Here is a 43,921-nt window from a genome sequence, read left to right as displayed (position 1 = left end):
CCAAGATCACCCAGATCTACGAGGGCACCACCGAGATCCAGAAAAACATCATCGCACGGGAGCTACTGGGCTAACGGTCCGCCAGCGAGAACAGCTGGTAGAGGCTGAACAGTCCGAGAGGGAGCAAGAGGACGGAGAGCGCACTCACCACGAGGACGGTGCCGACGGTGTCGAGTTCGACGCTCCCGACCGCGACGCCGAGGCCGCCGGGCGGGAGCGCGGGCAGGGCGAGGGCGGCGCCGATAGCGACCCCGAGGGCCAACGCGACGGCGACGCCGGCGGGGTCCGCGTCGGTCTCCATGCCACGCCTGGCGCACGCGAGCTCTTTATTCCGGGGGATACCGCGGTCGCGACCGGCCGGTCAAGCGAGGAGTGTTGCGGCCAGCAGCGTCGCGACCCCGGGCCCGATGCCGAGCGCGGCGACGACGCCCAGCAGCAGATAGCCCGCCACGGGCCGTCGTTCGACCACGCGGCCGGCGACGACCAGCGTCAGCACGGCGACAGCCAGTTTCGCGGCGACCAGCGGCCAGACGCTCCCGAACCCCTCGGGACCCATGGCCGCCAGGTCGGTCGCCAGCGCCGTCAGTGGCGCCTCGGCGGCCGTCCCGAGCCCGTCCACGGCGACCGCGATGGCGACCGCGTGGAACGCCTGCGCGTAGACGACCAGCAGGCCGAGCGACCGGGTCGTGGCGATGGCGGGGGCCGCGCTCAGGCCGAGCACGAACACGACGACCGCCGTCACGATAGCCGCGATGACCGGCGTCAGCACGACGGGGACCACGGTCGCGACGGTCGCACGGCCGAAGAGGACGGTCGCGGCCAGCAGCGGGACGAGCGCGCCCCCCCCGGTGGCGGCGAGATAGCCCGCCGGGTCGGCCCGCGGCCGGACGCGACCGATCTGGACGAGCGCCAACCAGGGGAGGCCGGCGATGGCGACGGCCGCAGGGGCGGCGAGCGCCGAGCCGAGGATTCCCGCCGGGAGGCCGTCGTACGCCCCCGCGATCGCCAGCGTGTGGAGGAGTCCGCCGACGACCATCCAGGGCGTCGCGGCGAGGACCGTCCGTCGCTCAACCGGGACCCCGGCGGCCGCGAGGAACCCAGCGACGACGACCCCGCCACCCGCGACGGCAGCGGTGACGGCGACGTCCGGGGTGGCGGGGCCGACCATACGGTTTCCGGGCCGGGCGTCATCAAAATCGTTGTGCGTATCGGCCGGGGCGCGGGCAATGTCGTTCGGAGACAGACCCTTACGGGACCGGCCCATACCGTACTGTATGCGGAAACAGGAACTCGTCTACCTGCACGGCCTGCTGCGGCAGATCCGTGAGTACTACGAGCGCGAACACGGGGAGCCCGTACAGACGCCGGGATACGACACGTGTGACGTCTCCCCGACGGCCATCCATCGGTCGAAGGCCGACCAGGAGGAGGCCGTCCTGACGCTGCTCGCCGAGCTGACCGAGTCGATGGAGGGCCGCCACCAGATGTCCCCTGACGCCGACTAGACCCCCGTCTCCCCGGGACCGTCCTCGAGGTCCGGGTCGACGCCGAGCGACTCTAGCTCCTCCTCGATGCGGCGAATCTCGCGGCGAATCGCCTCCTTGTCTTCGAAGTTGGCGGTCCCCTCCCGGAGCCGGAGCACCACGAGCCGCGCCTGCAGCTCCTTTGCCTGCGCCTCTGGGCCTTCGTCCTCGGACGGCTCGGTCACGACCCGACGTAGGGCCGTGACCCCCCTGAGTGTATCGTTGCAACGGGAGGCCGTTCGGGGGGAACGGTCACCGCCCCGGCGCAGCCACCGGCCACGTCGTTGGATAGAGCCGTACGGCGCCATCCGCCACGGTCTCGCGCTGATTAGTACGATATATGAAATTACCGTCGAAATCATACACCTGCTAGCGCCTACGACGGTGCGATGGAGCCGAACCGACGTGATGTCGCTATCCTGGAGTATCCGGCAGAGGTCGGCCTGGCACTCCCGCCGAAGGTGTTGTACCACGAGATGAAATTCGACCGAGGGGTCACCTTCTCGGAGGGGACGCTGAAGCGCCGCCTGAAGCTACTAACGAAGCGCCTTCCTCCAGCGAGTGGACGGACGGCTACTATCGCATCGCCGAGGCCGGACTGGACTACGTCGGCGATAGCGCGCGCGGTCGCTGAGGACAGCAGAGGGGGCGAGGCACGTGACCCGCGAGCGGCGGCCCCCGTCGGTCGTCGGCCCGGGGGCGGTCGGTGTCGCTGCTCCGAGCGGCGAACCGTTCCCGGCGCGCTGTGGTCGACCCGGGTCGTCCGGGGACCGGGACCCGTGTGCTCCGTGGGCACGACGGCGGCAGTCGGGGTTCGGATGCGACGGCGAGTCCGCTCCCGGACTCGAGGGCACGGCTCGGCCGGTCCCGCACGGCAGGTCGGGAATCGCACCGAGCGGGTCCCGCCGAGCCACGCGATCGACCGCCTCGGGGACGCTGCGGGGGGAACCCCCGGTAGGCGTCCCCGGTGGCGGAGGTCGTACCAGCGGTCATCGCATCCCGAAACCGGCCGACGGAAGGGATGTCCGGGGTTTTTCATTGGTTCCGACCGAGTTCGGACGCATGAGGCATGGAACGCGGCTCGGCACTCCACGTAGCGGGAACGCAACGACGCTGTTACTACTCGGAAGCGGTGAGTTAGGAGCCGAACTCGTATCCGAGGCCCAGCAACTCGGCGTGGAGACGGTCGCCGCGGACCGGTACGACGGAGCGCCCGCGATGCAGGTGGCACACCGGTCGCACGTGGTCGATATGACCGACGGAGCGGCGGTCCGCGCACTCGTCGAGGAGGAGTCGCCGGACCTCATCGTCCCGGAGATCGAGGCGATCGCGACGGACGAGCTCCAGCGGCTCGAGGACGAGGGGTACGACGTGATTCCGACGGCGAAGGCGACCCGGCTGACCATGGACCGGGAGTGGATCCGTGAGTTCGCCGCCGAGGACGTCGGCGTGCCGACCAGCGACTACGCGTTCGCGGACAGCCGGGACGCGTATCGTGATGCGGTCGACCACGTCGGCCTCCCTATCGTCGTGAAACCGACGATGTCCTCGTCGGGGAAGGGGCAGTCCATCGTGGACGATCGGGACGGTATCGAGGACGCATGGGAGGCCGCACGGGCCGGAACACGGTCGGATACGGGCCGCGTCATCGTGGAGGAGCTCGTCGATTTCGACTTCGAGTTCACCCTCCTGACGGTGCGACACGAGGAGGGGACGACGTTCTGTCCGCCCGTCGGCCATCGTCAGGTCGACGGCGACTACCGGGAGAGTTGGCAGCCGTGTGCGATGAGCGACGGGGCGCTCGCGGACGCCCAGACGATGGCGCGGGAAATGACCGACGGACTCGGGGGGTACGGGATCTTCGGCGTGGAGTTCTTTGTTCGCGATGGCGAGGTCCTGTTCAGCGAACTCTCGCCGCGGCCACACGATACGGGGCTGGTCACGCTCGCGTCACAGCCACACAGCGAGTTCGAACTCCACCTCCGGGCGGTTCTCGGGCTCCCGGTGCCGGAGGTCGAGGCCGACGCGCCGGGTGCGAGCCGCGCGATCGTTTCCGAGCAGGCGGTGGAGAACCCGGCCTACGCTGGCGTCGAGAGCGCGCTCGAGGTTCCACGGACGGAGCTCCGGCTGTTCGGGAAGCCGAGTGCGTACGGCGGGCGCCGGATGGGCGTGACCGTCGCAACGGGCGAGGATGTCACGGTCGCGCGTGAACGGGCCGAGCGTGCGGCGGCCTCGGTCTCGATCACCGACGCCGACTGAACCCGCAACGGGACGGGGACCTCTCGCGTTCGCTCCCGGTAGCCACGGTCCGGTAGCCGATCACCCGCCGCGGGGGAGCCGCTCTCCCCCGGTATCCGACGGCGGAACCCCGTTTCCGACGGGGACCTCGGACTACCCGCGTGTGACATCCGTCGTGTCGCCATCCCGGACGACTGCGACGTCGCCCTCGAACACCGCCTCAGCCCGCTCTGCCATCGCCTGCTCGTCGCCCTCGTGTCGCGGGGAGATGTGAGTGAGCCAGAGTCGCTGGCTCCCGGACTCCGAGGCGACCTGTGCCGCTTCCGTTGCGGTCGAATGGCCGGTCGAACGGGCCCGTTCCGCCTGTTCCCCGGTGAACATCGCGTGATAGATCAGCAGTGAGGCGTCGGAGGCGGCGTCGACGACATCGGCGGTCGGTCTGGTGTCGCTCGTGTAGACGATCTTCCGGCCCGGCTTCGGGTCAGACAACACGTCCGCGGGCGTGATCGTCCTCCCGTCGTCCGTTTCGACGGCCTGACCGTTCTGTAGCCTCCCGTACTTCGGTCCGGGGTCCAGACCGAGTGCCCGTGCGTCCGCCGCCAGGAACTCCCGTCGCTCGGTCTCCTTGACGACGAGCCCGTGTGAGTGCTCCGTATACGGCGTGCTGAACGCGCTGACGGTGTACTCGTCCGTCCGTATCGCCGGGTCGTTCCCGCTGTACCCCTCCACGTTGATCGGGTAGCTGGGCCATTCGTACGCACCGTCGATCATGTCGACGACCCGCTGGGTGCGACGCTCCGGGACGTGGATATCGAGCGGCCTGTCGCGCTCGTTCATCTCGAGCGCTTGGACGAGGCCGGGCAGGCCGAGCGTGTGGTCGGCGTAGAAGTGGCTGATGAGGACGGCATCGACGTTCGGGGAGGCATCATGTCGCATCAGGCGTTGCACGGAGCCCTCACCACAGTCCAACAGCAGCTCGTCGCCGAACAGGCGCAGATACGTACAGCTGGTTCCGTGCTGGGAGGTCGGACGCCCACCGCTCGTCCCGATAGCCGTGACCTGCATGGACGCGTGTAGGGCCAAACGGGGCTAAAACGTGCGCATCACGACGCGTTCGAGCAGTGCGCCGGACCGACGCGGGCGGGGTCGCTATACCGACCCGAGGGACTGCCGATGGGGCCCATGGGTGAACCCATAAGTAGGGCACGGGCGACCGGTCCACATGTCGCTCGAACGCGAGCCGCGTGTGCCGTTCGTCACGGAGCGCAGCCAGCTACCGGCCGAAGCCCACGACCAGTACGATTCGCTCGTCGAAAGTCGCGGAGGGATTCAGGGGCCGTTCGGGGTTCTCCTACACAGACCGGAGCTGGCCGGTCGCGTCGGACGACTGGGTGCGTACGTCCGCTTCGAGAGTTCACTCGCGGATCGGGACCGGGAACTGGCGATCCTCACGACGGCACGTGCGCTCGACTGCGCGTTCGAATGGGCCATCCACGCACCGATCGCCCGCGAGGCTGGTGTCACCGAAACCACGCTCGAGGCCGTCATCGACGGGGACTCGGATAGTCTATCCGACCACGAGGCGAGTGTCGTCAGGTACGGGCGGGAGCTGCTCGACGGCAGTACGGTGTCACGGGAGACCTTCGCCGCCGCCGAATCGCGGTTCGACACTGAGGGTCTGGTCGAACTGACCGCGACGGTGGGGTACTACGCGATGCTCGCCTGCGTGCTCAATGCCTTCGACGTGGTCCCCGCGAGCGAGACGCCGCTGGACGGTTCGTGAGGACTCCATCGTCAACGCGCGGTCATGCCGACGAGGGGCACGAACAGTACGACCTGTTCCCTATCGACCACCTGACGAGGTCTGGGACGACGCGTCGATACGGCCGCACCACCGCCGCACCGCCCGTTGGAGGACCCCGATACCGGGCGACGTGAGCGTCACGCGTATTGGACTGCTGACGTTCCTGCGGCGGTGGCCGTCCGAGGCGGGCGCTCGGCCCGAACCGTGTCCGACGGACGACGGCGACGACGCGGCAGGCGATCAGGGCGGCACGCGGTTCGAGACCACGGGCATCGAGTCGTGGGATACCTGACTGTCGGGGGGGGTCCGCCACCGATGAACGCCCGCTGTTGGTTTATACCGCTGTGGCTGCATTAGTCGATGGTGCCAGTTTCAGTGCTCGATTCGTATACAGAATCGACCGAGCGGATTCAGCCGAACCAGGCGAACAACTACGACAACACGCACGGCGGTGAGGTCGTCCGGTTGATGGACGAGTTGGCGGCCGTCTCGGCGATGACGGTAGCGAGCGAGACGTGCGTCACGGCACAGATCGGGAGCGTCGATTTCCGGAATCCGATCCCGGTCGGGCACGTGGCCGAACTGTCGGCATACGTGTACGAGACGGGAGCGACCAGTCTCGAGGTGCACGTCAGCGTGGAGAGCCGTGACCCGCGCGAGGACGAGCCATCACCGACCACCGCGGCCTGTTTCACGATGGTCGCCGTCGACCAGGACGGCGAGCCGGTAGAGGTGCCGGCGGTCGTACCGGAGACCGACCGTGGCGAGCGCCTCGTCGAGACGGCACCGTGCTAGTTCAGTGTCCGCACGCTCGAACGGCGCCGAGAAGCCGGGGTAGCCCCTGCTCGAACACGGGCCTCCATCAGAGCACGGGAGAGGGTATCGTGTTCAATGCTCGTACCTGAGCACGAGGCCCCACGCCATGGAACCGTCGCCCGCCCCGGCCGAGTTCGCTCTGGAGGTGAGGGTGCCGGCGATGGTAACTGCGGGGAGAGCGCACGGCCACGGCACTCGGTGGCTCCACCCGTTCCGGCAGAGTACGGCTGAACCGTACGGCCGAGCAGCACGGACGGTCCCGAGTCCTCGGATGAGTTGGCCGAGAACGACGGTGCCCCGACGACGGTGTTGTATGCCCACCGATGGCGGCACCTGAACGCTCCGTGACCTGCCATCGACCCCGCGTCGATGTCCGCGCCGGACGGACCGACACGGCCGATGCAACGTCCGTCCGGCATCCGCTTCGCGTGACGACGATAGGGACCGACACGGAGCGGCTCGGGTCGGATGTCCGCGGCGCGGTCGCGCGAACACCCGTCCGTCCCCCCTCGCGCCGGTGCTGAACGCCCCCGTCGACTGCCGATAGTCCGTCCGGCGTGATCGGCAGACGGTACACTCGGGTCTCGGGGTCGGGGTTCCCGTCGGCGGTGAGGATAGCCGACCGGAGCATGGGGGGACTCCCATCCGATTCAGGCCGGCATACGAGCGCTCGCGAGGTCGGTGGGACCGAGGGGACCGGTCCGATTCCCTCGTCACGCGGAACCGAACTGCAGGGGTCGCGCCCACTGTCCACCGGCCGCTGCCGGTCGAGTCGTGCCGAGCAGGGAGTGTCCACACGGCCGAACCCACATCGGTGAGCAACTGCGGGAACCACTACGTGTGGGCCGGGATCACCGACGGGCCCGTCGAACTCGCGTCCCGTGTCCGGCGCGCCCACTGGAACCCGTCATCATCCGAGCATCTTTATGCGGCCAGATAGATATAAGTGGTCCTCTCTCGTCTCCTGGTACCATATGGCGCATAACCTGGGTGTGGACGTCGGGGGCACCTTCACCGACGTCATCGTGTTCGATCAGGACACGCACGAACTCACGATAGACAAGGTGCTCTCGACGCCCGCGAACCCGTCGGAGGGAGTGCTACGGGGGATCGAGGAGGCAACGACGAAGGCCGGAACGTCGGTCGGCGAACTCGACCTGCTGTTCCACGGGACGACGGTCGTGACGAACATGTTGCTGGAGGAGACGGGCTCCCGTGTCGGCCTCATCACCACGGAGGGCCACGAGGACGTGCTCCACCTGGCACGGGCCTGGACGCCCGGGCCGCTGTACGGCTGGATGGACATGCAGAAGCCGGAGCCGCTGGCGGACCTGGTCGATACCCGGGGCGTCGCGGGGACGATCGCCTCGCCCGAGGGCGAGGAGACGGAACCGCTCGACGAGGACGCCGTCCGCTCGGCGGTCCGTGACCTGCAGGCCGCGGGCGTCGAGGCGGTGACCGTCGCGCTGTTGAACTCCTATCTCAACCCCGCCCACGAGGAGCGGGTCCGGGAGATCGTCGCCGAGGAGGCCCCGGAGCTGCCGGTGTCGATCTCCGCCGAGATCGTCCCGGAGTACGGCGAGTACGAGCGCACCCTGACGACCGTCATCAACGACTACGCCCGGCCGCAGGTCATCCGGTATCTGGACGACCTGGATGACTCCCTGGAGGCGGCGGGGTCGTCCGCGACGATGAACGTGGTCCGGTCCGACGGCGGGTTGATGAGTTCGGCGGCGGCGAAGAACCGGCCCGTGGAGCTGGCCCTCTCCGGTCCGAGCGGCGGTGTCGTCGGCGCGGCGACCATCGCGGGCAGGAAGGGCGTCCCGGACGTACTGACCCTGGACATGGGCGGGACCTCGACGGACGTCTCGCTCGTCGAGGACGGGACGCCAGAGACGACCCGACAGACGAAGGTCGGCTACCGCGAGTTCAAATCCCGCTCCGTCGACGTGAACACGGTCGGCGCCGGCGGTGGCTCCATCGCTCGCGTCCAGTTGAGTGGGGCGCTCCAGGTCGGCCCCGAGAGCTCCGGTGCCGACCCCGGCCCGGCCTGCTACGGTCAGGGTGGCGAGGAGCCGACCGTCACGGACGCGAACGTCGTACTGGGCCGTATCCCGGAGACGGTCCAGCTCGGCGGGAAGATGGACCTCGACCACGAGGCCGCACGGGCAGCCATCGAGGGCATCGCCGAACAGCGTGGCACCGGTGTCGAGGAGGCCGCCCAGGCCGTCCTGGACATCGTCAACGAGAACATGCACGGCGCGCTCCGGGTGGTCTCGGTCGAACGGGGCTACGACCCCCGCGAGTTCGGCCTCGTCGCGTTCGGCGGTGCCGGCCCGATGCACGCCAACGCCCTCGCGGACGTGATGGGTGCCTATCCGCTGGTGGTTCCGCCGGGCCCCGGCGTCATGTCCGCGTTCGGCTTCCTCACCTCCGACATCCAGAACGAGTTCTCCGAGACCTACCTCCGAACCGACCAGGACGTGGACGGCGCGGACGTCCACGGGGAGCTGGAGAGCCTCCGCGGGGAGGCCACGGCGTGGCTCGAATCGGAGGGAGTCGAACCGTCTGCCCACGAGTTCGACTACTTCGCCGACTGCCGCTACTACCGCCAGGACATCCAGATGTCGATCCCGATCGACGTGGACAGCTTGGTCGACGGCAGCGGCCTCGCCGAGATCAAGAACGACTTCGAGGCCCGCCACGACCGGCAGTTCGGGTTCTCGCTCGACGCGCCGCTGGAGATCGCCAACCTCCGGGTCATCGGCAAGGGGGGTCTGGAGGGCGTCGCCATCGAGGAGCAGCCGCTCGGCGACACGGAGCCGAGCGGCGCACGGATCGACACGAGTGAGGTGTACTTCGACGGGAGCTACGTGGAGACGCCGATCTACGACCGCGCCGAACTCCACCCGGGCAACGAGATCTCCGGGCCGGCGATCGTCGTCGAGGACGACTCGACGGTGGTCATCCAGCCCGACCACACGGCCACCATCGACCGCTATGCCAACATCGAGGTCACCAGAGGTGGTTCCGAATGAGTACTGACGCGCCGGACTTCGTCGGCGAACACGACGTCGACCCGACGACGCTCGACATCATCGAGAGCACGCTCGCGAACACGCGCGACGAGATGGACCGGGTCGTCGAGACGACGGCCATCAGCCCGGTCATCCGGGAGCAGTCCGACCAGTTCCCACTCATCGCCGACGCGGAGGGGCGGATGGTGATGGGCCAGTTCGGCTCGGCCATCGACACCATCATCGAGAACTCGCCGTTCGATGTCTCGGACCTGGAGGACGGCGACGTCATCGCGACGAACGACCCGTACATGTGCGCCGGGGCGGTCTCGCATACGCCGGACATGCTGCTGTTGCGCCCCGTCTTCTACGACGGGGACCTCATCGGCTACTCCAGCCAGTGGGGGAACCTCATGGACGTCGGCGGGAAGACGCCCGGGAGCATGCCGGTCCAGGCGACGACCGTGTTCGAGGAGGGGATGCGCCTGCCGCCGGTCAAGCTCTACAAGGGCGGCGAGTTCGACAGCGAGCTCCTCCAGACGTTCGCCCACAACACGCGGCTCCCCGAGCACGCCGAGGCGGATATCAAGGCTCTCGCGGCGGGGACACGGACCGCCGAGGAGCGCATCCACGGGCTCTGTGACCGGTTCGGAAAGGGGACGTACGTGGCCGCCTGTGACGCCATCCTCGACCGGACCCGCGACGGGATGATCGACCTCATCCGCGAGTTCGTGCCGGAGGGCGAACGCTACACCTTCGAGGACTACGTCGACGACGACGGGATGGGGAACGGGCCCATCAAGCTCCACCTGGAGATCTACCGGGAGGGTGAGACGGTCCACCTCGACTGGACCGGGACCGACGACCAGGTGCCGGGGACGGTGAACTTCCTGCTGAACGAGAAGATGTTCAAGATGTTCACCGGCGTCTTCCTCATCATGGCGTTCGACCCGCTGTTGACGTTCAACGACGGGTACTACGACCTGTTCGAGGTGACGCTCCCCGAGGGGTCGGTCGTCCAGCCGGAGTTCCCCGCCGCGCTCGGCAACCGGCTGCCGGTGATGGCGCGCCAGTTCGACGTGCTGCAGGCGACGTTCTCGAAGCTCATCGACGGGTTCTCCGTCGCCGGCAGCTACGGTACCTCGCCGAACCTCGTCTACGCCGGCACGGACTCGGAGGGGAACGACTTCCAGATGCTCGAGATCCTCTACGGGGGCATCCCGGCCCGCCCCGGCGGCGACGGGCTCGACGGGCACTCCTGGTGGCCCCTCTTCCGGACGGTCCCGGCCGAGTATCAGGAGGCCTACTACCCGCTGACCATCGACGAGTACAGCACCCGCGAGGACACCGGCGGCGCCGGCGAGTTCCGTGGCGGCCACGGCATCACGAAGGTGTACACCTTCGAGGAGGACGGCGCCATCACCTTCCAGGACGACCGCGCCCACACCTACCCCTGGGGCGTCGACGGCGGCTCGCACGCCCGGACGAGCGAGAAGAAGCTCGTCCGCTCCGACGGGACCGAGGAGGAACTCCCGTCGAAGGTCGAGAACGTTCCCGTCGCCGCGGGCGACAAGCTCGTCTTCAGCACGGCGGGTGGCGGCGGGTTGGGCGACCCGCTCGGGCGTGACCCCGAGACGGTCGCCACGGAGGTCCATCGCGGGCTGATCTCCGAGGAAGCCGCCCGGGAGGAGTACGGCGTCGTCGTCACTGACGACGGGAGCGTCGACGCTGACGCGACCGAGCGCCAGCGCTCGGATATCCGGGAGACCCGGGACGAGCCGACGGAGTTCGACTACGGACCGCTCCCGGACGACGACGACCTCGAGGCGGAGATCGCTGCCGAACGGCGCGAGTTCGACGGTCGCGACTGAGACGCCGGCCGGGCCGGACCGGCCCGCGCCGGCGGCCCCGGCGGCCCGTCGGCTTTTTGCGCTGTTGCTGCGGAGCGGTAGCCATGGAGTGGACTGACGACCTCGAGGACCACTACGGCGACCGTGCGTTCGGCGGGAGCGTCGGCCTCGGGGCGAAGCCCGCGCTGCTGGTCATCGATCTCATCAACGCGTTCACCGACCCGGCGACCGACCTCGGCACGGACGTGAGTGGCGTCCTCGACCGCACGGCCGACCTGCTCGAAGCGTTCCGCGAAGCGGGTCTCCCCCGATACTTCACGACGGTCGCGTTCGAGGAGTCCTACGGCGACGCCGGCCGCTTCATCGAGAAGGTCCCCGCGCTCCGGGAGCTCCGGCTCGGGAGCGACGCCGTCGAGGTGGATGACCGGGTCGCGCCCGTCGGTGACGAGCGGGTCATCCTCAAGAAGTACGCCAGTGCGTTCTTCGGGACCGACCTCGAGACGGAGCTGACGACACACCGCGTCGATACGCTGGTGCTGGCGGGCGTCACGACCAGCGGGTGCGTCCGTGCGACCGCCGTCGACAGCCTCCAGCACGGCTACCGAACCGTCGTCCCCGCCGACGCCGTCGGCGACCGGGCCGAAGGGCCCCACCGCGCCAACCTCTTCGATATCGACGCGAAGTACGGCGACGTCGTCGAAACCGACGACGTGCTCGCCGAGGTCGGGAGCGGGACGCCCGCCGACGCGGGGGCAGATTCGGATCCGGAAGCGGATTGCGACGGGTGACTCCGCGTCTCCGCCGGGACCACCGCTCTGTCGGGAGCTTCAGCCGATGACAGTCCTCCGGCAGGGTGCCGAATACGGGGCGCGAGCCGGTCGGGATGGGGGCTCCGGAGCGGCGTCCAGAACACCTAAACACCTACTTCCGTTGGCTCCGTAGTTGGCGATAATGAACTCACGCACACCCGCAGACCCGCCGTCCGGACTCCTCCAGAGCGTGGTCGAGTCGGTCGGGATCGGAATCGGGGTGTACGACGGAGACGGTCGGTACGTCTACGTCAACAGCGCTTACACCGCGTTGTTCTCGGTCTCCCCCTCCGAGTTGGTTGGGGTGCCGGTCTGGGAGGTCGCCGCGGAGATCGCCCCTGACAGGTTCGACGCGTACTGGGCGTCGTTCGATGAGGGCGAGACACGCGAGGTCAGGACCGTCCACGCATACAACAGCTACCGCGTACCCGTTGTGACGGGCACGACGCGGCGAACTATCGACGGGACGGGCTATCACGTCGTGACGGTCGAGGACGTCTCCGAACGCGGGGCTGTGGATCGTGACCACCGGGACGTCCTCGACCGGATGACCGACGGGTTCTTTACACTCGACACGGACTGGACGGTGACGTACGCGAACGAGACCGGCCGGGACATCCTCGCCCATACGATGGGCCGGGATGCCGAGACGACGACGGTCGAGGGCCTCCACCTGTGGGACGAGATCCCCGAGGCCGTCGGGACGACCTTCTACGAGAAGTACCACGAGGCGGTTGACACACAGGAGCCGGTCACCCTCGAGGAGTACTACGAGCCGCTGGATAGCTGGTTCTCCGTTCGCGCGTTTCCCTCGGAGGACGGCCTCTCGATCTACGTTCGCGACGTGACCGACCGCCGCCGCAAGGAGGACGCGCTGGAACGCCGGGAACAGGTACTCCGCGAGATGCATGCGATCATCGCCGACCGGGAACGGTCGTTCACCGAGCAGGTCGAGGCACTCCTCGCACTCGGGCGGGCGGAGCTCGGAACGGCGTTCGGCACCCTCTCGCATATCGACGGTGACGACTACGTCTTCGAGGCGGTGGATGCCGAGACCGGTGACATCACGGCGGGCGATATCGTGCCGGTCGAGGCGACGAACTGCGAACTCGTCGCCACGGACAGGGAGACCCTGGTCGCGGGGAACGTCGCCAGGGACATCCCGGACGAGACCGACCGGGTCGGCTACACGGAGTGGGGTATCAGCTGTTATCTCGGCGCCCCGGTCATGGTCGACGGGGAGGTGTACGGGACGTTCTGCTTCTACGGCACGGAACCACGCGAGGGGCAGTTCTCCGAGTGGGAGGTCACGTTCGTCGATCTGCTCGCCCAGTGGGCGAGTTACGAGTTGAGTCGGCAGTCGACGACGCAGCGACTCGCCGCACAGAACGAGCGGTTGGAGCAGTTCGCCTCAGTGGTGAGCCACGACCTGCGGAACCCGCTGAACGTGCTCGAGGGGCGGCTGGAGCTGGCGAGACGGACAGGTGACGCCGAGCACCTGGCGGCGTGCGAGCAGGCGGTCACGCGCATGTCGCAGCTGATCGATGACCTGCTCACGCTGGCGCGGATGGGGACGGAACTCGACGGGAGGGAGCCGGTCGCGCTCGACCGGGTGGCGACGGCGTGTTGGGCGCAGGTGGCCTCCGGAGAGGCGACCCTGACCGTCGACAGCGACCGGCAGTTCGTGGCGGATCGGTCCCGGTTGCGACAGCTTCTGGAGAACCTGCTCCGGAACGCCGTCGAACACGGCGGGGACGGCGTCGAGGTCCGCATCGGTGACCTGCCGGATGGGTTCTTCATCGAGGACGATGGCCCGGGGATTCCAGCCGACGAGCGCGACGCGGTGTTCGGCTGGGGTCACTCGACACGGGAGGACGGAACTGGGTTCGGGCTGAGTATCGCCAGGGCGGTCGCGGAGGCCCACGGGTGGGAGATCGCGGTCACGGGATCCGCCGAGGGTGGCGCGCGGTTCGAACTGACGGGCGTGGGGCGCCCGGACACCAGCAGCGGACCGGAGTAGGGGTCCGCCGTTGACGCGGCCAGTCGGTCTCACCGGTCGACAACAGCGCTCCCCGGCCCTGACACAAGCGAGACCCGTCTCCGGTGGGGTATCGTCCACTGAATCGGTAGTAGTGGGACCATCAGGTCGTTCGCCGAGTCGCCCCGGAATGCCAGGCGCACAGTCAGCACGGAGTGTGGAGGCACGCTGAATCCGTCGTGGACCCCGGTCCGGTCGTCCCGTTCTGCCGATCCGAACCGACCCGTCCGCCTGAGGACAGTTCGCCGCGCCGGGCGGGTCCCGCACGGAACGGGTGGTTTAGCTCCGGGATCCGCTGCACACGTCCTCCGTATCCGGCACGGGTCGGGTTTCACCGTTCGAGACCCTCGACAGCGCCGGACTGACCGGTATCTGTTTAGCGTCGGCGACGTTGCTCCTACCATGACCACCTCCGGTTCGCAGCTCCGTGCACGGCTCCGGGACGACGACCTGCTCGTCTGTCCGGGAGTGCACGACCCGCTCACCGCCGCGGTCGCCGACCACGTCGGCTTCGACGCGATCTACATGACCGGCTACGGCACCTCGCTCTCGAAGGTCGGCTACCCGGACGCGGGGTTCATCACGATGCCCGAGATGATCGAGAACGCCGCCAACATCCAGGAGCGCATCAGCGTCCCGCTGATCGCCGATTCGGACAACGGGTACGGCAACGCCACGAACGTGGTTCGGACCGTCCGTGAGTACGTCCGGGCCGGCGCGGGCGCCATCCACTTGGAGGACCAGACGTTCCCGAAGCGGTGCGGGCACACGAAGGGCCGGCAGGTCATCCCGGAGGAGGAGGCGGTCGGGAAGATCCGGGCGGCGGCGGACGTCCGTGATGAACGCGACGAGTCGTTCGTCATCATCGCGCGGAGCGACGCCCGCGGGACCGGCGGCGGCTCGCTCGGCGAGGCCATCGACCGGGTCAACGCGTATCTCGACGTCGGGGCGGACGTCGGGTTCGTCGAGGGACCGACCGACGCCGGGGAGGTCCGTCGCGTCGGCCGCGAGGTCGAGGGCCCGGCGCTCTACAACTTCGTCGGCGACCTGGGGACGTCCCCGTATCTGGACCCCGACGATCTCGAGCGCTGGGGGTTCGACGTCGTGCTCTTCCCGGTCCTCTCGACGCTCGCGACGATCTCGAACGTCCACGCGGCGATGGAGACGTTCGCCGAGGACCCGGCCACCGCGATGCGGGCGGTCGACGCCGATTTCGACGCCACCCCGGTCGGGAGTCTCCACGAGTTCTCGGGCTTCCCGGAGGTAGTCGAGTGGGAGGAACGGTATCTGCCGGGGGGTGACCGGGAGAAGTACGAGGGGTCCCTCGGCGACGAGGTCAGCGACGAGTAGGGGCCCGACCTCCGCCCACCGAGTCCGCTCTCCGAACGTCCGAGGAACGTACGGCACAAGGCCCGTATCCGTTACTCGGTCGAGCCGTCGTTCCGGAGTTCCTCCGTTCGTAGTTCCGCATGGACGTGCCAGGTCCGGGGACGGAACGCAAGTGCGATCGCAGCGAGGAGTGCGACGCCGACCGCGGCCGTCACCGTCACTCCGGACAGCATCCCGATAGACGCACTCCGGGGCCACCGTGCACCGCCGAACGCGGTCACGCGGACGACCCACGCCGCGTTCAGTATCACGAGTAGCGGGAGATAGATACGGCGGAGCCGGTGGGCAACCGCCTCTTCCATCGTGATCTTCACCGCCGGTGTCCGGTAGTCGTCGGCCAGCCGGCGCCGCCACTCCGGGTCCGTCGGCTCGGAGCCATCGAGCCCGGCCGCCCAGACCGCCGCCTGCAGCGTCCGAACCCGGGACCGCCAGATGTCGTAGGCCCGGTATCGGCGGGCCTCGATGGTCAGGAACGTCGCCAGCACGAGATTACCGATCAGCAGCAGGTAGTGTGGGTTCCCCTCGCCGGAGAACGCCCACGTCAGGACCGCTGCGAGGACGATAACGGCCCAGTTGGTCGTCCGGTCGAGCCGTCGTAGTCGCGTCGATCCGCCCGGCGCCCCGTTCCCGTCGCTGACGGCGTCCAGCCCCGTATCGGGGCCGTCCGGATACCGGCGGGGACCCATCGAACCGTGGGCCGAAGCCGTGGGCGCACGCGGGGCGTGGAGAACGGGGCCGCCACATCCGGCACGGCCGAACTGACAGCGAGCAGTCGCGTCCGTCAGTGGCTGCTGCATACGGAGCGCGAGTCGGTCACGACGAGTGGGGTGGACCGACTCGGAGGACGTGTCGTGCTCGTTATTATATGTCATCGGAACGCATGTGGGGTCCAGAGATGGGAACGACAGGGGGGACCATACAGACGAGGGACGAATCGATCCGCGTGCTCCACGTCGATGACGAGCCGGATTTCGCGGAGATGGCTGCGACCTTTCTCCAGGGGGAGGACGAGCGGTTCGAGGTCGAAACGATGCGGAACGCGAAGCAGGGACTCGAGGGGCTCGCCACCGACGAGTACGACTGCGTGGTCTCCGATTACAACATGCCCGGACGTGACGGGATCGAGTTCCTCGAAACCGTTCGCGACGAACGTCCGAACCTCCCGTTCATCCTGTTCGCCGGAAAGGGGTCCGAAGCGGTCGCCAGCAGGGCGATCAGCGCGGGCGTGACCGATTACCTCCAGAAGGAGACCGGTACCGACCAGTACACTGTCCTCGCCAACCGTATCCAGAACGCCGTCAGCCGGAGACGGGCCGAGCACGAGCGGCAGCGGCATCTCGAAGCCATCGAGACGGCCCAGGACGGCATCAGCGTCCTCGATTCGGACGGCCACTACCTCTACGTCAACGAGGCGTTCGCCGACCTCCACGGGTACGATTCGGAGGCGCTCATCGGCGACCACTGGCAGCTGGTCTATCGCGACGAGGACGTTCCGACGGTCCGGGACGAGATCCTTCCGGAGGTCGAGCGAACGGGGTCCTGGCGCGGGGAGACGACCAGCCTCCGGTCCGACGGGACGACCGTCGATGTGGACCACTCCCTCGTCCGGACCGAGACGGGCGAACTCGTCTGCACCGTGCGGGATATCTCCGCTCGAAAGGAGCGTCAGAGGGAACTCCACCAGTCACGCGCCAGGTTGGAGGCACTGTTCGAGAACTCCCCTGACATGATCAACATCCACGACACGGACGGCAATATCGTCCTGCCGAACCCTCGTCTGTGTGAACGGACGGGCTACGACGCCTCGGAGCTCGCCGAGATGAAGGTCTGGGAGCTGGACCGGGCGATAGCGCCCGACGAGGCGTACGACCTCTGGGATGGGATGGAGCTCGGGGAGCGCCGTCGCCTCGAGGGACAGTACCGGCGCCAGGACGGGTCCACGTTCCCGGTCGAGGTCCACGTTCGGCGACTCGGCCTCGAAGGGGAGGAGCGGTTCGTCACCGTCGCACGCGACATCACCGACCGCAAGCAGCGCCAGCGTGAACTGGAACGTTACGAGCGCCTCGTCGAGCACCTCCCGGTCGGCGTCTTTCGGACGACCACCGACGGAGACATACTCAGCATGAACGGGACGTTGGTGGAGATATACGACGCCGAATCCCGGGACCGGATTCGTGATGTCGGTGCACGATCGCTGTACGCCGACGAGGAGGACCGACAGCGACTGCTCGATCAGCTCCGGAGGGAGGGAACTGTCGAGGATGAGCTACTCCGAGTCGAGACGGTGACCGGCGAGAGCCGGTGGGTGCGCACGACGCTCAGCCTGGTCGAGGAGCACGGCGACCACCGCCTCGATGGCATCGTGCAGGACGTGACCGACCGCAGAGAGCAGGTCCTCAGACACAGGCGCGCTGAAACGATCTTCGACCACACACAGGACGCGCTCTTCCTCATCGATATCGGAGACGAGCGGACCTGCCGCGTCCAGCAGGTCAACCGCGCCTACGAGGAGATGACGGGGCTTTCGACCGCGGACCTGCGTGGGCGGACACCGCGCGAGATCCTCGGCGAGCGGGAGGGTGCCGATGTCGAAGCCCGGTATCAGGAGTGTCTCGACCGGCGGGAACTGATCGAGTACGACGAGACGCTGACCGTCGATGGCGAGGTGCGGTCCTGGCACACTCGGCTCGCACCGGTCATCGAGGACGACCGGGTCGTCCAGCTAGTCGGGGCGACGCGGGATGTCACCGAACGCAGAGAGCACGAGCAGGAGCGCGAACTGGCCGAAACGCTGTTCGATCACGCGGAGGAGTGTCAGTTCGTCTTCGACGTGACGGACGACGCGTTCGAACTACGCCATGCGAACGACTACTACAGGCGGAACATTGGACTCCCGTCAGACGACCCGGTCACGGGCCAGACGCCGACTGACCTGTTCGGGGATGCCGATGGTCAGGAGGTTCGCGACCGGTACAGGGAATGTGTCGACACACGCGACTCGATCACGTATACGGTCGAGGTGTCCCGTCCGGAGAACGGCACCATCTATCGGACGATTCTCACCCCAGTCATCACCGGTGACGAGGTGACACACATCGTCGGGACGGCCCGTGATATCACGGACTCCAAGCGCCGCGAACGGAGGCTGGAGCGGCAGAATCGGAGGCTAGAGGAGTTCGCCAGGGTGGTCAGCCACGACCTGCGGAACCCGCTGCGGGTAGCCGACGGTCGCCTGGAGCTGATCCGGGAGGAGTGTGAGAGCGACTATGTCGAGGACGTCGCGGGGGCACTCGACCGGATGGATACACTGATCGATGACCTCCTGGCACTGGCACGCCACGGGGAGCCAGTCACTGAGACGGAGTCGGTCGATCTCGCCGGGTTACTGGGGGACTGCTGGCAAAACGTCGAGACGGACGAGGCGGCCGTCGAGATCAGCCTCGATCGAACGGTCGAGGCGAACCGCAGTCGGCTCGCACAGCTCTGTGAGAACCTGATCCGAAACGCGGTGGAACACGGCGGTGGTGAGGTTGCTATCACGGTTGGCGGGCTGGACGGCGGCTTCTACGTCGAGGACGACGGGCCGGGCATCCCGGAGGACGAGCGTACCGACGTGTTCGATGCTGGCTACTCGAGCAGAACAGGTGGCACTGGTTTCGGACTGAGCATCGTCGAGCGGGTCGTCGAGGCACACGGCTGGGACATCCGCGTGACTGAAGCGACCGGCGGCGGGGCACGGTTCGAGATCACCGGTCTCGGGACGGTCGCCGGATAGCCATCCGACACCCAGCACGCCGCCTCCGATGGGTTCCCGGTGGGTTCCTAACGGGTTCGGGCGGTACGGTGCGGGCATCTCGTATCCGTACTCCCCCGTGTCACGGGGAACCCCACCCGTCGGTACGTAATGTCGTCCGGAACCCACCGAATGGCAACGCTGCGCGACTACGCGCCCGTCGCTGTCCCGAATCGTTTCCGAGTAGCGGGTGAACTGTCAGGCCCTGTACTGCTTCGAGTGGACCGGGCAGCGCCGCGACGACTACCGAGCGGGCGTTCACGAGCACACCCGAGACGTTCTCGGTGGAGGGACTGACGTCCGTGTCCACGGGGGCCACCGGCCGGAGAAGGGATTTCGGAACGACGGGTCGCAGTACATCGCCGAGCAGTCGCGGCGGCGAGTCGGGCAGCAGGACGGTGAGGACCGCACCGAGGGCCGATGTACGGCGCCGGTCCCGACTCGGTCGTTCTACTGCGACCGTTCGGGTACCAGCCGCACGAGCGGCGCCGGACGGCGTCACCGTTATATCCACGAGACACGCTATCCGGAAGGACGTGGTCTACCTCCGTCAAGCGGCGCGATATCCGGAGTGCGGACGGACGAGTGACCGAGGCAGCCCGTGGGGCGCGCTCCCGGGGGTGCAGCGGTGACGACGACAGCCCCCGACGCGGGCGACCCACAGCAGGTCGCGACCCGGGCCGACCGCCTCGGCCGCGAACCCGTGCACGCTCACACGGCAGACATCGACCTCGTCGGCGTCCGCGATGACGAGGTGCCGGTCTCGTCCGGTCGCTGCCCCCATCGTGGCGGACACCTCGGCGTCGGGCAGCTCATGGGTGACGACCGCATCTGCGGCGTCCGCGGGTGGGAGTACCGGGTCGATACCGGGATCGGCGGGTCCGACGACTCGGAGGTCCTGGGAACGTTCAGGGCGTGGGTCGACGGGCGCGGGGACCGACACGACGGAGGGCCGGAGCCATGACGACGGAACTGGTCGCGGTCGCCGCGGTCGCGGAGAACGGCGTCATCGGCCGGGACGGGGAACTCCCGTGGCCCAGCATCCCGGCCGACAAGCGACAGTACCGCGAGCGGATCGCCAGCCATCCCGTGATCCTCGGTCGGCGGACGTTCGACTCGATGCGCGATGATCTCCCCGGGAGCGCACAGATCGTCCTGAGTCGCTCCGAGTCCGAGTTCGGGGGCGACTCGGCATACCACGCTGGCGGTGTCGACGACGCCCTCGACATCGCCGAGTCGCTCGGGGCGGACCGCGCCTACGTCATCGGTGGGGCGGACATCTACGACCTGTTCCAGCCCACCGTCGACCGGATGGTCCTCAGCCGAGTGCCGGGCGAGTACGATGGCGACACGGCCTTCCCCGAATGGGACGCGGCGGACTGGGCCCTGGTCCACAGTGCCGAGTACGACGCGTTCACCCTCGAGGAGTGGGTCCGGGGGTCCGACTGAGCAGCCACCGACGCGATGGACACCGCCGGCCGGCCCGCGGTCGTCGCGGCGGCCCCGGCGGACAGCCGGGCTGCGTTGCTCGGCCTCATGAAGACCCGGGTCGGGACGACACGCGGGACCCGCCCGGACGGACCACGGGAGCTGGCATAGCTATCAACGCTGGTGGCTCCGCTGGTGGATGGGCGGGGGAGCTACCCGAAGGGCCGTTCTCGGACGGATACTGGGGTGAAGGTAGTATCAGCTGTAGCGGCCCCGACACGGGCCGGTCCTCTCAGGTGGATGCCTGAACTGTCACGGCCTCGCTGTCGTCACAGTACGACCGGACCGCGGACCGTCGCCAGCCCAGTGGCGAGAGGACGGTCTCAGCCGCACGGAACAGCCGCTCCCGATAGAACGCCTCATCGAAGGGCGTGGTTTCCCCACCTCGAACGCGAGGCAACCCGTTCGTGTGTGTCCGTTACTATCGACCCACCGGACCGGGCTGCCGTCGACCATGGCGTGGTCGAGAGCGAGCGAGGCAAGTGCTCCGGTCGCACGCTCACCGGGTCCGATTCGGGTGATGCCCGGCTCGAGCGCCGGCAGTGAGGGGACCGTATCCCGATTCGCTGTTGCCATACACTATCGAAGGCGAACCGGACGGTTAGTCTCGTGAGCGCGGCTTTCGTTACTCCCGAAACGACCGGCAGCTGGACATCCCGGTCGGCTGAGCGGCTATCGCCCGGCGTTGTGGGACTTTGCGAATCAGTTCCGAATGCGGTACGTCCGGGCGCGTTTCTCGCCGTCGGCGACGGCAAGGTCGCAGCGGACCATCTTCTGGAGGTGGTTGCGGACCGTCCGCTTGGTCTTGGGGTCGCTGACACGCTCCTGATACTGCCCGTACAGCTCCCCGGGGTCGATCTCGCCGTACTCGTCGATGACGTCGTAGGGGACGCGCTGGCGTCGGGTGAGCGTCTCCAGGCTCGTCCGGCGGACCTGCTGTCGGGCTTCGGCGATAGCTCCCTCGACTGAGCCGGTGGTGAACTCCTCCCGCCCCGCCCGCTCCGCATCGCGCGCAGCATTGCGGAGGATGCCAGTAGCGATACGGGCGTCTCCGGCGGCAGCGTCCGCGATGTGTTCGAGATACGTCCGGTCGACAGCACTCGTCAGGCCCCACTTGACCCGGGCCTCGAGGATGGCCACGAGTTCGTCGCGACTGTACCGATCGAACCGAACACGGCGGGCGCTGTGGAGGCGCGAACTGAGCCGGTCATCGAGGTCGTCGAACACTGCTGCCTGGCGATTGGCGATGAGGACCATCGTGCAGTCGTGCGTGCTGTAGAGGTCGTAGAGGACGCTCGTATCCCGGAGCTGGTCGACCTCGTCGAGCACGACGACGTGCGGGGTTCCGTCGTACGAGCGGAGGCGTTCGGAGAGTTCGTCGGCCGGCGTCGGTTGGCGATGGATATCCAGCGTCCCCTCGATAGCTTCGAGCACGCGGTAGAGCGCCCGGTGACGGGTGTAGTCGCGCCAGTAGTTGGCGTACTGGTACTCGGTGTCGAGGACCTGCTCGCGGAGCCGTTCGACGGTGTACTGTGCGATACAGGTCTTCCCCGTTCCGGATGGACCGAACAGGGAGGCCGTCTCGCCCCGTGTAATCGGGTCGAGTGCGTTCGTCAGGGCGTCGACTTCGCCGTCGCGATGCTCGACCTCCCGAGGGACGAATGCCGGCTGGAGGACCCGAGCGTCGCCGATCATTGGCGTTTCCCTCCGGCCGGGGTCACATAGACGGAACGGGGGCGTTCTCCATAGTTCCGAAAGGGAGGGTGAGCGGACCCGAGGCCGGGGCGGTCGACTCGTTCTGTACGCCCGGGAGGAACCGTTGCTCCCACAGTCGGGTCCACGCGCCGTCTCCTCCCGGACTCGCCCCTACAGGTCCACAACGGTTCCGACGGCTCGTGCTTCGGCGCGTTCGAAGAGGTGTTCGGCTGTCGCCGCATCGAGTACGGCCGTCCCGACCGAGCAGACGACGATGACGTCCTCCGGCCCTTTGCGACCGGTATCCCCCTCCAGAACCGCCGACAGCGGCTGGAAGCAGTCGACATCGAGTCCTGCGGCCAGTGCGTCACCCGTCCCGGCAACCTCCGTCGGTACGTCCGCGAACGCCCGCGTCGCCCGCTCGAAGACCTCCGGGGGGAGCTCCTGCATCTCCGGCGTGTAGGCCCCGACGGCGACCACGACGGCGCCCGCCGCGAGCGCGTCGGCCGGGAACACCGGCTCGCGGGCCGTCGTCGCGGTGACGACGACGTCGGCGTCCGCGACCGCCACACGAGCCGAGTCGACCGCCCGGGCGTCCAGCCCCGCATCACGGAGGTCACTTGCGCAGGCTGCCCGGGAGTTACTGGGCGAGTACACCCGAACGGTGTCGATGTCGGTCGCCGCCGCGATGGCGCGGGCCTGCCAGCGGGCCTGCGTCCCGGCGCCGATGAGCCCCAGCGTGACCGGCCCGTGGGCGAGGTGCTGGGCGGCGAGGCCCCCGATGCAGCCGGTCCTAGCATTGGTGACCGCCTCGCCGGCCATCAGGGCAGCCGGCGTGCCGGTCGCGGCCTCCTGCAGGAGGAGTTGTGCCTGAACGGTCGGTAGCCCCCGCTCGGGGTTGTCCTCGTGGACGGTCACGAGTTTCGTGACGGTGAACCGGTTGCCATGGATGTAGGCGGGCATCGCCAGCCCGGTTCCCCCCGCATGGGGGTCCTCCTCGAGCCCCGCACCGAGGGGGTAATGTGGGCGGTCGGGCCGCTCGACCGCGCCACGCCCCTGGCTGCGGAACGCCGACGCCACGACCCCGAGGAGATCATCGAGGGCCAGCAGATCGGCCACGGTGTCGCCCGGAATGACGCGAACACACATACCGGACCCCCGCGCGGGGGACCGTTAATACACCGGGCATGCAGCGCGATGTGATCGCGGATCATAGCGGGGCTTCGTGAACGCGAGGTCGGAGTCCGCCGGCAGAGCAGGAGAGAGCACAGGCAGCTCCCTCGGGAAGCTGGAATCGGTCGCTACACGCACGGACGCCCGGTGGGCCGTCTCACCCGGGCACCTCGTGTTCACCCCGCCAGGGGTCCCCCACTATCCACGCGATCCCGACGGTCCCGACGAGACGTTCGAGACGGTGTTCGTCCACTCGCCGGCCGTCAGCAACGGTGATACGCACACGGTAGACGAGGCGGGACGCCCGGTCGACTCGGCCCCCGGGTCCGCCCTCACCGTGCTGCATACGCGTCTCGCCTCCCGCCCGGCTCGTGTACCGGTCCGCCGGTAGATGCCTCCGTCTCACCGTCGGTGACACCCGTACGGAGCCGGTAATCCCGATACGGTGCGGCCGTCCGGTGCCAAGACCTCACGAGGCGGCCACTCGGCCGTTTCTCGGATGGTTGCGTGTGGGTAGAGAAGGGGTCAAGTACGTCCGGCCATTTACCATAATAAGTGAGAGTGGGACGTCGATCGTTCTTCGACAGCGGTAGCAGCGTGTCGTCGTGTCGCGTTCGGGCGATGTGTCGCGAGGGAGACGTTTGAGTCTCAGGAGCCGTCTCGGTGGCCTGTTCAAGGGACAGTCGGAACTGGACCTGACTGACGGGTCGATTCCGAAGTCGCTGTTCTTCCTCTCGCTGCCGATCGTCATCACCAATCTGCTGCAGGTCAGTTACAACCTGGCCGATACGTTCTGGCTCGGGCGGTACAGTACGGACGCGCTGGCGGCGATCAGCCTCGGGTTCCCGCTGGTCTATCTGTTCATCTCGCTCGGATTAGGACTGACGATCGCCGGCAGCGTCCTCGTGGCACAGCACACCGGCGCCGACGACGCGGCGGCCGCCGAGTACGCCGCCTCCCAGACGGTCAGCCTGACGCTGTTGGCCGGTATAGGGTTCGGACTGCTCGGGTTCGTGGCCGTGGCCGACCTGCTGCAGGTGTTCGGCGCTGAACCTGCCGTTCTGGGGTCGGCCATCGAGTACATGCAGGTCATCAGTCTCGGTCTCCCGTTCCTGTTCGGTTTCACCGTCTTCATTGCGCTCATGCGAGGGGCCGGCGACACCATCACGCCGATGTTCGTCATGCTCGGGACGGTGGTGTTCAACATCGCCATCGACCCGCTGCTCATCTTCGGCGTCGGGCCGCTCCCCGAGTTGGGCGTCCAGGGGGCGGCGATCGCTACCGTCCTGTCGCGGGGATCGGCGATGGTCGTCGGACTCTGGCTCATGCTGCGGGGCTCTCATGGGATCCGGATCAACCCCCGAGAGATGATCCCCGATCTCGGCTACGTCCGGAAGTTGCTCCGGCTCGGGGTGCCCGCCTCCGTCGAGAACACCGGTCGAGCCATCTCCGTCAACGCCGTACTGGTCATCGTCACGTTGTTCTCGACCTCAGTCGTCGCCGCGTTCGGCGTCGGCATCCGCGTCTTCTCGATGATCTTCATGCCCGCTATCGCGATCGACCGCGGCGTCGAGACGATGACGGGGCAGAACATCGGCGCCGGCCGGAAGGACCGCGTCGTCGCCACCAACCGGTTCGCCGCCAAGACGTCCTTTCTCATCCTGTCGGCGCTTGGCGTCCTGACCTTCGTGTTCGCCCCCGAGATCATCCGCCTGTTCGATGACTCGCCGGCCGTCGTCGCGGAGGGAGCGACCTTCCTCCGATGGATCGCGCCCACGTTCGGCTTCGTCGGCGTGTTGCGAGCGTACAGCGGTGGCTTCCGTGGCGCCGGCAAGACGCTGACAGCCGCCGCCATCGCGGTCCTGCTGTTCGGGTTCATCCGCTTACCGATCGCCTACGTCGCCTCGCAGGGCGTCATCCCGGTCGACATCTGGTTCTTCGGGACCCGCACTCCAGTCGGGATCTGGTTCGCGTTCGCGGTGTCCGGCATCGTCGCGGCCACCGTGGCCGCCGGCTGGTTCGAACTCGGGAACTGGCGTGGGGTGGACCTCAGCGACGCCTCGGACGCCGACCAGTCCGGTGGAGACGCCACACAGGGAGAGGTCACCGGCGAGACCGAGCCGGGGTCCACAACGAGCGAGGCCTGATCGCCGGGTCGGCGGACCGCCTCGATGATGAGGCGGTTCTGCTCGGGTCGGCGGCGGAACAGCCCGACCGGCGGCTGGGCCACGGGATCTCGCACACGGCGGATGCTCTCTGAAACGAGGGCGTGGTCGCTGTGGAACGCCCCGACCACGGGTGCGGGAAGGGCACCGAGTGAGCGTCCGCGGCCGGCGTCGAGAGCGTGCGGGTCATCCCCTACCGTTGACGTCCTCCCCGCCCTGAACGGCGAGGATTCATGACCGCGTTTGGGGTATTACGGTTCGCGGTTAGCAACCTGTTCTCGTGGGGCGAAGACGCCCTCACTACGGTCGAACAGGTGAACCGCTGGCTGTGCTAACCAGCCGTTATCCCTATCACCGCCATCCGTGGCGAGGCTCGGGAGTACCTTTTGCCGAATGTTCTCCGCGCCGTTCACGTCCGCGTTCGCCACCGTATCGCACTTCTCACACACGTACAGGCCACGTTCAACACGCTGGTTGTCATCGGAGTGACCGCACGCCGAACACGACTTCGACCGGGACGCGGACTGGCTCGACCGACTGGTCACAGCCGGTGAAGCCCACGGACCGGCGACGGCGGTTCCGTTCTCCACCGGGCGCGGGTGGTGGCGGCTACTCGAACCATGGTATGGGGCGCTGTTCACCTGCTTGATCTATCTGCAGGTCGGCGGCGCCGCTGATATCGCCCGGGGCGGTGGCGTGACCTTCACTCGATCGGAGCTGACCGTCCCGCCGTCGGAGTTGGTCGCTGAACTCCGGACCGTGCTGAGCGATGATTACCTCCTCACGCGGCGGCTGTCGGAGGTTCACGCTGTCCAGTCGATGATAGTACACGTCGAGGTTCCCGGTACGTTCGACGAGGTCCGACACCGAGCGCTTCGGCTCGGCCGGATCGCCGCAGTGAACTCCGGTTGGTCGCCGTGGCTGAAACTCAGCGGCGTACTCACCGTTGGGGATGTTCTGTTCCCGGTCTGGACGGTCCTCTCGCTCACAGTCGGGGTCGCGGTCACATACGCCTGGTTGGGCTTCGGGCGCGCGAACTTCCTGTTCGCCTCCGCTGGCGTGCTAATGCTACCACTGGTGACGGCTGCGACTGCAGTCAGCCGGGAGTTCGAATGGGGGGCCGCCGGTATCGGTACGTCCGCCCGAGAGGTGCAGAAGTACTCGAATCAGCGAACGAATCGTAGCGCGGAGCCCTGCTCGGTGACTCCGGCCGTGCCGTCGATCTGATCACGTCGGTAGTGAGGCGATGTCCTGGGCAGGGGGACCCACGACAGCGGAGGATCGTCTCCTAAGCAGGTTTGACACGGCATACTCGGGGGAGTGCTCCCGGGGGAAGTACATCCAGGACCCCTCTGGCGCGCCTCGATATATTGGTCCTGCGAGAGTGGCGCTTATACGGCACGGGACCGAACAGTAGCTGTGCTGTTCATCTGCGGACTCGCTTGCGGAACCGGAACGACTGGCACACTCTACGAACAGGGTGAGACGCCACCATCGTACGAGGGCGCGCCGAGCGTACACGCTCCGTACGCGTGGGTCTGCGACGCGTTCTACGAGGTGGAGTCGGGCGGCCAGGAGCTGGAGACGGACCGTGGGACGATCCAGGTCGCGTTCGAGCGGCCGACGGTACGGGGGTTCGAACGGCGCGACCGGGCTGTAGCGGCCGCCAAGTCCCACATCAGCGACCAGTTCGCCCGCGTCAGAATCGACAGCGAGCCGGAGTTCTATCTGGACACCCCCGAGGAGACCGAACGGGTCCGGGACGGGGTGTAGCCGTCGTGCGGCGCCCACGCTGGCTACCGGGCCAGCAGACACGGTCAGCTATGCGTGCGACCCAGCAGTCGAGTCGGCGGCCCCCGGCCCACACCTGCGCCCCTCGTCGGTCGTCGGGCGCGGCCCGGCAACTGGCGACCGTGCCGCGGGCCTTCCTCTCGCTCGTGAACCGGACCGGCGTCGTGATGGGAGGAGTCGCGCGGGGCAGCGGCGCGCGCCCAGACCGCCGGTGGGGGGTCCCGGTGAGACTGCTCCGATGATGCGCTCGGCCATCTCCCGCCGTGTCGCCGAGTCATCGGTGTATTCGATGTACCGCGATCACGGACGTGAACACTCCCGGTACGTGGCGTTGGCCATCGCGTTCGGCGCCGTCGGGACCGCGCTGACACAGGTTCCACAGGTCGCCTTCGGGCTCGTCATCGAACTGCTCGACCCGACGGTGACCCAGTCGCAGTTCCCGTTCGCCGACCGCCTGTTCTCGGCGAACCCGCAGGACAGGATCCTCGAGGTGAGCGCGCTGCTGTTCGGCTCGGTGTTCGCCGTCGCGGCCTTCCGGTTCGCCTCCCGGTATCTCTGGAACGTGTTCAAGCAGCTGTTCCAGAAGAGCATCAGGGTGGACTGTTACGCCTCCGTACAGGGACTCCATCCGAAGCGGTTCATCCAGCGGTCGTCGGGCGAGTATCTCAGCATCGTCGAATCCGACGTCGAGGAGGTCGGTGACCTCCCACGGACCGTCCTCTCCGGGGTTTCCAACGACGTGGTCAACTTGGCGACGATCGGGGTCGTGCTGTTCACCCTCAACTGGCAGTTCTCGCTGCTGATACTGGCCCCGTTGCCGTTCATCGCGTGGTTCACCTTCAGATTCAGTGCCGCGGTGGAGCCGCTGTACACGGAGGTCCGGGAGTCGTCCGCGAGGCTGACCAGTCAGCTCTCGTCGAGTATCAGGGGCGTCCTGACCGTCCGTTCGTACGTCGCGGAGGACCGGGAGACGGACCGGGTCGACGGGTCGTCGGAGCAGTACAAATCGGACCGGCTGGAACTGGCGAAAACGCGGCTCTCGTACGGGCAGATATTTAGCCTCACCTCGCGTCTCACCGGGTTCGTCGTCGTCTGTATCGGCTCGCTCTGGGTAGTGAACGGACCGCCGCTGTTCTTTACCGAGCCCCTCAGCGCGGGCGAACTGGCCGTGTTCTTCACCAACTCCACGCTTCTCGTCCAGCCGGCGACCAGCGTCCGGCGATACGTGGACAAGTACAAGGACGCGAAGGCGTCCTCGGACCGGGTTTACGCGATACTCGAGGCCGAGGAACGGGACCGCAGGACATCGGAGACGGCGCTCGGTCGCGTCGACGGCACCATCGAATTCGATGACGTGGTGTTCGAATACGGATTCTCGGACGCTGACCCGTTAGCGGAGGTCGGGAGTGACGACGGCGACGCGGGAACCGAGACGGCGGAGCCGTTCGTGCTCGGCCCGGTCAGTTGCGAGATCGAAGCCGGGCAGACCGTCGGCGTGGTCGGTCCATCCGGGTCCGGGAAGACGACCTTCGTTCGGCTGCTGCTGCGGTTTCTGGACCCCGATGACGGCCGGATACTGGTCGACGGGCGCGATATCTCGGATACCGACCCCAAGACGCTGCGACGACGGACCGGCTACGTGGCGCAGCAACCGTACATCTTCGACGCGACCGTCGCCGAGAACATCCTCTACGGGAACCCCAGTGCGAACGAGCGAGAGCTGGAGAGGGCAGTGACGGATGCGGTCCTGTCCGACACGATCGAACGGATGGCTGCCGGGCTGGAGACACGGCTCGGCGAGTCGGAGAGCCGTGTCTCCGGTGGCGAGGAACAGCGGATCGCGATCGCCAGGGCGGTCGTCTCGGACCCGTCGATACTGATCCTGGACGAGGCGACGAGCCACGTCGACAACATAACCGAGAGCCGAATCCAGGCGTCCATCGAGAGCGCGACCGCGGACCGGACGACCATCGCCATCGCACACCGGCTGTCGACGGTCAGGCGCGCGGACAAGATCCTGGTGTTCGACGACGGCCGGATCGTCGAGCGGGGAACCCACGAGGACCTCCTCGAGCGGAACGGGTTGTATCAGGAGCTGTGGAGCAGGCACGTCGGACTGGCCTGACCAGGACGACCACCTGCGCATCGAGGACGACCGCTGCGGCCGGCGGATATGCCACCCCTCGGTGTCACGTACGGTGATCCGAAACCATGCCAACTCGTGGCGCTCGGAGCGGCGCACTCGGGCGAGCGGGAACGACCTGTGAGTGGCCTATACGGCGATCGCCGGACGCGGGCCGTTGCGCCTCCGATATGCCGACCACACGCTCTCCATGCAGCATGACCGCTGGATCATAGCGCCACCGGAGGGGGTTCAACGAGTATCAGCTGACAGTTCAGTCCGAACCGTGTCTCCCTGCCGCGGAGGCCCCTCCGAGCCCTCGAATCCCGGCGGCACCCCCGAGCACCCGCCGGGCGATGGGCACGGTTGCCCGCTGTCCGAACGGCGCGTCCAGTGACGCGATAGCGTGTGCCCCGCCTACCGGACCCCGTCGCGGAGTCGGGACACGCCGCAGGCAGTGATGAAGCCGACCACCATCGTCAGCACCAGTACGGGAGCAGCCAGCAGCACCACGAGCGCCGGGACGACGGCGGCGTACGCCAGTAGGCCCTCGAGCGTGTAGTTCTCGTGCGGGTCGTGCGTGCGGTACGCGTATCGTGGGTCGTTTCGCATGGCGTTCGAACGGTGGCCCCCGACACCGGAGAGGACCCGTTCTAGTGTTCCCGAACCCCGACCGGACCGACACTGGGTATCGGCACGGCCGGCAGCGGGGCTGTCGCGGTTCCGGTCCGGACCGACGGAGCCTGTGCCACGCGGTCAGACGAATCGGTCGACCACGTACCCGCCGAGGGCACCGGCCCCGACATTGAACGCGAGGGCGACCAACTCGCTGCCGACGGTGATGCCGGCGAGAGCGACCCCGCCCGCGAGCATGTCGACCGCACTGGCTCCGGCGAGCAGCCCGATCGCGAGAGACGCCAGCAGTGGAACGGTCAGCACCCAGCCGACCAGTCCGGCAGCGGCCCCGACCCGCGCGCCGGACCTGCTCTCCCGGAGACGCGCCGCAAGGCCGCCGCCGATGACCCCCGCTCCGGGGACGAACGACACGACTGCGGTTACGGCGGCACCGTAGACGGCACTGGCCCAGAACGTGGCGGTCGTACCGCCCTCGTTGGTGACCCGGTGCCGGGTTCGTCGGCGTGCACGAACGAACCACAGGGCAGCGACGACCAGTCCGACCCCGGTCACGGCGAGGCCGGCCGAGAGCCAGTCGACGAACGGCACCCCGGCGGTGATCGTCTCGGCGGTCGTGAGTCCGTTCGGCTCCGTGCTCTCGGCGGTGACGAACTCCGCTATCAGTTCCCGGTCGACCCTGGCGTACAGCCCGATGCCGACTGCGGTCAGCACGAGGCCGACCGCGGCGGCTACGGTCCCCAGTAGCCAGTCGACTGCTCCGGGAACGGGGTCCCGTCCCTCTGCTGGCCCGTCCGTGTCGTGGCGGGCGGTGTCACGCGTGGCGCCGGTATCCGTCATGATCGGAGCAAAGGCACGGGGCAAGGTGTGTTGCCCGGCACCGTTTCTGAGCCGGAGACGGGTCGAAACGGCTCGGTCAGTCGACCACGAGGTCGGTCACGGACCGACTGGACCCGGCATACAGGGACCCAACCCGACCGATAGCGACGACCAGACCGAGCGCACACAGCACCCCCGCGAACACGGGACTGCCGAGGAGGTACAGTAATGTACCGAGCGTCAGGTCGGCCGTTACCAACGACGCCACGTACAGACGTTCGACGAGCGGGGACATCGGTAGTTAGGTTCCCGTGTGGGAGTGGTAAAGTCGGGAGTGCAGTGTTGCAGAGACGGAGAACGCACGCTACTGTCCGTCTCCAGCGGATCGAAACCACGGACCGGCGGCCGTCAGGTCCCGTCCCCGAGTAGCGGGGGTCAGCGGACAGCCCCGGTCGTCCGGGTGAACGTCGGACGTCGGTGCCACGTCACGCTGTCTCCTGTTCGGCCGGTCAGGGGCCGAGCCCCTCGACAGCCGCTTCGTCGGCAGTATCGGTCGACGACCACGGGGACACGAGCCGGCCGACACCGGCGATGATGTCGGGGACGAGGAGCGCGTCGACGGCGGCAACCGTCGCTGCGCTGGGGCTCGCGAGCCGAGGGACACACGCCGTCGCCGTCGTCGGCCGACGACCCGGGTTTCGACCGGGGTATTAGTGGCCGCAGGTCCTATCGGGAGCACGAATGAGCGATGGGATGCGCGCGGCGGAACCGACGGTCCTGATGGTCGATGACGAGAAGGAGGTCGCCGACGCCTACGCGCTCCGACTCGACGGCATCGCCGACGTGACCGTCGCCTACAGCGGCGGGGCGGCCCTCGAGGCCGTGGACGAGGGGATCGAGCCGGACATCGTACTGCTCGACAGACATATGCCCGCGATGTCCGGTGACGAGGTCCTGACTCGCATTCGAGAGCGCGACCTCGATTCGCGAGTCGTCATGGTGACGGCAGTCGACCCCGGTCTGGAGGTCATAGATATGCCGTTCGACGACTACCTGTCGAAGCCGGTCGAGCGTGCGGACCTGCTCGCGGTCGTCGACCAGCAGTGCCAGGTGCTCGCGTACGAACTGCTGGGTGAGTACTTCCGTCTGGAGTCGACGCGGGCCGTCGTCGCAGCACGGGCCGCGGAGGGGGACACGGGCGACGGCGAGCTCGCTGACCTGAAGGCGAAACGCTCGGCGCTCAGAGAGCGGATCCGCTCGCTGCTGCCCGAGGCGGAGGAGATGCTGTCCTCGTTCGACGGGATCGACCGGGGCGGGTACTGAGCGCTAAGGGTCCAGGCGGCGGGGCGGTCCGTCGTCGGGTTCGAGGTACGCCCCGATCAGTTCCTGCTGTGCCCGACGGAGGTGATACAGCAGCGTCGACCCGGCGATATCGAGCGTTTCAGCCACCTCGTCGGACGTGCTCCCGCGTGGCGAGTCGAAGTAGTCGGACAGATACGCGGTCCGCAGCACCGTTCGCTGTCTGTCGGTCAGGCGCTCGTCGAGTTCGTTTCGGAACGCCTCGGCGCTCTCGCCGGCGCGGGCCGTCTCCGTCCTGGCCACGAGGTCCGTCTCCGCGGCCGTCTGGTCGACGGCCTCGACGATCCGTCGCACCTCCGCGTCCGGCGGTGCCTCGGCGACGAGGCGTGCCGACTCCGCGGTGAACTCGCCGGCCGCGACGCTTGCACCCCACGCCGCGAGCGTGGTGGCGGGCGTCTCACCGACGAGCGTGGCCTGTAACTGCGGGTCCTCGCCCTCCCGGATCCATCGCACGTCGGTGACGGCCTCGTCGTCGGCCAGCGTCCTTCGAAGCCTCGCCCGCGAACCGTCGTCCGTGCCCTCGGTTCCGTCGGCCGCCGCCTCGGAACCCCCGCCGGTCCCGTCGACACTCAGATAGCAGACGACCGCCCCGTCACCGTGGGGGACCGCCCCGTCGAGCGAGAGTCGACAGTCGGCCTCCCGGGCGGCCCGGGTGAGCGGGAGTGCCTCGTCGGCGACATCGATGGTCACCTCGGTGACGGTGTCGGCGACCAGCAGGTCCTCCTGTCGGAGCGCCCGGATGGCGAACCCCCCGACGTGTGCGAGCGTTTCGAGCACTGCCCGCTCCTGTTCGCTGAACCCGTCCTCCCGGCCCGAGTACACCGACACCACGCCGTACGTGGTCCCCCGATACGCCAGCGGGACGGCATAACACGACCGGACGCCGTGGCCGAACGCCGCCCGCCGGACGCCCCGCGGGATCGACTCCTCGTCGGCGATGGCACCGACGAGTTGCGCCTCCCTGGTTTCCAGCGCCGCTCGTTCGGGGAGCGTCTCGCCGTCGCCGAGCGCCTCACCGATCCGCGTCCGGAGGTCGAGTGCGTCCCCCGCGGCGGCCAGCTCCCTGAGCTCCTCGTCCGGGAGGTCGCGTTCGCCGACCCATGCGAGCCGGTAGAGGTCCGTTCCGCCCAGTCGCTCACAGACCGTCTCGCCGACGGAGCTCCGGTCCGACGCATCGACGACGCGCCGTAGCACGGTCGCGACGACGCTGTTGATCTCCCGGACGCGTCCGAGTCGCCGCTCCAGCCGGTCGGCCCGCTCCCCCTCCGCGATCCCGTCCGTGCGGTCACGGACGTACACGAGGACCGTTTCGCCGACGTGGACGTCGACGGCCAGCCAGCGGTCGACCCGCGGGTAGTACTCCTCGAACGAGCGGTCGGTCACCGCCCCCCCGTCGAACGCGTCGCGGAGCGTGCCGGCCGCCGATCGTGGGAACGCGTCGCGAATGTCCGTCCCGCACAGTGCCTCGGCGGTCGATCCGAGCGTCGCTGCCGCGGTCTCGTCGACGTCGAGGACGCGACCGTCCGCACTGGTTTCGATAACGCCGCTCGGAGCCGCTCGTACCTCGTCGTCGAGTGTCATTGTGATCCGTCTGTCGCTCGCAGCTCAGTCGGTGGTGGACGCCGGACGGAACTCGAACCTCGCGCCGCCGGCCGACCCGGTGGCGAGCGAGACCGTCCAGTCGTGTGCTTCGGCGATCCGTTCGACGATGGTCAGGCCGAGACCGGTGCCGTCGCCCGTCTCGTTCGTGGAGTACCCCGGGTCGAACACGCGCTCGCGCTCGGCCGGCGGAATCCCGACGCCGTCGTCGGCCACGAAGAACCCATCCTCCACCCGTCCCACCCGGACCCCGACGCCGTCCTCGGGTGGTGTCACCTCCTGTCCGGTCTCGACGGCGTCGTCGACCCCGGGGCGACTGCCCGTGGAGCCGCGCTCGACGGCGTCCTCCGGTGCCCGTGACGGGGGGCTCGTCGAGCCGTGTTCGACGGCGTTGCGGAAGAGGTTCTCGAACAGGCGCTGTAACCGGTCCGGGTCGGCGTCGGTCGCGGGGAGGTCCGCAGCGACCGTCAGCGACGCCGACTCGGTCTCGACCGTCGCCCACGCGTCCCTGGCCACGTCCCCGATGTCGATGTCGGCGGTGACGTCGAGGACGTGTGCGCCGCGGGCGAGCGTGAGCACGTCCCGGATGATCCGTTCCATCCGGTCGTGTGACTGCCTGACCTGGTCGAAGTGCTCCGTCTCGCCGCTTTCGCGGGCGGCGCGGAGGTGGATGTTCGCGACCTCGAGCGGGTTCCGGAGGTCGTGGCTGATGACGCTCGCGATGCGGTCGACTTCGACCTCCGCGGAGCGTGTCGTCCCCGCGTCGGTCACTAGCAGGAGCCCGTCGACGTCTTCGCTCTCGCCGGTATCCGCGAGCGTGCGGAGTCGGTACGCCGCCCCGGAGTCCGCGCGTCCACCGTTACCGAGTACCGTGTCGACTCGACGCCCGTCGGCGAGGGCCGTGTGGAGTTCCGCGACCGACTGGTCGTCGGCACCGGTCGCGGTCGTTGCCCACTCGCTGACCGTTGCCCCGGCCGGGACCGACTCGAACACCCGTTCGAAGGGAGGGTTTCGGTCCACGATGACTAGTGACCCCGCCCGGCGTTCGTACCCCAGGATCGGGTCCGGGAACGCACCGATCGGGACCGTCGTCCGCGCGTCTCCGTGTCGGGCCTCGCGCTCGTCACTCATAACGGCCACCGATCTGTCGACCGCGAGCGCGGTATCGGACTACCGATCGCCGAGCACGGCCCGTCGGTCGGCGCGGCGGGGGGTTGGATCGCTGTCATGGCAGTACCGTTAGGCCCCTGTGCCCATAGCCGAACACTCTAGTAATATCGAAAACGTCCGTCATAGGAGTTGTGGACTGTTCGACCAGCCATCTGTCCCCCGAATGTGGGTCGGGACGGCGGCCGACAGCCGCCAGCCCCCGAATCGACACGGCGACGACGGGGAGGCGAGCGTCGGTGTCCGCGTGGTCCTGCGACCCGGTCGTCGAGCGGCGACGGGGTCGTCCTGGTGTTCTGCCCCGACCGCAGCGGCCGCCGTCCCTGCCCGGTTGGACTCACGCCGGGGCCCCGGTCGGCCGTACGGCGGACGGGACGGGAGCGACGACGCGACACCGCCGAGCACCGGTACCCACCGCCGGCAGCGGTGGACGTTCGGTCCGCGTGCCGGGGCCGGGGCAACCGTCCGCAACCGGTTTGAGGCCGAAGCCGCCAGGTCGGGTACGGTGTTCCAGTTCGGTCCGCTGACGCTGCTCAGGGTCGCGGTCCCGATAGCGAGTGGGGTCGCCGCGGGGATGGTGGGGGTGTCGGTATACCGGCGGCTCCACTGCGGGGAGGTCCGTACCGGACTCGCCCGCCCCTTTATCGCTCTGGCGGCGGCGGTCGCGGGGCTCGGACTGGTCCACGCTGGCCTCCGGTTGGTGACCCCGCTCGCGACGCGGCTGAACGCCAGGGCCAGCCTCCTCGTCGTGGCCGTCCCGTGGTTGATATTTGCGGCCAGATACGTCGGACTCGGGCGATACGTTACGCGCGGACGAGTGGTCGCGGGGGCGGTCATCGTGACGGTCCTCGTCTGTGTGAACGTCGTTGGCGTGCTCGCCGACGAGGGACGGCTCGACACCGGACCGATAGGCGAAGGCGGGCTCGATGCGATAGGGACCGTCCAGTCCGTCGTCGCCCTGGGTCTGCTGTTGCTCGTGTTCGCCCTGATCGGCGGCGCCGTCGTCACGACCTACCGACACGACCGACTACCGACGGGACAGGGCGTGGTCGTCGCGTTGCCGATCGGCGAGTACGTGTTCACCGTCCAGGCGACCCGCCCCGCGACACCGCTGGTGAACGACCTGCTCGTGAGCGGCGCCTTCGCCGTGGTCGCCGCGAGTCTGGCACTTGGCGTCACGCGGTACGATGTCCTGACCCGTGTGCCGGCGACACGCCGGCTGGGCGAGCGAGCGGCACTGACCGAAACCGACGAGGCGATACTCGTCCTCGATGACCGAACACGGGTGGTCCGGGTCAACGACCTGGCCGAGCGGGTCTTCGGCGACATCGACACGCTGGCGGACGTGACCGAGCACTCGATAGCGGCGCTGACCGAGCGCAAGACCGTCACCTATCGGACGGCGACCGGGCGCAGGCAGTTCGAACCCAGTGTCTCGCCGCTCGCCGACGGGCACGACGAGACGTTCGGGTACACTGTGACGCTCTTCGACGTGACCGACCGTGAGATCCGGCGCCAGCGACTGGCCGTGCTCAACCGCATCCTCCGGCACAACGTCAGGAACGAACTGGACGTGATCCGTGCATACACCGAGGAGGCCGGCCTCGACCCGGCGGTCGCGGGCGTGGACCGACTCGGCGAGATCAGCGAGGAGGCGCGACGCGTCCAGCAGCTCATGGAACGGTCCACGACCGACCGGACCGGGACCGCGCTGTCCTCGTTCCTCGAGGACATCGCCGCCGACGCGACGGCCGGGACGGACGCCGAGGTAACCGTCACGGCGCCCGAGACGACCGTCAGCATCGACCGGGCGCGGTGTCGGTACGCGCTCAGACATCTCGTCGAGAACGCCGTCGAACACAACGACGCGCCGTCACCGCGCGTCGCAGTGCGCGGTGAGCGAGCCGAATCGGGCCTCCGTCTCGTCGTCGCGGACGACGGCCCAGGGATTCCCGAGTCCGAACAGGCGGTGATCGAGTCGGGCGAGGAGCTGCCGCTCGAACACGCCAGCGGCCTCGGCCTCTGGGGGGCGAACTGGGTCGTCCAGACCGTGGGTGGGTCGCTGTCGTTCGACGAGAGCGATCTCGGCGGCACAGCGGTCACGGTCACGCTTCCCGGCGTCTCGACGGACGACGACTGAGGAGCACCCCGACGCCGGGTTCGGGAGCGCCAGAACGGGAACCGCGACCGGTCGACCGGGGCGGCCGGCGTACCGTCGATCGCCGGTGCCCGAGTCAGTCCGACCCGGCCCGGAGGAGACGCTCGGTCGCGCCACCGAGCAGGTTCGCCGTCAGGTTCGACGCGTGCAGTCCGATCAGGCAGACGACGACCCCGAGCAGTGACGCCAGCAGCGCCTCGGGGAGCGTGTCGACCCCGGTCCCGGCCAGGGTCGTCGTGTCGACGGATGCCGGCCCCAGTTCCACGGTCTCGGCGTTCGTCACACCGTATTCGACGCCGGGTATCCAGTACACTGCCGGCGCGATGACGAGCGTGAACGCCAGCGTGAACAGGACCGTGATGGCCACGAACAGGTTGATGCCGATGACGAACGACGCGAGCGCGAACGCGACCAGCAGGTAGTTACGCGGGTCCGTCGCGACCGTCTTCAGGTAGTCGACCGCCGGCAGTTCGCCGGGGTCGGCGGGGTCGTGAGTCACCGTACTGTTCCGGAACCGGCGGAGCAACCACGCCTCGAACACGCCGATGTACCCCCCGAGTGCGAGGACCCCGCCCAGTATCGGGATCCCGACGAGGAGCGGTGCCAGCGACACCCCCAGACTGAGTCCGGTCACGAGCACGGTGAAGTAGGCGATACCCAGCGGGAACCGGGCGAGCAGGTACAGTAGGTTACGGTACGTCTCGCCGCGGAAGCCGACGCCGAGCGCACGCCGAGCCAGCGAGCCGTGTCCCGCGGACGCGTTCGTTTGAGTCTGTTGACTCATGTTCCGTCCATTGCCCGGACGGTGGATAAGAGCCGGAGCGGTCCTGTCGGGGTGGAAACTCGGTCGACAGTTTTATATACGAGTTTCCCGCGAGGACTGGCGATGCGACTGCAGCATCCGGACACAGTCGCCCGACGGCAGAGCGGAGGACGGGCTCGAAGGGTCGTCGCGAGGCCAAGAGACGGGCGTCGCGACTCGTCGGTCCCGGTCCCGGTCCGGACCCCACGACAGCGAGTCGCCCCCCGCTGGGGGTGAGTACGTAGAGGCGTGCGCTCGGCTGGGCACCCCGACGGGAACGCCGAACCGGTGTCGGGATGCGGGCGCGTCCCGGATACGTGTGGCTACTCCCCGACTTCGAGGCTGATCCCGTCGGGGTCGAGCAGGAGTTGCATGCGGTCGACGACGACGGAGAACCGTTTCCGGTGGTGCCCGTCGGGATCGAGTATCATCGAACTCCGGATGACGCCGGCGGATTCGAGCCGGTCCAGTCGGCGGTAGATGGTCGGCCGTGACATGTCCAGCCGCTCGGAGAGCGCCCGCGCCGAGAGCGGCTCCCCGACGAGCACGTTCAGCACCTCCCGGGCGTACTCGTCGCTCAGCAGCGAGAGGACCTCCGTCGTGTCGACCGCCGGGTCGTCGCCGGTTCGCGAATCCGTGCCGCTGTCGACCGCTGGTCGCTGGAAGGAACGGGTCGAGTTCGACTGTGACATCGTTACCCGTATCCTGCGACGGACGCTCCCTGTAGCCGGACGCTACTATCTCGCACACACCGGTGGACCCGGGCTCTAGCTATCGGCATGGCAACCGTCCACAACCGCCCGGACGGGGTATCCCCACGACGCTGGGGCCCGTGGCACGACGTACCGACCCGTTCCCGGGGCCATCGCCATCGCTGTGGGACGAGTACGATCCGGGCAAACATAGCCGCACAGGAAGCACTCGATCCGAGCGGACCCCTCTGTGGTGGGGGAGTTCGCCCCGGCTCAGGAGGGGACGAGCCGCGTGCCACGGGGTCGAGCCACGCTCTCGCCCACGACACGAGCACGTCGTCCGTCCTCTCGTGTCGACCGTCCGTCCCGGTCCCCGGCGGGAACGGGCCGTCGGGAACCGGATCGAACGCGGGTCACTCGGGCGAATCGAGCGACGCCGCGAGCTGCTGTGCCGTATCGAGGCCGGTTCGGAACCGGCCGACGAGTTCGGCCTGGTGCTCCGCGCAGGCGAGGAGCGTGACGGCTCCGTCCTGTACGGGAATCAGGGGCTGTTTCGGGTTGGTCACGGCGAGCCGGCAGCTGGGACACGTGATGCCGCCAGCCGGCCGGTGCTCGATGAGCGAGGCCCGTCCGTCGGTCGTGAACCCGCAAACGGAGGCGAACCGTTCGAGGTGGGCGTCACAGCCAACTACCGGGACCACCACCTGTTCGAGGAGCAGGAACGACACCGTCCGGCTGGTGGCCGAGTGAAGTGCGGACTCGCAGGCATCACACTGGATCTGTGGGGCCTCCTCGACGTCCGCGGGCTGTCGCTCGGAGGCGTCTGCAGGACACATGTCTGGGTACTCAACCATTGGGTCGTCACACGGGAAAGGGTGTGGGCGGCCGGCCACCGGTGGTCCGTTGAGAGAGGCCAGCGACGATGCAACGGACTGACCGGTTCGGGGTCACATCGGAGCGTCGCTCGTCCACGAGAGACTACCCGAGATGCCGGACGCCATCTGCCGGATGAAACCACCGCCGCCGTGATCCGCCGCTGTTGCAGTCATGGAGGACGGACGGCTCTCCCCGGATCGGCCACACCAGTCATCACTCCTGCCCGAACGGTCCGCACACTACCTGAGACCGGGAGGACCGTGGCAGATGCTCACCGAGAGAGCCTCGCACTCCCGGGCGCGGGTCGCCGTGGTGTCGGCAGGGAGAGAGCCGATGGTCCGCTGGCCCCGGCCCGGCCCGTCGGTCCTATCCGGTGTCGGGGGTTAGTCCTCCTCCAGCAGTTCCTTGATCTCCTCGAGCTTGAGGAACGAGGCGAACGCCAGGATGGTGACGGGCCAGAAGCCGACGAACTGCCCGCGCTGCTTGTCCCCACGCACGTAGTAGAAGTACAGGGCCAAGCCGACGGAGGCGAGTGACGCTACTGCCGTTGGTCCGAAGCTGTTCGTGTCGATGTCGGCCGCGACGTCCTCGGTTGAGGCGCTCACAAGCGAAGAACGGCTCGTACGGTCAAACCCTTTCGCATGGCGGCCCGTCGCGCCGCTTCGTCCCGGTCCACGCCGCGCGGCGGCCCCCTCGACCCGTCCGAGTTCACTCCCTGCCCGCACTCTCGCTCCCTCGTCACGTCCCCCGCTCCGGCTGGGTATCCCTCTCCCGAACTGCCCGCTCGGTCCACTCGACTGTCCCGTCCGATCGCGAGGGGAAACGGCTTTGTCATGGCAGTCGTACGCGGTGTATGGACGACGCCAACGCGGACCGGCTGATGATCGCTGCCGGCGTGGTGATCAGTCTCATCGCCGCCTACGGCTGCTACCCGAGCTGGAAGAACGCGCTGGACGGTCGGGAGTGAGGGGAACTCGCTGGTAAGCTGCAAGCGGACGTCCGGTTCGATGGTCGTGGGCGGACAGGGGGATGGACGCGTACTGCCACTGCTTCCCGGCCGTGGTAGCCTTGCCCCCGACATGGAACGTACCTCGGTCGGGACGGATCCGTCCCCAGCGGGGGGCCGTTGCGGCCTTCCCGGTCTCCGCCGGAGCGTCGAGAATCTCGGCACCGCGATCCTCCAGCCAGTCGCCGAATCGCCCCAGTCCCGGGGCGGCGCTTGCGGTGGACGCACCGGAGTCGTTCGCCCTTGGGGTGAGGAGAGCATCGATGAGCCGTCGAATCCCGGTCTCCCGGGCGTGATACTGCCTCGGGGCGCGGGACCCTCCGGAGACCATCCGTTGCGATGTCCGTAGGGGGCGGGGGTCCGAGTTGTCACTCCGGTGTATCGGATCACAACGGGATATCTCCACAATGGGCCCGAGAAACCACTGAAAATTATTATTGAGCATCTACATTCGGTATAATCAGCCATAAGAGGCCATGAACCGCATATCCCGGATGGAGTCCCACTACCGCGATCTTGGACGTCGGCTCAGCCGAGTATCAGCGATCCGGATCGCGAACGTCTCGCTTCGGATTGCTACAGGTCGCCAGCGTCTGGCTGAGGACCGTTCGCCACCGACGTAGACCAGGTGTCCACGCGAGATACGTCGATGCCGAGTGGCGACTGGCGGAACTCGCGCCACCAGAGGGGCACAGGATGCGGACGTTACGCCGGGCCGAGGTCGCCGATGTCATCAGGAACGCCCGGCGGATCACAGTCGGACGAGTCGGTACGGAACGGTGGCGCGAGTACGAATCGTCATACCGGGACCTGCTGCGCGGGGGGCAGTCCGTGACGTTCTACCCCACTCGTTCGACCACTGGATGTGCCTGCCAGCCTCGGCACGTTCGACCAGGAGTCACACACGCAGCGCGCTATCGAACTGGCTTATCAGAGCTGGAGAGCGGGGCGACGGCCCGTTCGAGAGCGTGCTGGAAACGTCGGATCGCGTCGATACGGTGGAGAGTATCCGCCGGTACCCGGCGCTGGATTCGCTGCGCGTGCCGTCCGCGAATGCACGCCCGAGGAGCGGCCGAGACGGTCGCGTACACCGGTACGGAGCCGTGTCTGACGTGTGCTGGCCTGCGGTCGACTGCACCCGGGCACGTCGTGTACAGTGTTGCCGCCGACGGAGACGTCGACTTCAGGGGGCAGCTCGTCCGTTCGTTCGGAGACCGTACTCTGCGGTAGCACCGAGCTAGTCGGGTCGGTGCTGGACGAGGAGGGTCGTTCGATGCACGGGAACCACGGCTGGTGAGCGTTGCAGGATATCGAACGGCGACAGCACCGACCGACGGATCGAGGCGCACAACTGCTCGGGGGCCGATACTGTGGGTATGTCCGGAAACGGGGGCGAAAGCCACATTCGACCAGCCGTCAGACCTCTCTGTACGTGGGGAGAAGCCGACGGGGCCGAGAACTGTACCCGTCACGCGCTGGAGCGGGTAACACTCGAGCGAGGCGGGACGCGGGAGAAGCGGCGGCTATGTACGCCACACGCCGATGATGTCTGCAACAGTCCGTTGACGATGACCGTGGTTCGGCGGGAGGATATCGGACTGTTCGACCGGTGAACGGCAGTTCAGCATCGGCTCCGTGCGAGTGGAACCAGTCGGGGGCACACCGATGCGGCGAGGGTCCACTGCAGGGCTACTGGAGCGCGTCCGTGTGCCTCCTCCGGTTCGTCCTCGCTGCCGGTCGTCTCCCCTGTCTCGTCTCCGGTCTCGCGCTGAGTAAATCAGTCGCTGGCGTCGCCGCGAGTGTCGTCGTCGCCGTCCTCGTGGTCGGGGGCACACGTGGGTCGGGCGACGGTACCTGCTGCGGTCGGCGGACGGGGCCGCGGTGAGAGCATTAGTGTCCGGACCCGCATACTCTGCGTCGACCGGCATCGAAAGCCCGAGTCAGCCGAAAAGGTAGAGGACAGTCGCCGATATACGAGTAGGAACGGTGGCCGACGTAACCGCATCAACGGTGCCGTGAATGTCATTCTCAAAGGCGGCCACCGTATCGAAGTCGGAGTTGCCGACGTCCTGTATACGGACAGGATGGGTATCACGGCGATTCCCAGTGGCGTGAGCGGAGCCCCAGCGTCGTCCACGGCCTGCCCGATTCCATGGGACGGTACTCCCGCTCGGCGCGAACGCGACTCCATCAGCAACACCGCTCATCATCGTGAAGACCACAAAGAGGGTAGGGGGTGCACCCGAGAACGGGCGCAGACGGACGGCGACAGGGCAGCTATCTACGTAAGGTGGTACCGTGGAGATCCATAGCGGACGATATGTTTCCGTAGCCGTGCTGAGGATAGGGGGGATATTCAGCGGCGCTCTCGCCCACAGGGGCCCTCCGTGACTCGGTGAGGGAAGGGAGGGGACGGGACACCGGCGGTGGCCGATACACCGTGCCGCTGTCGGACGATACGGCGCGGTTACCTGGCGAAGCGTACTGACAGGCGAGCGCCCGGGGACGTGATTTGCAACCGCTCAGCAGTACGCGGAAGGTGGTTTTAATAGATCGGGTCGAGTGCGAGAATGTGGTGTGTGACCATGGCACACGACACACGGATCGATATCGAAGAGCGCGAGCTCCTAGTCGAGTCGGAGCGCGGGCGGGAGTCGGTTGAACAGTTCGTGGAGGAACTACTGACCTACGAAAACCGCAGCACGGAGCGTCAGGGGGTTACCATCGAAATCGACGGGCGGACCTACCGGCCGTACCTGTTCACAAAGGGGATGCCGCTGGATGACGGTGGGAGCGATACCGGTACCCCACGACCGGAGGGCGTTGTGGCACCGTATCGAAAAATCCAGAACTATCTCGACGCGGTCAGGGAAGCGGCCGATCCGAGCGTGGCCAGAGTGTTCGAGCGGGGCGGGAACCGGCTGTTCATCGGCGTGCCCGGCGTTCACTCGGTCAGTCTCGCCGGAATGGAAGCCTGGCGCGGTGTGATGCCGATGGCCCCTGACCCCACGGGGCCACACACTGCCGCTGAGATGATCGATCTCTATGCGATGGAACAGCTCCGGGACGTGCCGTTCGTGGAGTGGAGGAACGAACCGG

At 67.9% G+C, this 43,921-nt stretch carries 37 protein-coding genes and 1 pseudogene (1 of these 38 running past the window's edge); 21 read left to right on the top strand and 17 right to left on the bottom strand.

Features of this window, described 5'->3' with window-relative positions; translation table 11 throughout:
* Nucleotides 1-74 (top strand): acyl-CoA dehydrogenase family protein (locus DP107_RS06100; protein ID WP_144261276.1); only part of this gene is annotated, 74 nt, incomplete at its 5' end.
* Here the strand turns inward: DP107_RS06100 and DP107_RS06095 are convergent.
* Together DP107_RS06095 and DP107_RS06090 are read right to left on the bottom strand one after the other, a co-directional pair.
* The gene (locus tag DP107_RS06095) at nt 71-301 is read right to left on the bottom strand and encodes a hypothetical protein (RefSeq protein WP_144261248.1); all 231 of its coding nucleotides are present in this window, start codon (nt 299-301) and stop codon (nt 71-73) included. The genes DP107_RS06100 and DP107_RS06095 overlap by 4 nt on opposite strands.
* 60 nt (nt 302-361) lie before the next feature.
* Nucleotides 362-1,168 (bottom strand): DUF63 family protein, encoded by an 807-nt coding sequence (locus tag DP107_RS06090; RefSeq protein WP_185977191.1) that lies wholly within the window; start codon nt 1,166-1,168, stop codon nt 362-364.
* Between the two features lie 106 nt (nt 1,169-1,274).
* Between DP107_RS06090 and DP107_RS06085 the strand changes: the two genes are divergently transcribed.
* Nucleotides 1,275-1,505, top strand: coding sequence for a UPF0058 family protein (locus DP107_RS06085; protein WP_185977190.1), 231 nt, complete (start codon nt 1,275-1,277; stop codon nt 1,503-1,505).
* On the opposite strand, the gene DP107_RS06080 is transcribed toward DP107_RS06085, so the two are convergent.
* Nucleotides 1,502-1,708 (bottom strand): hypothetical protein, encoded by a 207-nt coding sequence (locus tag DP107_RS06080; RefSeq protein ID WP_144261245.1) that lies wholly within the window; start codon nt 1,706-1,708, stop codon nt 1,502-1,504. The genes DP107_RS06085 and DP107_RS06080 overlap by 4 nt on opposite strands.
* Nucleotides 1,709-2,585: 877 nt before the next feature.
* Here DP107_RS06080 and purT point away from each other — a divergent pair.
* The gene (gene purT / locus DP107_RS06075) at nt 2,586-3,782 is read left to right on the top strand and encodes a formate-dependent phosphoribosylglycinamide formyltransferase (protein ID WP_144261244.1); all 1,197 of its coding nucleotides are present in this window, start codon (nt 2,586-2,588) and stop codon (nt 3,780-3,782) included.
* Between the two features lie 132 nt (nt 3,783-3,914).
* On the opposite strand, the gene DP107_RS06070 is transcribed toward purT, so the two are convergent.
* On the bottom strand, nt 3,915-4,826 hold the full coding sequence (locus DP107_RS06070) for an MBL fold metallo-hydrolase (RefSeq protein ID WP_144261243.1): 912 nt from the start codon (nt 4,824-4,826) through the stop codon (nt 3,915-3,917).
* Between the two features lie 157 nt (nt 4,827-4,983).
* Between DP107_RS06070 and DP107_RS06065 the strand changes: the two genes are divergently transcribed.
* The 8 genes from DP107_RS06065 to DP107_RS06035 all read left to right on the top strand — a co-directional run bounded on the left by DP107_RS06065 (nt 4,984) and on the right by DP107_RS06035 (nt 15,445).
* Nucleotides 4,984-5,544: a carboxymuconolactone decarboxylase family protein gene (locus DP107_RS06065; RefSeq protein WP_144261242.1), complete on the top strand. Its 561-nt coding sequence runs from the start codon at nt 4,984-4,986 to the stop codon at nt 5,542-5,544.
* Between the two features lie 151 nt (nt 5,545-5,695).
* Nucleotides 5,696-5,857 carry a hypothetical protein gene (locus DP107_RS19885; RefSeq protein ID WP_185977189.1) on the top strand — a complete coding sequence of 54 codons (162 nt, stop codon included), beginning with the start codon at nt 5,696-5,698 and terminating at the stop codon, nt 5,855-5,857.
* A 71-nt stretch (nt 5,858-5,928) separates the two neighbouring features.
* Complete coding sequence (locus DP107_RS06060) at nt 5,929-6,360, top strand: acyl-CoA thioesterase (protein WP_144261241.1); 432 nt, start codon at nt 5,929-5,931, stop codon at nt 6,358-6,360.
* A gap of 995 nt (nt 6,361-7,355) precedes the next feature.
* Nucleotides 7,356-9,419: a hydantoinase/oxoprolinase family protein gene (locus DP107_RS06055; protein WP_144261240.1), complete on the top strand. Its 2,064-nt coding sequence runs from the start codon at nt 7,356-7,358 to the stop codon at nt 9,417-9,419.
* On the top strand, nt 9,416-11,269 hold the full coding sequence (locus DP107_RS06050) for a hydantoinase B/oxoprolinase family protein (protein ID WP_144261239.1): 1,854 nt from the start codon (nt 9,416-9,418) through the stop codon (nt 11,267-11,269). The genes DP107_RS06055 and DP107_RS06050 overlap by 4 nt, the downstream gene beginning before the upstream one ends.
* A gap of 83 nt (nt 11,270-11,352) precedes the next feature.
* Nucleotides 11,353-12,036, top strand: coding sequence for an isochorismatase family protein (locus DP107_RS06045; protein WP_144261238.1), 684 nt, complete (start codon nt 11,353-11,355; stop codon nt 12,034-12,036).
* Nucleotides 12,037-12,199: 163 nt separating this feature from the next.
* Nucleotides 12,200-14,077, top strand: a complete 1,878-nt coding sequence (locus DP107_RS06040) for a sensor histidine kinase (RefSeq protein WP_144261237.1) — start codon at nt 12,200-12,202, stop codon at nt 14,075-14,077.
* Nucleotides 14,078-14,497: 420 nt separating this feature from the next.
* A complete protein-coding gene (locus DP107_RS06035) occupies nt 14,498-15,445 on the top strand; it encodes an isocitrate lyase/PEP mutase family protein (protein WP_144261236.1) in 948 nt (315 codons plus the stop codon).
* A gap of 71 nt (nt 15,446-15,516) precedes the next feature.
* Here DP107_RS06035 and DP107_RS06030 read toward each other — a convergent pair whose 3' ends face one another.
* Complete coding sequence (locus DP107_RS06030) at nt 15,517-16,281, bottom strand: DUF2270 domain-containing protein (RefSeq protein ID WP_238330787.1); 765 nt, start codon at nt 16,279-16,281, stop codon at nt 15,517-15,519.
* A gap of 98 nt (nt 16,282-16,379) precedes the next feature.
* On the opposite strand from DP107_RS06030, the gene DP107_RS06025 reads away from it, so the two are divergent.
* The 3 genes from DP107_RS06025 to DP107_RS06015 all read left to right on the top strand — a co-directional run bounded on the left by DP107_RS06025 (nt 16,380) and on the right by DP107_RS06015 (nt 20,726).
* Entirely contained in the window at nt 16,380-19,259 is a 2,880-nt protein-coding gene (locus tag DP107_RS06025) for a PAS domain S-box protein (protein ID WP_144261235.1), read from the top strand.
* Between the two features lie 646 nt (nt 19,260-19,905).
* On the top strand, nt 19,906-20,241 hold the full coding sequence (locus DP107_RS06020; protein ID WP_144261234.1) for a Rieske 2Fe-2S domain-containing protein: 336 nt from the start codon (nt 19,906-19,908) through the stop codon (nt 20,239-20,241).
* Nucleotides 20,238-20,726: a dihydrofolate reductase gene (locus tag DP107_RS06015; protein WP_144261233.1), complete on the top strand. Its 489-nt coding sequence runs from the start codon at nt 20,238-20,240 to the stop codon at nt 20,724-20,726. The genes DP107_RS06020 and DP107_RS06015 overlap by 4 nt, the downstream gene beginning before the upstream one ends.
* Before the next feature lie 741 nt (nt 20,727-21,467).
* Here the strand turns inward: DP107_RS06015 and DP107_RS06010 are convergent.
* Both DP107_RS06010 and DP107_RS06005 read right to left on the bottom strand, forming a co-directional pair.
* Nucleotides 21,468-22,460 carry a Cdc6/Cdc18 family protein gene (locus DP107_RS06010; RefSeq protein ID WP_144261232.1) on the bottom strand — a complete coding sequence of 331 codons (993 nt, stop codon included), beginning with the start codon at nt 22,458-22,460 and terminating at the stop codon, nt 21,468-21,470.
* Between the two features lie 171 nt (nt 22,461-22,631).
* The gene (locus tag DP107_RS06005) at nt 22,632-23,609 is read right to left on the bottom strand and encodes an ornithine cyclodeaminase family protein (protein WP_144261231.1); all 978 of its coding nucleotides are present in this window, start codon (nt 23,607-23,609) and stop codon (nt 22,632-22,634) included.
* Nucleotides 23,610-24,274: 665 nt separating this feature from the next.
* Between DP107_RS06005 and DP107_RS06000 the strand changes: the two genes are divergently transcribed.
* Nucleotides 24,275-25,780, top strand: coding sequence for an MATE family efflux transporter (locus DP107_RS06000; protein WP_202877348.1), 1,506 nt, complete (start codon nt 24,275-24,277; stop codon nt 25,778-25,780).
* 269 nt (nt 25,781-26,049) lie between these two features.
* On the opposite strand, the pseudogene DP107_RS05995 reads toward DP107_RS06000, so the two are convergent.
* A pseudogene (locus DP107_RS05995) lies at nt 26,050-26,310 on the bottom strand (zinc ribbon domain-containing protein); the annotation flags it as partial.
* Nucleotides 26,311-26,536: 226 nt separating this feature from the next.
* On the opposite strand from DP107_RS05995, the gene DP107_RS05990 reads away from it, so the two are divergent.
* The 3 genes from DP107_RS05990 to DP107_RS05980 all read left to right on the top strand — a co-directional run bounded on the left by DP107_RS05990 (nt 26,537) and on the right by DP107_RS05980 (nt 29,714).
* Complete coding sequence (locus DP107_RS05990; RefSeq protein WP_238330786.1) at nt 26,537-27,025, top strand: hypothetical protein; 489 nt, start codon at nt 26,537-26,539, stop codon at nt 27,023-27,025.
* Nucleotides 27,026-27,217: 192 nt separating this feature from the next.
* Entirely contained in the window at nt 27,218-27,571 is a 354-nt protein-coding gene (locus DP107_RS05985) for a DUF7113 family protein (protein WP_144261228.1), read from the top strand.
* A 307-nt stretch (nt 27,572-27,878) separates the two neighbouring features.
* Nucleotides 27,879-29,714 carry an ABC transporter ATP-binding protein gene (locus tag DP107_RS05980; protein WP_238330785.1) on the top strand — a complete coding sequence of 612 codons (1,836 nt, stop codon included), beginning with the start codon at nt 27,879-27,881 and terminating at the stop codon, nt 29,712-29,714.
* Between the two features lie 414 nt (nt 29,715-30,128).
* On the opposite strand, the gene DP107_RS05975 is transcribed toward DP107_RS05980, so the two are convergent.
* The 3 genes from DP107_RS05975 to DP107_RS05965 form a co-directional block, all read right to left on the bottom strand.
* Nucleotides 30,129-30,323 carry a hypothetical protein gene (locus tag DP107_RS05975; RefSeq protein ID WP_144261226.1) on the bottom strand — a complete coding sequence of 65 codons (195 nt, stop codon included), beginning with the start codon at nt 30,321-30,323 and terminating at the stop codon, nt 30,129-30,131.
* A gap of 144 nt (nt 30,324-30,467) precedes the next feature.
* A complete protein-coding gene (locus tag DP107_RS05970; RefSeq protein ID WP_144261225.1) occupies nt 30,468-31,184 on the bottom strand; it encodes a DUF5518 domain-containing protein in 717 nt (238 codons plus the stop codon).
* Nucleotides 31,185-31,260: 76 nt separating this feature from the next.
* Nucleotides 31,261-31,458, bottom strand: a complete 198-nt coding sequence (locus DP107_RS05965) for a hypothetical protein (RefSeq protein ID WP_144261224.1) — start codon at nt 31,456-31,458, stop codon at nt 31,261-31,263.
* A 446-nt stretch (nt 31,459-31,904) separates the two neighbouring features.
* On the opposite strand from DP107_RS05965, the gene DP107_RS05960 reads away from it, so the two are divergent.
* Nucleotides 31,905-32,486 carry a response regulator transcription factor gene (locus DP107_RS05960; RefSeq protein WP_144261223.1) on the top strand — a complete coding sequence of 194 codons (582 nt, stop codon included), beginning with the start codon at nt 31,905-31,907 and terminating at the stop codon, nt 32,484-32,486.
* 3 nt (nt 32,487-32,489) lie between these two features.
* Here the strand turns inward: DP107_RS05960 and DP107_RS05955 are convergent, their stop codons facing one another.
* Nucleotides 32,490-34,103, bottom strand: coding sequence for a bacterio-opsin activator domain-containing protein (locus DP107_RS05955; protein WP_144261222.1), 1,614 nt, complete (start codon nt 34,101-34,103; stop codon nt 32,490-32,492).
* 24 nt (nt 34,104-34,127) lie between these two features.
* Complete coding sequence (locus tag DP107_RS05950; RefSeq protein WP_144261221.1) at nt 34,128-35,252, bottom strand: sensor histidine kinase; 1,125 nt, start codon at nt 35,250-35,252, stop codon at nt 34,128-34,130.
* Between the two features lie 541 nt (nt 35,253-35,793).
* On the opposite strand from DP107_RS05950, the gene DP107_RS05945 reads away from it, so the two are divergent.
* Nucleotides 35,794-37,428, top strand: coding sequence for a sensor histidine kinase (locus DP107_RS05945; protein WP_144261220.1), 1,635 nt, complete (start codon nt 35,794-35,796; stop codon nt 37,426-37,428).
* Between the two features lie 94 nt (nt 37,429-37,522).
* Here DP107_RS05945 and DP107_RS05940 read toward each other — a convergent pair whose 3' ends face one another.
* The 4 genes from DP107_RS05940 to DP107_RS05925 form a co-directional block, all read right to left on the bottom strand.
* Nucleotides 37,523-38,230, bottom strand: a complete 708-nt coding sequence (locus DP107_RS05940) for a sensor domain-containing protein (protein ID WP_144261219.1) — start codon at nt 38,228-38,230, stop codon at nt 37,523-37,525.
* Nucleotides 38,231-38,571: 341 nt separating this feature from the next.
* Entirely contained in the window at nt 38,572-38,940 is a 369-nt protein-coding gene (locus DP107_RS05935; protein WP_144261218.1) for an ArsR/SmtB family transcription factor, read from the bottom strand.
* 413 nt (nt 38,941-39,353) lie between these two features.
* Nucleotides 39,354-39,794, bottom strand: coding sequence for a hypothetical protein (locus DP107_RS05930; RefSeq protein ID WP_238330784.1), 441 nt, complete (start codon nt 39,792-39,794; stop codon nt 39,354-39,356).
* 405 nt (nt 39,795-40,199) lie between these two features.
* Nucleotides 40,200-40,421 (bottom strand): hypothetical protein, encoded by a 222-nt coding sequence (locus tag DP107_RS05925; RefSeq protein ID WP_144261217.1) that lies wholly within the window; start codon nt 40,419-40,421, stop codon nt 40,200-40,202.
* Nucleotides 40,422-43,407: 2,986 nt separating this feature from the next.
* On the opposite strand from DP107_RS05925, the gene DP107_RS05915 reads away from it, so the two are divergent.
* Nucleotides 43,408-43,921, top strand: partial view of a phosphatase PAP2 family protein gene (locus tag DP107_RS05915; protein ID WP_185977188.1) — the start only. 1,283 nt of this gene lie beyond the right edge of the window; the window shows 514 of its 1,797 coding nt (coding positions 1-514); it begins with the start codon at nt 43,408-43,410; its stop codon lies beyond the right edge, outside the window.

The organism is Haloglomus irregulare (genome assembly GCF_007421925.1).
In the GTDB taxonomy this organism is placed as follows: Archaea; Halobacteriota; Halobacteria; order Halobacteriales; family Haloarculaceae; genus Haloglomus; species Haloglomus irregulare.
The sequence above is the reverse complement of the archived record's forward strand: the minus strand, read 5'-3'. Positions and strand labels throughout refer to the sequence as shown.

What these genes read in the sequence shown, in the direction of transcription:
- DP107_RS06095 (WP_144261248.1), bottom strand. Translation starts at nt 301, where the DNA reads ATGGAGACCGACGCGGACCCCGCCGGCGTCGCCGTCGCGTTGGCCCTC.
- DP107_RS06090 (WP_185977191.1), bottom strand. Translation starts at nt 1,168, where the DNA reads ATGGTCGGCCCCGCCACCCCGGACGTCGCCGTCACCGCTGCCGTCGCG.
- DP107_RS06085 (WP_185977190.1), top strand. Translation starts at nt 1,275, where the DNA reads ATGCGGAAACAGGAACTCGTCTACCTGCACGGCCTGCTGCGGCAGATC.
- purT (WP_144261244.1), top strand. Translation starts at nt 2,586, where the DNA reads ATGAGGCATGGAACGCGGCTCGGCACTCCACGTAGCGGGAACGCAACG.
- DP107_RS06070 (WP_144261243.1), bottom strand. Translation starts at nt 4,826, where the DNA reads ATGCAGGTCACGGCTATCGGGACGAGCGGTGGGCGTCCGACCTCCCAG.
- DP107_RS06065 (WP_144261242.1), top strand. Translation starts at nt 4,984, where the DNA reads ATGTCGCTCGAACGCGAGCCGCGTGTGCCGTTCGTCACGGAGCGCAGC.
- DP107_RS06055 (WP_144261240.1), top strand. Translation starts at nt 7,356, where the DNA reads ATGGCGCATAACCTGGGTGTGGACGTCGGGGGCACCTTCACCGACGTC.
- DP107_RS06050 (WP_144261239.1), top strand. Translation starts at nt 9,416, where the DNA reads ATGAGTACTGACGCGCCGGACTTCGTCGGCGAACACGACGTCGACCCG.
- DP107_RS06045 (WP_144261238.1), top strand. Translation starts at nt 11,353, where the DNA reads ATGGAGTGGACTGACGACCTCGAGGACCACTACGGCGACCGTGCGTTC.
- DP107_RS06040 (WP_144261237.1), top strand. Translation starts at nt 12,200, where the DNA reads ATGAACTCACGCACACCCGCAGACCCGCCGTCCGGACTCCTCCAGAGC.
- DP107_RS06035 (WP_144261236.1), top strand. Translation starts at nt 14,498, where the DNA reads ATGACCACCTCCGGTTCGCAGCTCCGTGCACGGCTCCGGGACGACGAC.
- DP107_RS06030 (WP_238330787.1), bottom strand. Translation starts at nt 16,281, where the DNA reads ATGCAGCAGCCACTGACGGACGCGACTGCTCGCTGTCAGTTCGGCCGT.
- DP107_RS06025 (WP_144261235.1), top strand. Translation starts at nt 16,380, where the DNA reads ATGGGAACGACAGGGGGGACCATACAGACGAGGGACGAATCGATCCGC.
- DP107_RS06015 (WP_144261233.1), top strand. Translation starts at nt 20,238, where the DNA reads ATGACGACGGAACTGGTCGCGGTCGCCGCGGTCGCGGAGAACGGCGTC.
- DP107_RS06010 (WP_144261232.1), bottom strand. Translation starts at nt 22,460, where the DNA reads ATGATCGGCGACGCTCGGGTCCTCCAGCCGGCATTCGTCCCTCGGGAG.
- DP107_RS06005 (WP_144261231.1), bottom strand. Translation starts at nt 23,609, where the DNA reads ATGTGTGTTCGCGTCATTCCGGGCGACACCGTGGCCGATCTGCTGGCC.
- DP107_RS05980 (WP_238330785.1), top strand. Translation starts at nt 27,879, where the DNA reads ATGTACCGCGATCACGGACGTGAACACTCCCGGTACGTGGCGTTGGCC.
- DP107_RS05975 (WP_144261226.1), bottom strand. Translation starts at nt 30,323, where the DNA reads ATGCGAAACGACCCACGATACGCGTACCGCACGCACGACCCGCACGAG.
- DP107_RS05970 (WP_144261225.1), bottom strand. Translation starts at nt 31,184, where the DNA reads ATGACGGATACCGGCGCCACGCGTGACACCGCCCGCCACGACACGGAC.
- DP107_RS05965 (WP_144261224.1), bottom strand. Translation starts at nt 31,458, where the DNA reads ATGTCCCCGCTCGTCGAACGTCTGTACGTGGCGTCGTTGGTAACGGCC.
- DP107_RS05960 (WP_144261223.1), top strand. Translation starts at nt 31,905, where the DNA reads ATGAGCGATGGGATGCGCGCGGCGGAACCGACGGTCCTGATGGTCGAT.
- DP107_RS05955 (WP_144261222.1), bottom strand. Translation starts at nt 34,103, where the DNA reads ATGACACTCGACGACGAGGTACGAGCGGCTCCGAGCGGCGTTATCGAA.
- DP107_RS05950 (WP_144261221.1), bottom strand. Translation starts at nt 35,252, where the DNA reads ATGAGTGACGAGCGCGAGGCCCGACACGGAGACGCGCGGACGACGGTC.
- DP107_RS05940 (WP_144261219.1), bottom strand. Translation starts at nt 38,230, where the DNA reads ATGAGTCAACAGACTCAAACGAACGCGTCCGCGGGACACGGCTCGCTG.
- DP107_RS05935 (WP_144261218.1), bottom strand. Translation starts at nt 38,940, where the DNA reads ATGTCACAGTCGAACTCGACCCGTTCCTTCCAGCGACCAGCGGTCGAC.
- DP107_RS05930 (WP_238330784.1), bottom strand. Translation starts at nt 39,794, where the DNA reads ATGGTTGAGTACCCAGACATGTGTCCTGCAGACGCCTCCGAGCGACAG.